The sequence below is a fragment of the Gluconobacter sp. Dm-62 genome (assembly GCF_018256155.1).
In the GTDB taxonomy this organism is placed as follows: Bacteria; Pseudomonadota; Alphaproteobacteria; order Acetobacterales; family Acetobacteraceae; genus Gluconobacter.
In genome coordinates this window covers 1-56,775 of the sequence record NZ_JAERLY010000013.1, presented here as the reverse complement: position 1 = coordinate 56,775, position 56,775 = coordinate 1, and the positions used below count along the sequence as shown (strand labels likewise).

The window sequence follows — 56,775 nt, the reverse complement described above, 5'->3', positions numbered from 1 at the left end:
GATGCAGCGTTATGGCGTACCGATGGGCGCTGGTGGACCGCATGCGGCGTTCATGGCGACGCGCGATGCGTTCAAGCGGCACATGCCGGGGCGTCTGGTCGGCGTGTCGCGCGACAGTGCGGGCAAGCCGGCCTATCGTCTGGCGCTTCAGACGCGTGAGCAGCATATCCGCCGCGAAAAGGCGACGTCCAACATCTGCACGGCGCAGGCGCTGCTGGCGATCATCGCGTCCATGTATGCGGTCTATCATGGTCCGGAAGGGCTGAAGGCCATTGCCGCACGCACGCACCGGATGGCGGCGATCCTCTCCGCCGGGCTGAAGGCTCTGGGCGCGGATGTTGAGACGGAGGTGTTCTTCGACACGATCACCGTTCAGGCGGGTGCTGCGGCACCGCAGGTTCTGGCGCGGGCCGTGGCGGCTGGCATCAATCTGCGCGATGCGGGGAATGGCCGGATTGGCGTGTCCTGTGACGAGACCACGACGCCGGAGACGATCCGCGCGGTCTGGGCGTCCTTCGCGGGTGAGGGCGCGGATCTGGGGGCTGTCGAGCAGGCGCTCGAGGTGACGGATGCGCTGCCGGAGGGTCTGTCCCGGACGGCTCCGCTGCTGACGCATCCTGTGTTCCATGCTCATCGTTCCGAGACGGATCTGCTGCGCTACATGCGTGCGCTGGCGGACAAGGATCTGGCGCTGGACCGGACGATGATCCCGCTGGGCTCCTGCACCATGAAGCTCAATGCGACGGCGGAGATGATCCCCATCACCTGGCCGGAATTCGCGCGGATTCATCCCTTCGCGCCAGCCGATCAGGTTCAGGGTTATGGCGAGCTGTTCACGTATCTGGAGCGCACGCTCTGTGCGATTTCGGGGTATGATGCCGTGTCGCTTCAGCCGAATTCCGGCGCGCAGGGTGAGTATGCCGGGCTTCTGGCCATTCGTGGCTATCACCGCGCGCGTGGGGATGAGAACCGCGACGTTTGCCTGATTCCGGCGTCCGCGCACGGGACCAATCCGGCTTCGGCCCAGATGGTCGGGATGCGGGTTGTCGTCGTAGCCTGCGATGAGAACGGCAATGTTGATGTCGAGGATCTGAAGGCCAAGATCGCGCAGCATGACGGGCGCGTGGCGGCCATCATGATCACGTATCCGTCCACGCATGGCGTGTTCGAGGAACGGATCGTCGAGATCTGCGAGCTGGTTCATGCAGCGGGTGGGCAGGTCTATCTGGATGGCGCGAACCTCAATGCGCAGGTCGGGCTGGCGCGGCCGGGCCTGTATGGCGCGGATGTCTCCCATTTCAACCTGCACAAGACGTTCTGCATTCCGCATGGCGGCGGTGGGCCGGGCATGGGGCCAATCGGTGTGGGCAAACACCTCGCGCCGTATCTGCCGGGGCAGCATGGCATTGCGGTGTCCGCTGCGCCTTTCGGGTCGGCGTCCATTCTGCCGATTTCCGCGGCCTATATCATGATGATGGGCGACGAGGGCTTACGTCAGGCGACCACGATGGCGATCCTGAATGCGAACTACATCGCGTCGCGTCTGGAAGGGCATTATCCGGTTCTGTATCGCGGCACGAATGGCTTTACGGCGCATGAATGCATCGTGGATCTGCGTCCGCTGAAGGACACGGTCGGCGTGACGGTGGACGATATCGCCAAGCGTCTGATCGATCATGGCTTCCACGCACCGACTGTCAGCTTCCCGGTGGCGGGGACGTTCATGATCGAGCCGACGGAATCCGAGGGTAAGGGCGAACTGGATCGCTTTTGCGATGCGATGATCGCCATTCGTGCGGAAATTGCCGAGGTCGAAGCCGGGCGCGTCGGGATGGAAGACAGCCCGCTGCGCTTTGCGCCGCATACGACGGCGGATCTGGCAGGTGTCTGGGAGCGGTCCTACAGCCGTGAGGCCGGATGCTTCCCCGGTGGTGTGGACACGTCGAAATACTGGTCGCCGGTCGGGCGTCTGGACAATGCCTGGGGGGACCGGAACCTCGTCTGTTCCTGCCCGGATATTTCGACCTACGCGGAAGACTGAACGGTCTTTTCCGTCTGACGTTCGGGAAAAGGCGCCTTCCTTCGGGGAGGCGCCTTTTTGCTATCCGGTTCTTTCGGATCGGATACCCGGCATGGGTTCTTTATCACAAAGGGGTGAGGTATGGTTTCACGTGAAACGCTGCCCGCCCTCGGAAAGGGGTTTTGGGCAGTCTGCATTGTTGATGAGGAGTTCCATCATGAGCCAGACGGTTCACATCACAGCCGTTGTCACGGTTCCCGCTGAACACGCCGCCGCTGCGGAGCAGGCTTTTGCGGCCTGTGTCGTGTCCTCCCGCAAGGAAGAGGCCTGCCACCAGTATGTTGTCAGCAGGGACGTGGAGAAAGCTGGACGGTTCGTGGCGAATGAGGTCTGGGCTTCGGAAGCCGGGTTTGAGGCGCATCTGGCCGCCCCGCATTTCAAGGTTCTGGGAGAAGTGCTTGCGAAGTGCGGAGCTCAGGCCGAGATTATGAAGGTCCAGCCGCTGGACGAGGCCGCTGACGCAGCCTGAAAAAGCTGTTTGCATTTTTTCCAGGATATATGTCCCATTCGGGGATCGACTGCTTTGCGGAGCAGCCTTTGAAAACAGGAGAGTCTCTTATGGTTTCGATGGTGACGTTCAAGGTCGACGGGATGTCTTGCAACGGATGTTCGGGCAAGTTGCAGTCCGCGCTGTCCAGTGTTCCCGGCGTCTCGTCCGCGCAGGTGACGCTCGATCCGGGACAGGCTGCCGTTCAGTATGATGAGCAGAAGGTGACGCCAATAACGCTTCAGCACGTCGTGGAAGATGTCGGGTTCGACGTCATCGCCTGAAGGATGAAAGGGGTCTGCGGCTTACCGGCGGTAATGCGGCAGGCCCAGGCCCTTGATGAGGGCGATGGCGCGCAGGGCAAATCCTGCGGTAACGGCGAATGCGGCCGCAGTAGTGGTGTTCACGCCCGCTGCGGTAAGAGCGACGTAGCTCCCTGACGCAAGGGCGACGGCTGTGACGTAGAGCTCCGGCCGGATGATGATGGATGGAACGCCTGCCAGCACATCCCGGAAAATACCGCCCATGCAGGCACTGACAATACCCATCAGAGCGGCCGGGATCAGCGGGATGCCGTAAGCGAGCGCCTTGGCTGAGCCGAAGACGCCATAGGCCGCGATCCCAAGTCCGTCGAACCATTCCACAGCGCGTGCGGGCCAGAAGCGGGCTGGCGTAAACCACACGGCAATGGCTGAGAGCAGGCATGCGGCAATCGGGATGGAAGTGTGCATCCAGAAGACGGGGGCGCCGATCAGCAGATCCCGCACTGTGCCACCGCCGACGCCTGTGATGGCGGCGAAGAACATGAAGGTCACGATGGTCAGGCGCGCGCGTGCGGCTTCGATCGCGCCTGAAATGGCGAAGACGATCGTGCCTGCGATGTCGAGGATCGGCAGGGCGGATGAGGAGAAGGCCTGAAGGGCAGGAGGGATCATCGGGCCGTCTTGATAGCGGGGTGTTGAAAACAGAAAAGCCCGGCACGAAGGCCGGGCTTTCCGTAGACGTGATGTTCTGACCCGGATCAGACCGAGTAGTACATCTCGAACTCTGCCGGATGCGGCGTGTGTTCGAACTTGTAGACTTCCGGCCACTTGATGTCGATGTAGCTTTCGATCTGGTCCTTGGTGAAGACGCCGCCTTCGAGAAGGAATGCGTGGTCTTCCTTGAGGGCCTCGAGAGCCTCACGGAGCGAACCACAGACCGTCGGGATCTGGGCCAGCTCTTCCTTCGGCAGCTCGTAAAGATCCTTGTCCATGGCTTCGCCCGGATGGATCTTGTTGCGGATGCCGTCAAGGCCGGCCATCAGCATGGCAGCGAAAGCCAGGTACGGGTTGGCGGTCGGGTCCGGGAAGCGGACTTCAACGCGCTTGGCCTTTGGATTGGTCGCATGCGGGATACGACACGAAGCCGAACGGTTCGCTGCGGAGTAGGCCAGAAGCACGGGGGCTTCGAAGCCCGGGATCAGGCGCTTGTAGGAGTTGGTGGACGGGTTCGTGAAGGCGTTCAGGGCCTTCGCGTGCTTGATGATGCCACCGATGTAAAACAGCGCGTCTTCGGACAGGTCAGCATACTTGTCACCAGCGAAGGTCGGCTTGCCGTCCTTCCAGATGGACTGGTGGACATGCATGCCCGAACCGTTGTCGCCCGCGATCGGCTTCGGCATGAACGTGGCCGTCTTGCCGTAGGAATGGGCAACATTGTGCACGCAGTACTTGTAGATCTGCATGAAGTCGGCGGACTTCACGAGCGTGTCGAACTTCGTGCCGAGCTCGTGCTGCGACTGTGCGACTTCGTGGTGATGCTTCTCGATCGGCAGGCCCATTTCGCCCATCGTGGAGAGCATTTCGGCGCGCAGGTCGTTTTCGCTGTCCACCGGCGGGACCGGGAAGTAGCCACCCTTGACGACAGGGCGATGGCCCATGTTGCCTTCCGGGTAAGCCTTCATGGAGGCGCCGGGGCCTTCGATGCTGTCGAGCTGGTATGTGCCGAAATTCGGGCCTGTGCCGAACTGCACGTTGTCGAAGATGAAGAACTCGGCTTCCGGGCCGAAGAACGCCGTGTCACCGAAGCCGGCTTCCTTGAGGTAGGCTTCTGCGAGCTTGGCGGTCGAGCGCGGGTCGCGGTTGTAGAAGTTGCCCGTCTTCGGATCGATGATGTCGCAGAACAGGATCAGCTGCGGCTTGGCGGAGAACGGGTCCATGACGGCCGTTTCCGGATCCGGAAGCAGGACCATGTCGGACTCGTTGATGGCTTTCCAGCCCTGGATGGAGGAGCCGTCGAACATGAAGCCTTCAACGAAGGTGTCGTCTTCAATGGTCGAGACTGTCTGGGTCGTGTGGTGCCACTTGCCCTTGGGGTCCGTAAAGCGCAGATCGACGAATTCCGCCGCGTGCTCCTGGATCATCTCGAAGACGCGGGCAACGGCCTGCGGGTTCGGGGCGGGCGGCGTGCCTGCTGCTGCGGGAGCAGCTTTGGGGGCTGCGGCCTTCGAGGGACGGCGCGCCGGAGCGGCCTTCGGTTTCGCGGTAGAAGAAGTGGGGGCTTTCTTGGCCATCGATCTGTCGCCTTGCATCGTGTAAACGGCTGCAAAACGATTAAGCGACAAATGCCCGTCTGTCGAGTATGGGAAATTACGCCATTCCGTGGATTTTAGATTGAATCTTTCGGAAGTGAGCTGGAGTTTTCCGCATCTGGTCCGGAACTTGCATGGAAAGAGGACAGCGAGACTCTTTTTGGGAAATATACTCATGGCCCCTGCTTCCTCATCTCCCGACGGCTGGAAAGACAGCGATCTTCTCTCCCTGCCGGTTGAACAGTATCTGCACGAGTTCCGGGGTGGCCTGCTCAGCCTGCCTGAAAGCGAGCGGGATGTGATCGTCGCTGAAGTGCGGGCGCAGGTTGCGGCGCAGGCCCGTCTGGGGGAAGGGGCTGCGCTGGCGCTTCTGGAAAGACTGGGAAAGCCGGACAGGCTCGCGGCACGCTTTACGATCCGGCACGAACTTTCCGTTGGCGTGCAGCAGTCGAATCCGTTTGGCCTGGTCTGGGTTCTCCTGCGGCTGGCGGCGGGGAGCCTGGTTGCGTTTGTGGGTGGATTCGTCGTGATCGTGCTTGGTCTGACGGGGCTTCTGCTGGCGGCAATGCCGGTGTTGCGGCTCTTTGTTCCGCAGGATCTTTTTAGGGTGGATGACAATCTGTTTGCGATCACTGTCACCACGGAGGGTGTGCCGAAAAATGCCAGTCCGCTCTCCTGGGGGGATGCGATCATTTGCTGCTGTGTCGGAATCGTCCTCGTCGTGCTGGCGATGCTTCTTCTGCGGGGGCTGGGGCAGATCCTGCTCCGTGACATGCGCCGCAAAACGCAGGTGCTGGACTGAGATCAGGAAGACGGGATTTCCGTTATGGAACAAATGGTCCGTGCGAAAGGCTTTTCAGCTCTTCGTCCGCCTGCAATGGTGCGGTGCTTTCTGTTTTCCGTCAGTTCTGGAATCCGTTGATGAAAACGCCGAATCAGTATCTTGCGAGCCTGCCGACCACTATTTTCACGATCATGTCACAGCTTGCCGTGAAGCATGGGGCGGTCAATCTCGGGCAGGGGTTTCCGGATACGGAAGGGCCGCAGGACATCATTGAGGTTGCGGCCGATGCGCTTCGGGATGGACGCAACCAGTACGCGCCGCTGACGGGACTGCCGGAACTGCGCGAGGCGGTTGCAGCGTCCAACCGGCGTTTTTATGGGATCGACGTTGATCCGGCGACGGAGGTTGTTGTGACGTCCGGTGCGACAGAGGCTCTGGCGGCGTGTCTGATGGCCGTCGTCGAGCCGGGCGACGAAGTGGTTGTGATCGAACCGCTTTATGACACCTATCTCCCTGCGCTGAAGCTTCTGGGAGCGGTGCCGCGCTGCGTAAGGCTCAAGCCGCCGCACTGGTCCTTACAAGAGGCAGAACTGCGGGCCGCGTTCGGACCGAAGACCAAGGCGATCATGCTCAACTCGCCGATGAATCCGTCCGGGAAGGTGTTTGTCCGTGAAGAGCTTGAGCTGATCGCGGAGCTGGTGCGGGAGCATGATGTCTATGCGATCTGTGACGAAGTTTACGAACATCTGACGTTTCACGTGAAACACATCCCGCTGATGACGCTGCCGGGAATGCGTGAGCGGTGCATGCGGATCGGGAGTGCCGGTAAGAGCTTCTCCCTGACCGGATGGAAAGTCGGCTATGTGACAGCCCCGGCTGCGCTGGCCTCCGTGGTAGCGAAAGCGCATCAGGTAATGGTGTTTGCGACGGCCCCGAATCTTCAGCGGGCCGTGGCTTACGGGCTGAACAAGGATGACAGCTATTACGAAGGGCTGTCAGCGCAGATGGAAGTGCAGCGGGACCTGCTGCGGGACGGGTTGCATCGGCTGGGCTTCGACACGTTGCCGGCCGACGGAAGCTATTTCATCGTGGCGGATATTTCGCGTCATGCGGCTGGGCGAGGTGATGTTGAATTTGCGCGCTGGCTGATTGAGCATGCAGGGGTAGCAACGATCCCGGTTTCGGCTTTCTATGACCCTGAAGGGGGGTCCCCTCCGCAGAACCTGATCCGCTTTGCGTTCTGCAAAAAGCCTGAGATTTTGAAGGAAGCCTTGAAACGGCTGGAAAAAGCCCTTTCTTAAAAGTCCTGCCTTCCACTCTTTAATCTGCCCTGTGCGCCGGGAAAGCCGGTTTGTTATGTCTGGAGATTTTTCATGTCTGTTGCTGCTGATGCTCTGGGCGCTCTTGCGACGACCGACGCCCTGTTTTTCGGGCGTCCTGATTCAAAGCTGACCCGTGACGATGCCAGGGCACTCGTCAATCGGGGGCTTGATGGCGTGGATGACGGCGAGCTGTTCCTCGAGTACCGGGAAAACGAAAGCATCAGCCTGGATGACGGGACGATCCGCTCGGCCAGCTTCAATACGTCTTCGGGCTTTGGATTGCGGGCTGTTCTGGGAACGGAAACCGCTTTCGCGCATGCGGACGATATCAGCCGCGACGCTCTGGAGCGGGCGGTCAGCACGGTGGGTGCTGTGCGGCAGGGACGCAGCGGCATCATGGCGCCGGGTCCGCAGGCGACGAACCAGCGGCTTTATGGCGACTCCCGGCCGCTTGAGGGCACGGATTTTGCGGCCCGTGCGGCGGTTCTGAGCGAGATTGATGCCTATGCGCGGGGGCTGGATTCCCGGGTGGTGCAGGTCAGTGCCGTGCTGAGTTCAGAGTGGCAGGCTGTGCAGATCATGCGGCGCGCGGATTCGGGCGGAGATGTTGCGGATCTGCGGCCGCTGGTGCGCATGAATGTGTCAGTAATCGTGGAAAAGGATGGTCAGCGCGAGAGTGGGGGATGCGGTCTTGGCGGCCGGTATGACCTCGATCGTCTACTGGCGCCGGAAACGTGGCGTGACGCTGTCGATAAAGCCCTGAAGCAGGCTCTGATTACTCTGGAAGCTGCTCCGGCGCCCGCAGGAGAAATGGATGTGGTTTTAGGTCCGGGGTGGCCTGGCATTCTGCTTCATGAGGCCGTGGGGCATGGATTGGAGGGTGACTTCAACCGCAAGGGAACATCGTCTTTCTCAGGAATGATCGGCAAGCGTGTCGCGTCCCCCGGTGTGACTGTGATTGATGATGGGACGCTTCCGGAACGTCGGGGTTCGCTGAGCATTGATGATGAGGGGACGCCGACGTCCCGAACGGTGTTGATCGAGGACGGGATTCTGACAGGCTATCTTCAGGATCGGTTGAATGGCCGTTTGATGGGAACGAAATCGACGGGGAACGGACGCCGGCAGTCCTATGCACATGCTCCAATGCCGCGCATGACCAATACGCTTATGCTGGAAGGGAGTGCTACGACGGACGAGATGATCCGCTCGATAAAACGTGGGCTTTATGCCGTGAACTTCGGCGGCGGACAGGTCGATATCACTTCAGGCAAGTTCGTGTTTGCCGCGTCGGAAGCGTATCTGGTGGAAGACGGAAAAATCATCCGGCCGGTGAAGGGCGCGACCCTGATTGGGAATGGTGCAGATGCCATGAACCAGATTTCCATGATTGGTTCGGATGTGGCGCTGGATCCGGGAATTGGAACCTGCGGTAAGGCTGGACAGGGTGTACCGGTAGGTGTCGGTCAGCCGACATTGAAGATTTCCGGCTTGACGGTTGGTGGTACGGGTTGAGCCGGACAAGGCGCCAGTGGGCTTGAAAAGCGAAAGTGATCTGCAATGGGCCACAATTACGCAAAACCGTTAACCGCGGAAGTTCGGATGGAACGGGTTCTCTCGCGACTTCCTGAAGACTGGGCCGTGAGGATGGAGCGACAGACCGCCAAAGAATGGTCGGTCTGGATGCAGCGCCCGGACGGGACGCAGCATCAGGAAAAGCGGGATCTTTTGGTAGAGGCGTTGGAAGAAGTGTGGCGCGTCCTGAGATAAGCAGGCTCAGAAGCTGCTCTGTGTCGCAAGCATGAAGAAAATCCGGTTTACGGCGGGATAAACCAGAAACTGGATCAACAGCAGGACGACCATTGGTGCAAAGTCCATACCACCTGTATTGGGCAAAATGTTGCGGATGGGCGTCATCACGGGCTCGACGATCCGGGCCAGTGTGTTGAAAATGGAATAGAAAAAGCGGTTCCGGACGTCCAGAATTCCGAAACCCAGCAGCATCGACAGGATACAGTAAGCCAGCAGGATCCATACAAAGGCCTGGATCAGCATCATGATAATGGCGTGCAGGGCAACCATATAAAACCTCATCGAATGTCGGAAAGGGCAGCCGAAAGGCCGGTCGGGAAACGCTTGTAGCCATAGCGATAGCACAGAACAATGTCTTGCGGGCAGGTCTGCTTGACAGGCTGCCGGAAGAGGAGAACTATCTTCTTGTCGTGGGGCTGTAGCTCAGATGGGAGAGCGCCTCGTTCGCAATGAGGAGGTCAGGGGTTCGATTCCCCTCAGCTCCACCACGAAATTTCTTCTTCATAAAATATCGGACAAGAGTGAACGTAATCACCGTTCCTTGGATTTGCGCGTAGTCAGTGTTTCTTTGAAGTATTTTTTTAGAAAACTTTGATGAATATTGCGGAAATCTTTTGGAAAATCAGGACTGACGAATGGAGTAATTCGTTAGTCCTGATTCCAGTTTATCGCAATATCATCTTTCCAAAATTAAGTGGTTCGTCTTGATTTCGGAGAAGCTGGCGCCTTTTTTTGGCGTGTTTTAGGTGGTGTTACTTTGACCACATGTTTTTCAGGCGCTTTTTTCGGTTCTGTTGCCAGTGTCTGACTGGACCATAGAGGCCGGATATTTTTCCTGCTGGAAGCAAGGGGGGGGTATCGTGTTTCATCCACTCCCGGAATCGTAAGATCAAAAAAGACCTGACGGTCGAGTGTGAAGTGCGGATTGTAGAATGGGTCTGTGCGAAGCGTATTGCCCCATTTTTCAATCATGAACTGCGTTTCATGGAAGAAGCGGCGCTCTGTGGACGGTCGGTCGTCGCTACCGCGGCTGAGGCTCTCATGGTGCTCTGCGCAGAAATCGGGTGTCCAGATGACTTTGTAGCCTGCATCCCGGACCTTGAGGCACAGATCAATATCGTTGAATGCGACCTTGAGGTGTTCTTCATCAAAGCCACCGACCAGTTCAAAAGCCTGGCGTCGGATCAGCATTCCCGCAGCGGTAACAGCCGAAATTTCCTGTGGGAAATAGGCCCGCCCCGCGTAGCCGCCCTCGTTGCGCGGAATACCAACATGGGCATGACCAGCGACATCACCGATTCCAAGCAAAACGCCAGCGTGCTGAACTGTCTGGTTGGGATAGACAAACTTTCCGCCGACGATCGCCACCATGGGATCTGCGAGCGCTTCGTTGACCAGAATTTCCAACCAGTTTTCCTGCTCAACAAACACATCATTGTTCAGGAACAGAAAGAAATCGGATGTTTCGTCTTTTGCAGCCAGATTATTAATACGGGAATAATTGAAAGGCTCTTTGATGGTCAGGATCTTGACATTGGGAAGAGTGTCGATCTGCTTGGCGAAATCCTCGGCTTCCTTTGTGATAGACCAGTTGTTGATCAGGATGACCTTATAGTTCGGGTAGCGGGTGTATTTCTGGATCGCGTCCAGGCAGCGCGCTGTCGTGGCGATTTCGTCTTTGTAAGGAATGATGATTGTAACTGACGGCGATTGATTGAATTCCCAGTTCACCGTGTAAAGGGTCATGCCCAATTGAGAGTCGACCTTGGCGGGCAAACCGCGTCGGGCGAGGTGATCGTTGACGGCGTTGATGCCTGCATCAATGGCATACCGCTTGTTGCCGATGTCAGAGGCTGTTGAATTCGCTGTGATACGCCAGTGATACAAAATTTCCGGAACGTGGTGGATCTTGCTTGCCGGGATGTGTTCAGAGGCACGGAGAAGGAAATCATGGTCCTGAGCGCCGTCATATTCCTTATTCAGTCCGCCGACATTCTGTATGGCGGACTGGCGGATCATCACGAAATGACAGACGTAGTTTACGCCAAGAAGGAGTCTGTAGTTCCAGTCAGTCTTGAATGCCGGTTCCCGGTAATACCCGCTGGCGTCAATCTTGTCTTCGTCTGAATAAATGAGATCGGCGTGACTTCTTGTGGCTTCTCTCAGCATGTATTCGACGGCTACATCCGCAAGAAGGTCATCGTGGTCGAAGAACGCAATCCACTCACCCTTAGCCGCGGCTAAACCAGCATTGGTTGCGATGCTGATTCCACCATTCTCTTCCTGGAAGATTGGTTTGATGCGCGCATCTGCTTTGGCGAAGTTTTCGATAACGGCCCGCAGCTCGGCATTTTTGCTGCAGTCATCGACAAGAATCAGTTCCCAGTTCTGCCACGTCTGGGCGAGGACACTTTTAATCGCTGCTGTGAAATCTGTGAGGTCAGGGTTCCATACTGGGCACACAATGCTAACCAGCGGGTTGCCAGTGATGGAAGAGGCATCCCGGGTCCGGTCCACATACTTGCGAAGGGTCGGGAAGTAGGCTGTTGCCCAGGAATGATAATCGGCAATCGTAAATCCGGGCTGTGGCAGGATTTCCCTGACCTGACGGCGCAGACGGGTCAGTTCCACATGGAGCGCATCGATCTGATCGATCACATCAATGATAAGGGATTCGTGCGCGTCGGTGACGAAGCTGGTGAGACAGGGACTGTTGGCAACCTCAATCATGTCAGGAAGAACGTAAAAGCGAAATTCCTGCTCATATGGTTTGCGGTACAGATCCGGCGGTGAAAATTGAAAGCCGCAATACGGGTCGCAGGACAGAGCTTTCCCGACATCTCCGCGATATCTGTTAGCTTCAAGCTGACCAACTTTCTGACCGTTACAGGTCACGAGAAGTTGTTGATCACCTTTCCAGCCTTCAATATCATTTCCACAAACGACCCAGCCACTCAGGACGCCCTGTTTCAGACCATCCACAAATGAGCGTGTCTCTGTCGGAAGCTTTGCAGAGAAGGGGATATGTTCCAGTTTCTGGTTTTGTGAATAGATTTCGATCTGCTTGAGGCGGTTCTTAAACGTAATATTGTGATTTTTTCCATCAAGTAAACTATGTGGAACTACAATATGGAATCCAGTATTTTTTGATTGGATGCCTGATGCGTAAACATCTTCGCGAAGATCAGTACAATAGAATTGAAGAAATTCCTGACCGTCTGCCAGTGCGTGAAGGAAGACAGGCTGTGATGGGTCTTCAGTATCGATTGCCCAGCCCCGAATACCATTAACGGAAAATTCATCGATCTGGCATACTATCATTAATTCTCTCCTACTGAACCGTTAATGCATTGGGTCTGGGCACAGTACTTAAAGTGTAGGGTAAAAATTGGTTTCTTCAAAGATTCTCTCCTGAAGATTTCGGGATAGGAAAGCATCAAGAAAAAGACAGGTAAAGTTTCCCTTTTATGGCATCCATCAAGATGCCGAAAATGTACAGGTCTTGGTCCGATTTCTTCTCAAAAACTGGGATCAACCAGCTTTATCGGGGCGCAAAAATTCCGAGATCCAGGCGATGGCCGTTGGAATAATTAAGTCCTTGAATACGACCATACTCCATCACGGAAAAATTATATTTGAGAAGTGCATTGTTAAAAGCCGCTTCATCTCTGCGGTCGATCAGTGCCAGACTGCATTGGGCGTGTGCATGCAGATATTCTGCGGCGGAGGCAGGACCGATGAGCTGCGTATCGGGACCTACAAGAAAGACAAGGCTGGGCTCGGAATAGGACGAAGAGACCAGAATGCTCTCATTGCAGGGGCGAACATCTTCGAAGAGTTCTGCAATACGTGGGCTGAGGCGAATGGTCTGAAGGTTGGGGATGACGCTCAGGAAAAGGCCCACATGAGCGATGACGGCTGCGCCCATGGCGCAGAAGGCTGCCTGTCGTCGCTGCTGTTTCAGGAGCATCATGACGGCTCCAAGCATCAGGGGGAGGGAGCCTCCCAGTGCAATCAGGGCGGAGAGCGAGAATGTGTGCTCAAGCTTGTAGAGCGCGATGCTGCCGGCCAGACAGAAGGCAATCCCGATGACCGTCCATAGAACGCCGTAGACACCGAGAAGAGCTTTTGCCCAGCGGGGAATTGTGGGTACAGGCCATGCCACGAGGCTTGCTGCGGTGAGGATGGCGATCGCCGGATAGGTTGGCAGGACGTAATGCGGGAGTTTGGTGGCGATCAGTTCGAACACCAGCCAGTGTGGAATGATCCAGCTCAGCAGAAAGCGGACCTGTGGGAGCTTTCGGTTTGCCCAGACTGCCGGAATGGCCAGTGTGGCGAACAGCGAACCAGGCCAGAAAGCCAGTCCGAAAACCAGTAGGTGAAAGCCGGGGGGAAGACCATGCGCTTCCTGACCATGGGCCACCTTGCCGAGGAAGTTGCGTCCAACTGCGCGCGCGAAAAAATCACCGCCGCTGATCACTTCGATAGCGACGCACCAGGGCACGACAACCGCAATCATGAGGAGCCAGCCCCAGTGCGGGCGCAGGCGGGACCACCATGAGCGGTCCCGCTCCAGAAGCCACAAGGCCAGTGGTGTGCCAAATCCCGGAATGAGAACGACTGGCCCTTTGAGCATCAGGCCCACCCCGAGGGCGAGCCAGTAGGCGATTGCGACCCGCAGATGCGTCGGGCGGTTCTTCTGCCGGTCGGTGAAGGCACAGAGAAGGGCGGCTTCGATGCACAGGATGTCGAGCAGCAGGACGGTGTCGATGGTCGCCATGTGGCTTTCGGCGACGAACAGGGTCGAGATCATCAGCAGGCCCGCAGCCATCAGTCCCGTAGCGCCCCCGAAGAGGGTTGCGCCGATCCAGGCCGTCAGGGGTACGATGATCGTTGCGGCGAGCAGGCTCGGGATCCGGTAAGGCCAGGTCTTGCGCAGGACCGAGGGGCCAAAGATCTTTTCGGCCGCGGCCGTGGATGTCGCTTCCAGCCAGTAGATTCCAGCCGGCTGGAGATAGCGTGGCTTGTCCTGAAAGCGGACGTCGATGAAGTTATGGGAGAGGAGCATCTGTTCGGATGCTTCCATATAGCGCGGCTCGTCCCGATCGAGCGGGGGAAGCGTCATACGGCCGGGAAGCGCGAGCAGGAAAGCGAGCAGGCCCAGAAGGGCGTAATGCCGGAGGTTCAGGGTCATGGGGACTCTCCGCGCCGTTCTGTCAGGCCGGGCATGCGGCAGGATCCCGGAAGGTCCGGATCCGGTGACGGCTTTAGTGTTCGGTCAGATGATCGGGCAGGTGGGTGCGGTTCTGGAGCCACATGACGCCCAGAAGATCACGGATGCCCACGAGGGCCCGGTTGAAATTCGTGTATTTCGAACTGCCATGAAGCCGGGCGCGGTGCTGGACTTCGATGCAGATCAGCGGCGCGCCGTAGTGCCCCAGCAGGGCGGGCAGGAAGCGGTGGACGCCTTCGAACTGCGGAATCTTCAGGAAGAGATCGCGTGGGAACAGCTTGAGCGGTGCGCCTGTATCGGGGCAGCCGTCGTTCAGAAGGCGACGGCGCAGGCCGTTGGCGAGGCGCGTGGCGATGCGGCGGGACAGGCGGTCGTTGCGCTTGCGCCGGACGCCGACAACGAGGGGTGCTGCGCCCGGAGCCGATATGGCGCGGTCCAGCATTTTCAGGATGGCGGACGGGTCATCCTGTCCGTCACCGTCGATGGTCGCGATCCACTCACCCTTTGCGGCGGTAATGCCGGTGCGGAGCGCCGCAGATTTTCCCAGACGCTTCGGATGGCTGATGATGCGCAGGCGGGGCAGGAGCGTCTGGCGGGCCTGCAGAAGCTTTTTGACGGTGGCATCGGTGCTGCCGTCGTCAATTGCCAGGATTTCTACGGAAGGATCGGTGCCAAAGGTTTCAGCGAGTTCCTGACAGACGGGGAGGATATTTTCCGCCTCGTTCAGAACGGCCATGACGACGGAGAGCCTTGTGGGCTTTCCGTCGTCATGAAAGGAACCTTGCACCGTAGAGGTGGGCATCGGATCAGGCAGCGGAGCGCCGAAGGGCTTCCGGCAGGCTGTCGATACCCTTGTCGATTAGCGTTGCGGCGATGTCGGGGCTCTCCGTCAGACGGGTCGACACGACGTCGCGGGCTGCGGCAACGGCGATCTGGGCAGCGCGATCCTGAATTTCACGGATGGCCGAACGTTCGGCTGCGTGAATCCGATCCTGCGCCATCTTTTCGTAACGGGCTGCGGCGGCTTCTGCGTCCTTGCGGGCGCGTTCTGCCAGACCGGCAGCCTCGGCTTCGGAGCGTGCAAGCATGGCCTGTGTTTCGGCCAGGGTCTTTTCACGCTCGCGGGTGGCATCTTCTAGCATCTGCTCGGCTTCGCGACGCAGGCGGGCTGCTTCGTCGAGGTCGTGGCGGACGCTGTCAGCGCGCGCATCCAGGTGGCCGGTGATGGCGACCCAGAGCTTGCGCCCGAAAATGACAAAGAACAGGACGAAGGCGAGGGCGGTCCAGAACCGGGGATCGTGGAACATCATCGTCTCCTTCAGGCGCTGACGCGTGTGACGGCGTTGGCGACAGTCTGTTCATCCTGCGTGCCGATCAGACGCGAAACCAGATCCTGGGCGGTGCTGGTTGCGATCTCGGACAGGCTGGACAGGGCCTGTTCACGGGACTGGGTGATACGGGTCTCGGCGTTTGCGATCTCGGTTTCGAGGCGCTTGGCCGTTTCCGCAGCGTGAGCATCCGCACTGGCGCGGGCTTCGCTCTGGATCCGCTCCACATGGGCGCGGGCCTGCTCGGCTGCTTCATGACGGGCGCTGAGGAGTTCCGCACTGGCGCGGTCAGCTTCAGCTTTTGCCTTGCGGGCAACATCCAGATCGCTCTGGATGCGGGTCCGACGGTTGGTCAGAACCCGTTCGACACGCGGCAGTGCGAAGCGGCTCAGGGCGAGATAGAAGCCGCCGAAAATGACGGCTCCCCAGACGACCTGTCCGATCAGCAGCGGATCGTGAAAGTTCAGCTGTGGCATGCCCGCAGCCACGGCACGGCCCGGCACGGCCGCAAGCGGAGCGGCGAACAGGAAGAGGCGTGGCGTACGGTACATGTTCGACCTCAGGCGAACAGGATCAGGAAGGCGATCAGCAGGGCGAACAGCGCGACGGCTTCCGTCAGCGCGAAGCCCAGCATGCCGATGCCGAAGACATGCGGACGCGAAGCCGGGTTGCGGGCAACCGAGCTGATCAGCGTCGAGAAGATGTTGCCAAGACCCATGCCGACACCGGCGAGGGCGAAAACGGCAATACCGGCACCGAGGTCACGGGCGGCCTGGGCGATGCTGATGCCGAATTCGTGAGCGGCTTGAACGTCCATTGTCAGGTTCCTTGTTGGGTCGATTAAAGGGTTAGTGCGAAGCGGTGTGGCTCAGTGAGCGACGGCCTCACGCAGATAGATGCAGGTGAGGATGGCGAACACATAGGCCTGCAGCACACCCACCAGCAGTTCGAGGGCCGTCAGCGCGATGTTGATCGCGATCGGGGCGATGGCCAGCACGTGGCCGAATGCGCCCAGACCGGCGAGCATGATCGTGAAGCCGGCAAACACTTCCAGAAGCACGTGACCCGCCACCATGTTGGCGAAAAGTCGGATCGACAGGCTGACCGGACGCGAAAGGAAAGAGATGAGCTCGATCGGCACCAGCAGCGGAGCAAGCCAGACAGGCGTTCCAGCGGGCAGGAAGTGCTTGAGGAAGCCGACACCCTGAAAACGGATGGAAGCAAGGATCGAGATAACGAACACCATGATGGCCAGACCGAAGGTCACGGCGATGTGGCTGGTGTACGTGAAGGAGAAAGGAAGCAGGCCGAGATAGTTGCCAGCCAGGATGAAGAAGAACAGCGCGAAAACGAACGGGAAGAACGTTGCGCCGTTCTCACCAATCGTGCTGACGGCGAGATCGTGGACGAAATCGTAGCTGATCTCGGCGGCGGCCTGAAGGCGGCCTGGAACGACGGCGGCGGGGCGCATTCCGATATACAGGAAAGCGAGAACGATGGCGGCGGCGATCAGCATGAACAGTGGTGACTGCGAGAACCGCAGGGCTTCTCCCAGATGTCCAAGAACCGGATGGAGCTCGAACTGTCCGAGCGCGTCAATCGTCGATCCGGCTGCCACGCTGGCTTCTCCCGTCATCATTGGGCCCGGACACCATGTCCGAATCCTTTAAAACCCGCCAGACATTCAACATGCCGGCACCACATCCCGCCAGGGCGAAAACGGACAGGAACAAAGCCCTGTACCCGAACCAGTGACCCAGAGCGTAGCCTATGGCTACACCGACCGCGAGCCCGGCCACAAGGTCCGTTCCCACGCGGATCGCCAGTCCAAGGGATGACATGGAACTGTCACCATTGCCCTCGTCGGTCACGGCGAATTCCCCGGCATGGGGATCTAGCTTCTGACGGGCACGCCGGAGGCGTTCGTCGAAGTTTCCGTCGTTACCGGCAGGGGCGTGTCCCATGAGATCTGATCCCTTACCCTGTACGCATCCTTCTTACCCGGTCATTTGGTCCGGATTCCTTCTCAGCGCAGGCGCTAGCTACCGGCGAGTCCGGTGACTGTCAATGTATTCTGCGCGCCGGAGCTGCTGAAACCCGATTTCGGCCTAGCTGACGAGTTTCAGACGGCGCCCGCGGTCCTTCCATTCCGGGCTTTCGCCGGAGCCGCGTCCGAAGGGCAGCATGGGGGTAGGGTCTTCCGAGCTGGGCTCGATGCGCGGCGCGTCCGGCATGTGTTCACCCAGATAGGCTTCCGACAGCGTGCGGAAGGCATAATCGAGCATGGAGGTCGCGTAAGCCGTGGACGGATCACCTTCCACAGTGCCCGCGGGGCCGAAGCGCGTATAGGCGAATCGCTCCACGAAAGCCTCTAGCGGGGCGCCATATTGCAGGCCGATGCTGACGGCATGGCCCAGGCAGTCCATCAGGCCGCGGGCCATGGGGCTCTCGCGGGGTGGAGTGAGGCTGATCTCGCCGAGCGTTCCGTCCTCGAACTCGCTGGTGCGCATGAAGAGACTGTGACCCCCGACCGCAGCGCGCTGCGTGAAGCCGGTTTGGCGCATGGGAAGCGGGCGACGCACGCCACGGGCCAGTCTGGCCTGAAGATCCGCCAGATCGGGTTCCGGCACGGCGGGCAGGAAGTCCACGACGGGCTTTAGGGCCGCATGCATGGCGGCCTGCGCTTCCGGGCGGACCGGCGGGAGCGGGGTTTCGCCAGCGAGAGCGAGCGCCAGTGCGGACTCGGGTGTCAGGCCACGGCAGGCCAGCCGGGCCAGTGTAGAGACGCGCAGATGCCCATCGTCGCGCAGGAGCGAGAAAGCCGGGGCGAGGCCACAGGTTTCAACGCCCAGAAGACCCTCGCTCGGAGCCGGGGAAGAAAATCCGGTTTCGATCGGGCAGAAATGACGACCCTCTTCCGCCGCATGGGCCGAGGCGGCTGCGATCCGCAGTTCCGGGAGCGGGGATTCCGGAATGGAAGGCGGGGACAGCTTCGTGCCGGCACGGGCGACCGTGGTGGTGAGGGCGGCCAGCGCGCGGGCGGCGTTGCGGCCATCGTCACTGTCATAATCCAGACCAAGGCCAGCCAGACAGGCGTCGAGATCGGTCAGGAGAATAAGTCCGGCGGCTTCGTCTTCAGGCTGTGCGGGCAGATCGAACAGGGGCAGCTCACCTGTGCGTTCGATCCGGGTCGCGGCATGAAGGCGGCGCAGGGCGTCGCAGGCCAGACGCAGGCAGGCCACGAAATGCTCGGCGGCGAATCCGGTCTCCTGCACGAAACTGGACAGGCGGACCGTGAATCCGGGTGTGCCGTCGGGCTGGCACTGCCACAGGGCCGTGTTGGGGGCCATCTGCTGCATCAGCAGAAGATAGGACAGGCTCCGACCCGGAGACGGCGCGTTGGCGGGAGTGCCGGGCAGGGGCGGGCACGCATCGATCGTGTCCACCCAGCGGGCGGCTTCCGCGGCAAGTCTGACCGGGCCGCCATTCAGGGTGATCTGGGCGAGAGCCTGCGCGGCCTCGTCATCCCACGCGGCGGGAAGGGTGACGGAGCGCAGGGCGCTGTCGTCGGGATCGGTCATGACCTGTAGCGTCCTCATGCGAACGCCGGTCCAGTGAAGGCGAGCTGTCATGGGATGAATCTACGCCCTGCGACCATGGGCCCGTAAGCCGGAAAAGCGCCTGCAAAAGGCCGCTAATGGGTGGGAACATGGGGATATGGGGGATAACATTTTCCCCGGGCCTGTTGCGGGACGTTTTCTGCGGGAGGATTGGACGCGGGAAGCGGAGTCGGGTAGTGCAGGAAGCATGATTTTTACGAGGGTATCGTCATGACCGCTGTCACGGTTCGCCATGACCGGCTGGAGCTTCTGGCCGGGTTCGCAGTCCTTGCCTGCCTGGCCGGTCTTCTGGTCGCGGCGATGGTCGGGCATCACCAGAGCAATGACGGGGGCTATCCCGTTCATGCGTCTTTCAGCCAGATCGACGGGCTGACCGTCGGGTCCGATGTGCGGCTTGCGGGGATTACCGTGGGGCACGTGACCGGGGCCGTGGTCGATCCGAAGAGCTTTCAGGCGCAGGTGACCTTTACCCTGGCGCCGGACGTGAAACTCCCAACGGATTCCGCTGCGATCGTGACGTCTGACAGTCTGCTGGGCGGAAAGTATATTGCCCTGTCTCCGGGTGGCGCGGATTCGGTGGTGAAGGCCGGTGGTGTCATGACCGAGACGCAGGGTTCCATCAGTCTGGAACAGCTGCTGAGCAAGTTCATCTTCTCGGTGACGGATTCCCTGCAGAAGAGCCAGAAGGCCGCTGCGGGAAAGCCGGCTGCGGGCAGTCTGGCGGACGAGCCCTGAGCGATGACGGCTGCGGATGCAGGGGCGTTTGCGTGGGTCGACCATGAAGGCAACCCTGTCTCCTGTGTGGAGAAGGTCCAGATCCTGCGCGAAAACGACGCGGAGCTGCGTCAGGCGCTTCAGGATGCATTCGAGGACGGGGTTCTGATGGGGGTTACGCCTCAGGCCATGCTGCAGACGTTTCAGGCCATGCTGTCCGATCTGAAGAGCCCGTTTCAGGGCGGTGTTCCGGAGAAAGAATCATGATGAAACGCTGTTCGGGACGGGTTCTGCTGTGCGGGGCTTTTGGAATGACTCTGCTGGCCGGGATTTCGGGCGCGCAGGCCGCAACAGGTGTGGCGCCCCCCGCAATGTATCCGGCCGCAACCTGGCAGGGGCAGTCGCAGGCTGTGGTTCGCGTGTTGGACCGGCTGGATGCCCATCTGGAGATTCTGACGATCCCGGTGGGTGGGAGCGCGACCTATCACAGTCTCTCCATCGGTGTGGAAGCCTGTGTCAGCCGACCGCAGACACTGGCGGCGGATGCCGGGGTGCTTTTGCATCTGAAGGACGCAAGCGATCCTCAGCTTCCGCCTTTTGATGGCTGGATGCTGGCACAGGAACCTTCTGTCGCAACTTATGGCAGCCCTTTGTACGATGTGCGCGTTGTCTCCTGTGCGGGTGTGCCGACGGCACCGCAGGCGGGATCTCTGCCTGTGGTAAAAGCGCCCGTGCTCGCCAGTGCGGAGGTTCCGGTGGAAGAGGGAGGCGATGCTCCGGCATCTCCGCCCGGTTCTGCCTCAGGCGGTCCTGTACCGCTTGCTCCGGACAGTCATAATCCCATTCCGCTCGCGCCTTCCAGCGGTGCGGCGCCGTCCCTTGCTCCGGCTGCGCCAGCGCAGCCTTCGGGACAGTCCCTGCCACCTCCCGCGGCCGATCCCGGCCTCGAATAAGGTGGGATGGGGCGGAATGACCCAGAAACAGGAAGAAATGACAGCTTCATGATTCAGGTTCCCTTTTCCCCATCCCGGGCAGCCCTGCTGCTGGATTTCGACGGCACGCTCGTCGATATTGCGCCCTCTCCCGAAGATGTCCGTGTTCCCGAAGGGCTGGCGGATGATCTGCTGCGTCTTCGGGATATGCTTGGGGGTGCGCTGGCTATCGTCACCGGAAGGCCCATCGCACAGATCGACCATTTCCTGCCGGGTGTTCCTTATGCTGTGGCAGGGGAGCACGGTGTGTCAGTGCGTCTTTCGCCCGGCGAAGATGTCCGAAACCGCACTTTGCCTATGGTCCCGGAGGATTGGATAACGCTGGGTGAAGATGTGGCGACCCGTCATCCCGGCGCCAGTGTTGAACATAAAAAAGCTGGAATGGTGCTGCATTACCGTCGGGCTCCCGAGGCGGAATCGGCTTTCCGGGAGCTGACGTCGGCCTGGCCGGTGGAAAGTCAGGGGTTTCATCTTCAGGACGCCCAGATGGCCATTGAATTGCGGCCGCTTGGGATCGACAAGGGCAAGGCTTTGCTTGAACTGATGGCAGAGCCGCCTTTTGAAGGGCGCCTACCACTTTTTGCCGGTGACGACGTTACGGACCGTGACGGGGTGAGGGCTGCGCGCCAGATGGGTGGCGAGGGCTGGCTCATTCCCGATGATTTTCCAGATGCGGCTACGTTTCGACGCTGGCTGCATGATCTGTCGGAGGGACGTGGATGGGGCGCCTGATCATTGTTTCCAACCGGACGCCTGCCCCAGGGGAGCGTACGCAGCCCGCAGGAGGGCTGACGGTTGGTCTGTATGATGCGGTACAGACGCAGGAGACCGTCTGGTTTGGATGGTCGGGTCATCAGCATGCGGATGCGGCCGACCGGCCTGTCCAGAGCGAGCAGGTCGGCAACGTCAATTACGTGACGTTCGACCTGACCCAGCGGCAGTATGACCGCTTCTATCTGAATTTTTCCAATGGGGTGTTGTGGCCGCTGTGCCATTACCGGACCAACCTGATCCGTTACACCCGCGAGGACTGCGACGCCTATTATGAGGCCAACGAAGTTTTCGCGGATCGGCTGGTCGATCTTCTGAAGCCGGATGATACGATCTGGATTCATGACTATCACCTGTTCCCGCTGGCCCAGATGCTGCGGGACAGGGGGGTGACGGGACGGATCGGGTTCTTCCTGCATATCCCGTTTCCTCCCTGGAGCGTGGCGCGCCTTCTGCCCAAACTTGACATGCTGCTGACCGGTCTGGCGGCCTGTGATCTGATCGGGGTGCAGACACCGGAAGACGAGACCAATCTCAAGGGATGTTTCGAAGCTTATGGTCTGAAAGCCGCTGTAGAGGCGGTGCCGATCGGGATTGATCCCGTCAGTTTCCGTCAGCAGGCAATCGAAAGCGCGGCCTCGGACGAGGTTGTAAAAATTGTCGATACGCTTGAAGGCACGCGGCTGATCATTGGCGTGGACCGGCTGGATTATTCCAAGGGTCTGCCCGAGCGGATGAAGGGCTTCGAGGCTCTTCTGAAAAATTATCCCGAGCATCGGGGGCAGGTGACGTTCCTGCAGGTTACGCCCGTGTCGCGTGGGGGTGTGGAGAGCTATCGTCTGCTCAAGGAAGAGCTGGACGGGCTGGTCGGGACCATCAACGGTGCCTATGGCACGCCGGACTGGGTGCCGATCCGTTATACGACCTGGCCGATCGGGCGGCATATCCTCGCCGGGCTTTACCGGATGGCGGATGTGGGGTTCGTCACGCCGCTGCGTGATGGCATGAATCTGGTGGCCAAGGAATTCATCGCGGCTCAGGACGAAGAAGATCCCGGCGTGCTGGTCCTGTCGCGTTTTGCGGGTGCTGCTCCGGAAATGCCTGAAGCGCTGCTGATCAATCCGCTGGATGCGGAAGGGATGGCCGATGCGCTGCATATTGGCCTGACCATGGACGTGCAGGCCCGGCATGCGGCATGGTCGGCCATGTATGAGGAAGTTTCCCGCAATACCGCTGGTAGCTGGTCCAAGCAGTTTCTCGATAGCCTGGAGGCGATTCATCCGTGCCACTGAACAGAACAACATACCGTCCCATTTCAACGAATTCCCTGGGCGGTCTGTATGTTCTGGCAGCGCTGCTGGCGCTCGGCGTGGTCTGGTTCGCCGAGCACTGGTTGAAGCTTGCGCCATGTGAGCTGTGCCTGTGGGAGCGGCGCCCGTGGTGGGTGTTGATCGGGATCGGGATTGTCACGATCATCCTGCCGAAGCGCTATGCCCGATTTGGGGTTTTCCTTGGGCTTTTTTGCCTGATGACCAGTATCGGGCTGGCAGTTCTGCATGCCGGGGTGGAGCATAAGTTCTGGCCCAGCCCGGCGCCGGAATGCAGGGCGCCAGCTTTCCATGGGGGCAGCTTCAAGGACTGGATGTCAGCGATGCCGGAGCGGCCTAACAAGCCCTGTGACTCGCCGGACTATCTGTTCGGCCTCCCTGTCTCCATGACGGAGCTGGGTGGTTTGTATGCTGTAGCAGTGTTCGTGATTGCTCTGGCCGGGAGCCTCCGGATGGGACGCTCCCGGCGCTGAGAGGCCGATTAGAGGCGAGTGCCGCGGCCACGTCCGAAGACAAGGCTGATGATCAGCAATACGAGGAAGATGAAGAAGAGGATCTTGCCGATATAGGCAAAATCTGCCGAAATTCCGCCAAAGCCCAGCACTGCAGCACACAGGGCGAGGATAAGGAAGGCAATGGTCCAGCGCAGCAGGTCCATGAGAATGTCTCCTTTGTCAGTAGCGCCCTCCGACGGAGAAGCGGGGTTTGAAAAAGCTGAACGGCGGCGGGATGAACTGGTTCATTTTAGCAACATCCGTTTTATGCTGGGGCTGTTCCTGCAGACCACGTTTTCGATATTTCCATGGGTCGGGTTCCTGAGTTTGGAAATCCTGCCTGCCGGAGGACCGTCATGACCCTGTTCCGCTCCCTGTATCATCAGGGATTTGCCCGGATCGCAGCCTGCACTTTGCCAGTGACGCTTGCTGAGCCGCTGAAGAATGCTGAGCGGACGCTCGGTGTTCTGCGGGACTGTGACCGGCAGGGTGTGGCGGCGGTTGTTTTCCCGGAACTGGGGCTGACGGGCTACACGCTGGATGATCTGCGGTTTCAGGATGTGGTGCTTGATGGGGCGCTTGAGGTGCTCCGGCAGGTTGTCGCAGGGACGCAGGATCTTCTTTCTGTTGCGGTTGTAGGGCTGCCGCTGGTGCGGGGGGATCTGCTCTACAACTGCGCTGCGGTCGTGCATCGGGGCCGGGTTCTGGGTGTGGTCCCAAAGTCCCATCTGCCCCGCTACCGGGAGTTCTACGAGCCCCGGCATTTCACATCCGGGCTTCAGACCTCCGGGGCGATCCGGCTGTTGGGCGAAGACGTACCATTCGGGACGGATCTGCTGTTTGCGGCTGATGATGTGCGTGGGCTGACGCTGGGCGTGGAGATCTGCGAGGATCTGTGGGTGGCATCTCCGCCGAGCGGAAAACTGGCGGAAGCGGGGGCGACCGTTATTCTCAATCCGTCAGCATCCCCGGTGACGATCGGACGCACGGATGACCGGTCGCTTCTGTGTCAGGCGCAGTCCATGCGGACGTTGACCGCTTATGTGTATGCGGCGGCGGGCGAGGGAGAATCTACGACGGATCTGGCCTGGGACGGGCAGGTGTCGATCCACGAGGCCGGGCGGCTTCTGGCGCAGTCGGACCGGTTCCCGCAGGGCGAGCGGCTGGTTGTGGCGGATGTGGATCTTGACCTGCTGCGGCAAGAGCGGATGCGGACGGGACAGTTCGGGCAGCCGGGACAGGCGTTCCGGAGTGTCGGGTTTACGCTTGCGCCGCCGATGACGGATCTGGGGCTGGAGCGGGATGTTGTGCGGTTTCCGTTCGTGCCGTCCGATGCGCGGACGCTCGCGCGGGACTGCTACGAAGGCTGGACCATTCAGGTCAGCGCGCTGCGCCGGCGATTGCAGGCGAGCGGGGCGCAGCGGGCCGTGATCGGGGTTTCAGGCGGTCTGGACAGTACGCTGGCATTGCTGGTGGCGGTGCGGGCGGCAGACGAGCTTGGCTGGCCGCGAACGCATGTTCTGGCTTACACGATGCCTGGTTTTGCGACGGGAAGCGAAAGCCGCTCTCTGGCCCATGCGCTCATGGAGGCGCTGGGCGTTGAAGTGAACGAGCTGGATATCCGGCCGACGGCACAGACGATGCTGGCGGGAATCGGTCACCCCTTCGCGGAGGGGCAGCCCGTTCATGACATCACGTTCGAGAACGTGCAGGCGGGTCTGCGGACCGACTTCCTGTTCCGGATCGCCAATTACCGAAATGGCATCGTGATCGGGACGGGGGATCTGTCGGAGCTGGCGCTGGGCTGGTGCACCTATGGCGTGGGGGACCAGATGTCCCACTATAACGTCAATGCCGGGATGCCGAAGACGCTGATCCAGCATGTCATCCGCTGGCTGGCTCGCGAAGGAGAGCTGGGTGAGGGCGTGGGACCGGTGCTGGAGCGGATCGTCAGTGCCGAGATTACGCCGGAGCTGGTGCCCGATACTGGACAGGGCGTTCAGAGCACGGAACAGACGATCGGGCCTTATCCGCTTCAGGACTTCACACTTTATCACATCCTGCGTCATGGTTTCCGTCCATCGCGGGTGGCGTTTCTGGCGGAAAAGGCCTGGGGGGATGCATCGCGTGGCGACTGGCCTGCGCATTATCCTGAGGACCGCAAAGTTTCATATGATCTGGCGGAAATCCGACACTGGCTGGAAGTGTTTCTGCGGCGGTTTTTCGGAACAAGCCAGTTCAAACGCTCGGCCATGCCCAATGGTCCGAAGCTGGTTTCTGGTGGTTCTCTCTCCCCTCGCGGAGACTGGCGCGCGCCGTCTGATGGCACGGCAACGGCATGGCTAGAGGAGCTATGGGATAATCTCCCTCAAACGAACACAGATCTGTGAACTTTTGGTCTGTTGAGATGTTGGGGGTTTTGTCTTTCGGCATTCGTGCCAATATGTTGGAAACCCGTCATCATACAGGAACATGACCCGTCATGGCTTATGCTACGATCAATCCCTATACCGGTGAGACGCTCAAGACTTTCCCGGACGCAACCGACCAGGAAGTCCAGACCGCGCTGACCGAAGCCTATGATGCGTTCAAGAGCTGGCGCCACACGCCGTTCGCAGAGCGTGCGAAGATCATGACGGCAGCCGCCAACATCCTTCGCCGCGACATCGACAAGTATTCCAAGCTTCTGACGCTCGAAATGGGCAAGATCTATGCCGAAGCCAAGGCAGAGACGATCCTGTCCGCCGAGATCTTCGAATATTACGCCAAGCACGCCGAAGAGCTGCTGAAGGCCGAGAAGCTGCCGGTTGCCGATCCGAAGTCCGGCGACGCTGTCCTGATCCACCAGCCGCAGGGCATCGTGTTCGCGATCGAGCCGTGGAACTTCCCGTTCTACCAGATCGCCCGCATCATCGCGCCGCAGCTTTCCGCCGGTAACACCGTCATCCTCAAGCACGCATCCAACGTGCCGCAGTGTGCGGCTGCGTTCGATGAGCTGATGAAGGAAGCCGGACTGCCGAAGGGTGGCTTCCGCAACCTGTACGCTGCCCGCCATCACACCGAGACGATCCTCAAGGACCCACGTGTCTGTGGCGTGGCTCTGACAGGTTCCGAAGGCGCAGGCGCCATTGTGGCTGGCATTGCGGCACAGGCCCTGAAGAAGTCCACGATGGAGCTGGGCGGTTCTGACGCGTTCCTGGTTCTGGATGATGCCGATCTGGAAAAGACCGCAAAGTGGGCCGCTTTCGGCCGTCACTGGAATGCTGGTCAGGTCTGCGTGTCCGCCAAGCGTCTGATCGTGGCGGATGCCGTGTATGACCGCTTCCTGGAGCTGTACAAGGCGGAAGTTCTCAAGCTGAAGGCTGGCGATCCGATGGATCCGTCCACCACGCTGGCGCCGCTGTCCTCGCAGAAGGCTGCCGACGATCTGAAGGCTCAGGTCGAGGAAGCCAAGAAGCATGGTGCGGTTGTTGAGGCTATTGGCCCGTCCGTGCCGGAGAATGGTGCGTTCTTCCAGCCGCTGTTGATGACCAACCTGCACGAGAACAATGAAGCCCGCCTGTGGGAGTTCTTTGGTCCGGTCACGCAGCTCTATCGTGCCAAGGATGATGCGGACGCCATTCGCATTGCCAATGACTCGCCGTTCGGTCTGGGTGGTTCGGTCTTCACGAAGGACACCAAGCGCGGCGTGAAGGTTGCCGAGCAGATCTATACGGGCATGGTCTATATCAACCATCCGACGATGGTGAAGGCTGATCTGCCGTTCGGTGGCGTGGCCCGTTCGGGCTATGGCCGCGAACTGATCGGTCTGGGCATCAAGGAATTCGTCAATCACAAGCTGATTGACGTTGTTGATATCGACGCACCGTTCTGATTGAGGCGTATTGGGCTTCTTTGTGAAGCCCAATACGGTCTTTCAGGTCATGAAAAACCCGCTTCCGGATCTGTCCGGGAGCGGGTTTTTTTTATGGCCGGTCTGGAAAGGGATCAGTTTTTCCGGGGCTTGGCCCGTTCGGCGCTGAGACGGATCCAAGGATGTCTGGCCTGAACGAATGCCACGACCCGGGCCTTGTGGGCGTCCTTTTCTGTCGAGGCGTTCGTCATTGATGTCGCATGCTGGCGGTAATCGGCAAGGATCTGCGGGACGTGGTGACCGGGAAGGCCGCGCTCCGCCAGCGAGCACCACAGGTCGAAGTCCTCCCAGCCCATTGCTTCACGTGAAACATAGTAGCCGCCAACCGCAGCCCAGGCCCATTTCGTGACCATGGCCATCGCGTCGATCCTGTTTCCGGAGACGAGGGAGAGCGGATTGAAAGGCAGGTCTCCCAGAAGCTCCGGGGTGCCCGGCTGGTGATGGGTATCTGCGCTGATATCCATCAGCAGAGGCCCATGTTCGTTGAAGCATGCGATGAGCGGATAGGCATAGGCCGTGCCGTCACTCATGGAGTCCAGAAGCGTTTCGCAGGCTTCGGGACGCAGGGTATTGTCTGCGTCCAGCTGCATGACATGGACGGTTTCGGCCGCATCCATCCCGATATTTCGCGCGCCACCCAGCCCGGCATTTGCAATGGACTGGCGCAGGATCAGGCGATTAAAGCGGTCGCAATGCCGCTCCATCCAGGTACGGGCCAGAGCGACCGACCCGTCGGATGATCCGTCATCCACAACAATCAGATCCAGTACGGGCAGGGTCTGCGCTGCGACGGATTCCAGCGCGTCGAGGAGATGCGCCTCGTAATTATAGGACGTGATGACAACAGTGACCGGGGCGTCCCCCAGCGCGTCGTGATGAAAAAGGGTATGGCTGGCCGGAATGACAGGCAGGGCTGGCGGCGCAAGGCGGTCTCTGGCCAGGCGTGTTTCCCCGGCGAGGGCTGCGGCCTCATCGCTGGACATGGAATTCAGGGCGAGCTTCATGCGCCGGGCCTGCGCCTGCGGGCCAAATGGCCACAGGACGGCGTGATAGGCGTCCCGTGCCATGCGGACACGTCGTTCCGGGTTGTCGATCAGTTCGATCAGGGCGTCGTACCAGTCCGTCGCGCTGTCGGCCAGAAAACCGGTGTCGCCGTGGCGGATGACGCGCTGGAACGGCCCGGTCGGTGAGGCGATCGTTGCCGCGCCGGACAGGGCGGCCTCGAAGAACTTGATCTCGCTTTTGGCTTCACAGAAGACGTTTCCTGTCTCCAGAGGCGCGATGGAGATGTCGAACCGCGCGAATTCGTCCTGCAGTTCTTCGAGTGGGACCATGTCCCGCCATTCAATCTGGTCCTGTACCGGGATCAGGCTGGGAAACTCCTCCATGAGCAGGACAGGGCGATGTGTGGCAGCTTCACGGAACAGGACAAGGCGTGCGTGTGGACGCTGGCGCAGGACTTCCGCAATGGTGGGGCAAATGGGGGCGAAGTCGCGCTGATGGGTTCGTGACCCTGTGGCGTATCCGATGCGCACCAGACCATCGCCGGCGTTGACGCGGCCGGGTTCGCCTCGCATGCGCAGCGCCATGCGGGCGCGTTGCAGGGAAGGCATGTCATAGACATTCGGCAGCAGGTGAATAACCGGACGTAGGCTGTGCATCGCAAAGACCAGCTCGGCTGTGCTGGTTGATCCTTGATCGCAGCGCAGGAAGGTACGCCGCATTTCCGAGAAGCATCGTTCGATCCGGTCTTCAGTGGCGCCAATTGAACGAATGCCGTCGATCATGTCTACGCGAGCATAGTGAGGAACGAAGACAATATCGTCCGCATCAAAGACGGTAATGACGTTTTCTGTTTTGGCGAGCTCGAAAATTGTACTGACATGGCCACTATACTCGACGCGCCAGAACACCATGACGTCCGCCCACTGAATGTCTTCATAGCCAACCGCGGCACAGAACTGGACCCTGGCTTCAAAGCCGGCGTCCTGTGCCGCGGCTGCATTTCTGTGGCAGCGGTAGAGTACACCAGGTGTGTCAGGCTCACCGGCGATGAACAGTATGCGGCGCACCGAAAAGGGTGGCGGTGGTGACGGAGTGGTGTCCTTGCCAGTATCGATATCTTCCTGAGCCTGAATTGAGGTTGATGGAAGGTCCGGGTGAATGGAGCGTTTCAGCCGTCGACATATGCGCAGCCATAATGGAGGGCGCGTAATATGGACAGGTTCGGCAGGACTTTCGGACGCTGCTGGCAATGTGGGTTGCTGGCCTGCTGCCTCTTTCAACAGGCGTTCCTTCTGGGCGGAGAGCATACGAAGAGAGACGCGCAGGTCCTGAATGGTCTGCGTCTTCTCTAGCGACGTTTCCTGTATGGTTTCTATCTGGGATAAAGAGAGGCGCGTTTTTCTGTTTTTGTCGAGAAGTAGCGCGATATTGTGACGAGCTTGGATGCTTTCTGGAGTATTGGAAAGTAAGTAACCAAGAAAGGGTGAACCGCCAGCATCGATTAGTGTGGCACCCGGGGTTAGTGCGATAGAATTACCGGCAGGGGCCTGACTGATCTGGAGAACAGGCGAAGAGGAACGGGTACTTCCAGTCGCATTTTCAGTAATTCGAAACAGCAGTGGGAGTGAAGTCTCGTGACCTTGGGTGGAAGGCGATACAATCCTGATGTCATTGGCTGGAAGGTATGTTTCCAAAGCTTCACGAAGGACGTGGCGTATTGAGGTGAGGAGGTTTGGAGAACATTCGATTCTCGCAACGGAAAAGTCTCTTTCCTCAATTAACACCTTAACCAGCCAGACCATCAACAGAATGTGATCCCGGGTCGGCTGCTCGCCAGAAGTGTCAGTTATGGTAAAATCGTCCGACGTCAGCAGGACGGCCAGACTGACAAGATGATGATCCGCCTTTGAGAAAGACAGGGAATCAGAGGTAGAGAAATTCACGAATGGGCCTGTCAGGATCGGTTTTGTATGAAGAGTGGCTTATTTTTGGGAAATGCAGTTAGTTTCGCCATTGATTGGATCAGAAGCATCAATATTTATTTCTTATGAAATTAACATTGACGGAACTTTTTTGATATAAAAGAATTTGATTGAGGAGCTGGATCGTCAGCTCTTTGCCGTCTTCGTATATCGAAAACGGAAAACTTCTTGTCGGCATGGCTTCTTGAACTCCCGAATGATGGATCATGATTCGTTGTGGTATGTGCGAAGTAGATTGCTTTTGACAATCTGGCTCTGATATACGCAAGACTCGTCGCTCGATCATTTGGGTGGTCCGAGGGCCGCCGGTGCGAGGCAACCTTTTTTAGGAGTGCATGGTAATGGCTGACATTACTACAGTAGTTGGCGCCTCCGGCCAGACCTTCGTGGTCACGGTCAATGGTGGGCAGACTCAGCTGCTGGCACAGCAGTATCAGACTGCTGTTTCCAACCTCCACACTAGTGGTGGTCTTGATTCTTACGATATGGTTCCAGGTGATAATTCTCTTTCCGGCTCTAATGCCGGTCACGGTCTTATCAGCGAGGGCGGTCAGTTCTCCCTGACGGATAGCACCACACAGTATGTTTCTATTGGTAGCTATTCCACGACAGGCCAGGATACGCTGAACTCTGCTGTCAGTCTGGACCTCTCTGGTAGCACGGCAACGAACGTCAGCGTTCTTGCTGGTGACTGGGCTGGTGTGACCCTGACGGCCGGTAACCAGGATGGTACATTCGTTGGAGGTATTGGCGACAACACTTTCAACGGCGGTAGCTCCACCGGAAACTGGACCGTTGCTACGGGTGATGGCAACGACACCATTACGGGTACAAACGGCAACAACACCATCAGTGGTGGCCTCGGCAACAACCAGATCACTCTGGGCAGCGGCACAAATGTCGTTCGTTCCGAAGGTCAGGACACCATCGACGGCACGACCGGTACCGATACGGTAACGCTGCTGGGTGGTAGCTCCGTGGTGACGCTGGGCGCCAACGCAACTGTTTACGACACAACGTCGCATAACACTGTTTCGGGCGGCAATAACAGCTTCATTACGGGCGGTAGCTCCAGCACCTACTTCTCGACCGGCGGTCTTAGCACTGTCTCCGGTGGCCTGAATGACACCATTTCGGCTTCCGCAGATGTCTGGCAGATTCGCGGTACGTCCAACTCCATCACTGCTTCGGGAGCTCTGACGTTCCTGAATGGTACGGGTGCAACGACCGTCTCTGCCGGTACGTCGACGCTGTTCGGTGCTTCGGGTCTTGACCTGATGCTGGTCGGTGGCTCTGCAAGCTCTACTAACCTGTTCGTTGGTGGTGACGGAAGCGAGACGGTTTCTGCGGCTTCTTCCAACGGTACGCTGCATGCCTTCGCAGGCACTGGCGACGAGACGATTATCGGTGGTTCTGCTTCTGATACGCTCGTTGGTGGTTCCGGTTCTGCAACCCTTACCGGTGGTTCGGGCGCTGCAAACCTGTTCGCCCTGACCAAGGGTGCTGCTGGCGGTGATTACACGATCACTGACTTTGGTAGTGCCGCAGGTAACCTGATGGCTCTGTATCAGTATGGTCTTCAGAACAACAATGGTCTGGCAAATGTTCTGGCAAGCGCTACGGTTGCTGGTGGTAACACCACGATTGAGCTGTCTGACAATTCCAAGATCACGTTCGTTGGCGTCAGCGATCTGAATGCTTCGAACTTTAACCTGAGCTAATGATATCATCTGTCACCTGACAGACTTTCATTGTTCAGGAAGGCCGGATCCGCAAGGGTCCGGCCTTTCGTGTTTCTGACTGATATGTCTCATTATTGTGAAAGCCATACAGAATGCGGGATGAGCCGCGCGACATCCTGACTGAAAGTTATAGAAGTGCTGCCCGGCTGAATGGGTTGAATGCTGAACAGTTGCAAAAGGAAAATCAGCAGCTTCTGCGTCAGCTTTTTCTGATTCAGACATCGCTCTCTTGGCGCGTAACGCTTCCTTTGCGGGCTGTTAGAGCTCTGATGTTAGGTAAACTGCTTTCCGGACGTCCGGCGCGAGAGCTTCCGAAACGTTTGCTGAAATTATGGAAGCAGGGCGGACTTTCTGAAATCAGGAAAACTCTTCTTCACCGTTTCCAGCGTTTGAGGCGGGTCCGTAATGATGGCGTAAATGAAGCTGACCAGAATTATCCGTATAAAGCTGAATTTACTCACGCAGATGAAGAACTGAGACCGCAGGTTCTCATTATTGCAGAGCTCAGTCTAAGGCAGTGCGCCAAGTACCGCGTCTGGCAGAAACGAGACTTTTTGAAAGCGTTGGGTTGGTCGGTTCAGGTGGTGGACTGGCGGGATATTGCAGATGCCATGTCTGCTTTACAGCTTTGCACGCATGTTATTTTTTATCGGGTACCAGGCTTTGATGATGTTTTGAAGCTGGTTGGAGAAGCGCACCGGCTAGGACTTGCCCCGCGTTGGGAAGTGGATGACCTCATCTTTGATGAGGCAGAATATCGTCAAAACGGGAATATCGATACGCTTTCGATATCAGAGCGCGATCTTCTGCTTTCAGGAGTTGTGCTGTTCCGACGGTGCATGCTGGCTTGTGGTCGGGGCATTGCTTCGACGTCTGCGCTCGCGGAGGCCATGCGTGTGGCAGGGGTGGTGGATGTATCCATTCTGGAAAATGCTCTGGACATCGAGACGCTAGAAATTGCGGCGTCTCTTCCCGCGCACACGGGATCAGACCGTATCTGGGTTTCATATGGTTCTGGTACCAATACTCACGATGCTGATTTTAGGCAGGCTGAAGCGGGACTTCTGTCGGCGATGGCAGAGGAGCCACGGCTCTGCCTGAAAATCATCGGGCAGTTGCAGCTTTCATCGGCATTTGCCCGGTTTGGAGATCGGGTCGAACAACTCACAGAGCTGTCCTATCCAGATTATCTGAAGGCTCTGTCGCAGACGGATATTGCAATAGCGCCTTTGGAACAGACGCTGTTCAATGACTGCAAAAGTAATATCAAGTTTCTGGAAGCTGCCGTCGTACATGTTGCAGCCATCTGTTCTCCGTGTGCGGCTTTCCGGACCGTTATGCGCGATGGAGAGAATGGAATTCTTGCGGCTGATGCTGCGGCCTGGCGGAACGGGTTGCTGGTTCTGGCGCGGAATGATGTCTATCGGAGACGCCTTGCGGATACGGCATATAAGGATGTGATGGACCGGTATGCTCCGAAAGTGATGGCCCAGACGCAGGCCAGGGCTTTGTTCGGGGTTCCACCTGTTAGGTCAGCGAAGGACCTCAGAGTTCTGATGGCGAATGTCTATTTTGCGCCACGGTCTTTTGGAGGAGCTACGATCGTGGCGGAAGAGATGGGGCGTCGCCTGGTGCGGAAAGGTGCGCAGGTCAATGTCATGACGTCCCGTCCGTCTGTTGCGGATCTTCCGGATGGCGATATCCGGTATGACATAGATGGCATGACGGTTTTTGCCTCGGTCCTGCCAGATGACCAGGGTGGGCTGGGTCAACTTGATAATCCTGGAATGGCACTTCGGTTCTCGGAGATACTGGATGCCTGTCAGCCGGATGTGGTGCATGTTCATGCTGCTCAGGGGCTGGGGACCGGGCTTTTGCGGGTCTGTCAGGAGAAGGGTGTTCCCTATGTCCTGACTCTTCATGATGCCTGGTGGTTGTGTGAACGGCAGTTCATGGTTCGTGCGGATGGACGATACTGTTTCCAGACGACTATCGATCCTGCAGTCTGTCAGGTCTGTGTGCTGGGTGCGCGTCATCTTGCGGACAGGTCTGTTGTGATGCGGCAGGCCCTGGAGGGGGCAGCTCTTCTCATCAGTCCATCGCAGGCTCACCGTGATCTGTATCTTGCGAACGGGATTGCGCCTGAGCGGATTGTGGTCAACCGCAATGGTTTCTGCTGGCCCGAGCGGCCGCGCAAAGCCCGACGTGCCGGATCACCGCTGCGGTTCGGATTCGTTGGGGGAACAGAGGCCGTCAAGGGATATGGTCTACTGAAAGAGGCTATGCAGTCGCTGGCGCGGAGTGACTGGGAGCTTGTGCTGGTTGATAACAAGCTTAACCTCGGGTTTCAGTCGATTTTTCCGGAAGACTGGTCTGTCTGCGGGCAGCTTCGTGTTGTGCCGGCTTACACGCAGTCAGGCCTGGATGATTTTTATGATCAGATCGACGTATTGCTGTTTCCATCACAGTGGAAAGAAAGCTACGGCCTGACGGTGCGTGAGGCTTTGGCGCGGGACATCTGGGTCATTACGACGTCTCCGGGAGGGCAGTCTGAGGACGTGGTGGACGGGATCAATGGGACCTGTTTGCCTTTGGACGGGAAGCCGGCAACTTTGGCGGAAGCTGTGTCTATGCTTCTGGACGCACCTGAGCGTTTTGAGGGTTACGTCAATCCCTGCAAGGACAGGCTTGCAACGTATGATGTGCAGGCAGAAGAGCTTTACGCCTTCCTCAAACAGGCATCCCGGCGGGCGAGTTAACGCCCGAGGAGGAGTGCTGTCAGGGCGTGACGGCGGTCTTCACTGGCAAGGGCCTGAACCAGTCTCGCGCGGAGACCTGCACGTCTGGAAAGTGTACGTGGTGGTGTTGAAGCCAGATAGGCTGCGATCCAGTCAGGGTTGAAGAAAGCGGAATCGGGGATTTCCTGCCTCCACAAATGGGTGGAGGCGATTCCGCTTGGATTGTCGCGCAGGAGTTCGGTCTTGATGAACGGAGCGTTACCGGACCGTAGGACTGTGCGCCAGTCCGTGTGCATGGGGTTGAGGGCGAGAAGACGCGCCAGACCCCGGGCATTACTCCAGGCCGCTCCTGCAGTCAGGCCGGCGGCCTTGATGGCCAGCCCAAGACCAAGTTCTCCGTGCAGGACGATTTCGTCTTTGGTCATGTCGTTGAAAGGCTGGTTGAAGATCCGCTGGATTGCGGGATGGTCCAGCGCATCGCGGGTCATGCACAGAAACCATGATTGTAGGTGGGTTACCACCGCTTCCGAACGGACCATGCCCCAGACCTGAAGATGCTGTTCGCGCATTCGATCCACGATGGGGCGAAGGGGAAGAAGCGGCCCAAAAATACTGTCATTGGCAAAGAGGATCTCATTCGCGTCGCCATTGCATTTTTTTGCAAGCAGGAACTGCCATGCTCCGAAATCCAGACCAGTATTGGGGCGTGGATGGACTGTTGCGGCGATCGGGTGGGTGCCTTGCGCAAGATCGTTTTGTAGCGACTGGGCTGCGGTATCTGAAAGACCGGATGCCGCGATGTGAAGTGTAAAACCGCACGATGCGATCTGGCTCAGCAGATGACGGGTGTGCGGCGGCAGCCTGACGTCTGTGCAGTAATACGCAAACAAACAGACGGGTGCCGAGGAAGTGCAACCAAATGGAGAAATAGAGGTTAAATTCATGATAACGGTTGTTTCTGGAGCGGTTCTATATGAAAGATTATGGCATTCCGAGAGGACGGACAATCCGCCCTTCAGTTCGCATTAGCGGCATTTCTGTACCGGCAAGATGCGACCTGCACTGAGTAAATCCGGAGTTTTATTCATGAGCAAAGCTTTTCTTGCCGCAGTTCTTCAGGATTCTATGAATTGTACGGGAGTTGTTGCCCAGCGGGCCGTCAACGACATGATTGAGGCCATTATCGAGGAGCTGCGGGAAGAGGGGGGCTTTACGCTGCCGTCTTTCGGAACGTTTACGGTTTGTGAGACCAAAGCGCGGCAGGCCGTCAATCCGCGTACGGGTGAACCTGTCGAGGTTTCCGCTGGACGGACCGTGAGATTCAAGGCCAGTCCGGGGTTGAAGCAGGCTCTTTGAAAGGGGTGGCTGGGGTGGGAGGATTCGAACCTCCGCGTGGCGGAATCAAAATCCGCTGCCTTACCGCTTGGCTACACCCCAATCGATGCGCTCCTCAGAGCGCATGCTTTCGGCGTTCTAGTCCGAACCGGAGGGCTTCGTAAAGTCCGAAGTCAGGATTCCAGTTCAAGATCGTGATCGGGCAGGCCGGTACTGTTCAGGGCCTCGTCCATTTTGCGTCGGGCTGAGGGCTTGAGGACCCCATAGCGCTCGGCACGGTCCAGCGCGCTATCAAGCGCTGCCATGGTCGCTGCCAGATCCGGGCTTTCGTCTTTTTCCCAGGCCCGCATGGCATGGGCCCAAACGGCCGCCAGGGCATTGATGCGCCATATGCCGCCAAAGCCCGTGCAGTCGACTCCGGCTGCTTCTGCCAGCCATTTCATGGAATCAAGCGTCGTGCCGGCCAGAAACGCGGCCAGAGCCGGATCGTAGGGCACGGCCTGCAGAACTGCCCGCACGCCTTCGCGATATTCCTGAAAAATATCGAAGCGGCGCATGATCAGGTCAAAGAGATATTCGCGTAAGGTGCCGCCATTCCCATCATCGCGCAGGGCGCTGGCATCGGCCAGACGTCCCAGCTGGAGTAGCAGAAGGGCCTTGACCGGATAGCGCTTGCGCACCGTCTCAACCGGAAGATCGGCATCGCGCGCAGCGTCCACGAGGGAAAAGCGGTGCCATCCCTCGCTTCCGGCGAGCGACAGGGCAGACTGGAGAAGGGCGGCGTCGAAGGCTTCCTGCGCCATGTCCGGCGGACCGCTCAGGGCCATGTCGTCGGATTCAAAGGGGTCCTGCCGTCCGTCCATACGGGTCTCCTGTCGAAAGCTTCTGGTTTTATGGTGGGAGCATTGCGGTCAGCCGACAAGCTCTCTCCCATAAAGAAACCGTCAGCCAGCGAGTTCGTCGGCCCGTTTTGTAGCAGCGTCAATAGCTTTTGGAACCGTTTCCGGCCAGGCGTCGGGTTTCATGAGGACGGCCAGGGCTGCGGCTGTGGTGCCATTGGGGCTGGTGACGGCCTTGCGGAGGTCTTCTGCGCTCTCGGGCAGATCATCCAGCATACGTCCTGCGCCGTAGATGGTTCCACGGGCTAGACGGCGCGCGACGCTGGAGGACAGGCCATGCTGCTGGCCAGCTTTTTCAAGAAGTTCGGCCAGAAGGAAAACATAGGCGGGGCCAGAGCCGGAAATGGCTGTGACGACCGACAGATCGTCTTCGTTTTCGACCGGTACGACGTCCCCGACTGCAAAAAGCAGATCGTGACAGATGGATTTCTGCTCCGGGGTTGCGGCAGGCGAAGCGTAGAGACCGCTGATTCCGGCACCCACGGAAGAAGGCGTATTGGGCATGGCGCGCAGGACCGGGATGTCTGCGCCAGCAAGCCGTGCGGACTCCGAAAGAGCTTCGCAGGTGCGGCCGGCCATGACGGAAAGGATGGCAGTGCTGTTCAGGCGGGGACCCAGAGCCTTGCCGAGCGCATCGATCACGATTTCGGCAACGGTCGGCTTGACGGCAAGAACAATAATGTCGGGCTGGAAATCGGCAGGAATCTCGGCGGCTGTGCGGACGATGGTGATTGTGTCATCCGAGCCGGTTCGGTGTCGGTCAAGGATGACAAGTCGTGGCGGCGTGGGGGAGGCGAGCCACCCATCGAGTAGCGCGCCTCCCATTTTGCCGCACCCAGCAAGAAGGATCGAAGGGACGGACGGCACGATCAGGCGTCTCCCACACAGTCGAGCATGGCGGCGTCTATGGCCTCCTGCGGCGATTTTCCGCCCCAGAGTGCTAACTGGAAGGCGGGGTAGAACCGCTCACATTCGGACATGGCGATATCCACGAGGTCTTCCATGCTTTCACCCGGAAGGGTCTGCACGCCACGCAGCAGCAGCGTATGTCGGTAGGAGGGGGTGCCGGTATCGGGATCGACTGCGAAATGGCCGATCCACAGCCGGTTATTGGCCAGGGAGACAAGTTCATGGACCGCCGGACGGCGCTTGGCGGGCGAGCGCAGATCCATGATGCAGTTCAGGTGCAGGGCGGACAGTTCATCGGACCATGTGAAATACAGGGAATAATCGCACCACTGTCCGGGGGCCTGAGCGGCCATTTCGGACGGGCCGAGGCGTTCGAACTCCCATTCATAGAGGCTCATGACCTGTTCCATCAGGTCGAGCGGATGGGATTCTGTTTCTGTGGTGAGTGAGGTGCTCAGGGCAGGCATGGCGGGTCTCCCAAGGCCGTGGAGCCTGGCACCGGCCTGGCGCCGGTGCGGCGCTCCAGATGTCTGCGGCCGGAAGCGGAAAACCCGCCCCCGGCATTGATCACGTTATGGACCCTTTGCGCTGTGCGCAAGCATTACGCGTTGCAAAGGTCACACAGGCCCCGATGACTGTTGCAGATCAGCCCTGCGGGCCGCCTTTTTCTTCGGTCGCGAGCTCTTCGACAGCAGCCAGTCGCGATTCGATTTCGGCAAGGCGCTGTTCGGTGGCGTCCTGTGCCATGCGCGCACGGGTCGCCATTTCCTGTACCGCGTCGAATTCGTCACGGCGCACGAGGTCGAGGCTGTTGAGGATTTCATCCACGCGGGTGCGGACGATGGCATGAAGTTCTTCGCGGGCGCCGGTCACGGCGGAAAAGGCGTTGCCGGCAAGGCCTGCGAGGTCGTCGAAAAAGCGGGGTCTGTCAGCCATGATGATGTTCCTGCTGTTCTGCGGCGTGTCATGTCGGGCGCGTCGCTTGGATCGTTATCGGGGGCAGACTATACAGGAAGGATGATTATCGTCACCGGCGGCGCCGGATTCATTGGTTCGTGCCTTCATGCAGCCCTGCGTCGCCGGGGCCTGCGGACGGTTGTGGTTGACCGGCTCAGGGATGGGGTGAAGTGGCGCAACCTGGCGTCCCATGCGCCGGACCGCATCATCACGCCTGACGCGCTTGAAGGTTTCCTTGCGGCGGACCCGGATGTCGAAGCCGTGTTCCATATGGGGGCGATCAGCGCCACCACGGCGCGGGACGGAGACCTTGTCTGGTCGAGCAACGTGGATTTGTCGCAGACCCTGTGGCGGTGGTGCGCGGCGCGGGGCGTGCGGATGATCTATGCGTCGTCGGCTGCGACCTATGGGGCGGCAGATCGGCCGGAGATGTTCCGTGATGGGCTGGACAGCATCGACGGACTGCGGCCGCTGAACCTTTATGGCTGGTCGAAGCAGGCGTTCGATCTGTGGGTGAAGCGGGAAATCGAGTCTGGCGCGCCGGTGCCTCCGCAATGGGCGGGGCTCAAGTTTTTCAATGTTTATGGGCCGAACGAATACCACAAGGGATCGATGATCTCCGTGGTGAAGGTCAAGTATGACGAGGTCGTGCAGGATCGTGCGGCGCGCCTGTTCCGTTCGGATGTGCCGGGGCTTGCCGACGGGCAGCAGCAGCGGGACTTCATCTGGGTCGGGGATGTGGTGAACGTCATGCTCTGGCTGTTCGATCACCCTCAGGTCAGCGGACTGTTCAACTGCGGAACCGGCGTGGCGCGGAGTTATCTTGATCTGGCGCATGCGGTCTGTGACGCTGCGAAGCGGGCGCGGGATGTCGAATTCGTAGACATGCCGGAGAAGCTGCGCGGGCAGTACCAGTCCTTCACTTGTGCGGATATGAGCCGTCTGCGCGCTGCGGGGTATGATGCGTCGTTTACGTCTCTTGAAGACGGAATCGGGCAGTATGTGCGCGAGTATCTTTCCCGGCCCCAACCCAATCTCTGAGAGCCGCTGTTTTGAGCCATCCCCTGATCTTTCCGGACTTTGACCCGGTTGCCTTTCATATCGGTCCGCTATCGGTGCGCTGGTATGCGCTCGCCTATATGGTGTCGTTCATCATCGCTCTGCCGATTGCGAAGCGGCTGAACCGTCTGGCGCCGGAAGTGGCGACCAAAGAACAGGTCGATGACTTCCTGTTCTATGCCATTCTCGGCGTGCTTCTTGGGGGACGGCTGGGTTACGTGCTGTTTTACCGACCGATGGATTACCTGTCGCACCCGCTGGAGATATTCAAAACCTGGGATGGCGGGATGTCGTTCCATGGTGGGGCGCTGGGCGTCATTCTGGCGCTGGCCTATTTCAGCTGGAAGAACCGTCTGAGCTTTCTGGCCTTTGCGGACCGGATCGTGCCTGTCGTGCCGATCGGACTTGGGCTTGGGCGCTGTGCAAATTTCGTGAACGGTGAACTCTGGGGGCGCCCGGCGTCTCCGGATCTGCCCTGGGCGATGATTTTCCCGACGGGTGGCCCGATCCCGCGTCATCCGTCCGAGCTTTATGAAGCCCTGACCGAGGGTGTCCTGCTGTTGTGTGTGATGCTGTTTGCGGCCAGCCGTCCGGCGGCGCGTGAGCGGTTCGGGTTCCTCTCCGGGCTGTTCCTGTTCGGCTACGCCTGTGCCCGGAGTTTCTGCGAGTTCTTCCGCCAGCCTGATGCGAATATCGGTTTCCTGTCCGGTGGCACGACGATGGGGCAGTTGCTGTGCATTCCGATGGCGCTCGCGGGGATGGGGCTCATGGTTTACGCGATGCGCCGTCCCGCTCAGGTTTCGGCGCATGTCTGAGGCTGTGCTGACGGGATCGGTTCTCAAGGTACCGCATGGATTTTTTACGCGGCTCGGGGGCGTCTCGCCGGCTCCCTATGACAGTCTGAACTGTTCGCTCTCCTCGCAGGATGACCCGGCGAATATCGCCGAGAACCGCGCCCGGGTGGCGCTTGCGATCGAGGTGGAACCGAAACATCTGCTCGGTCTGAAGCAGACGCATAGCGACATCACCGTGCCTGTGACGGCTGAAACGCCGCTCTGGATGGCCAGGACCGGGCAGTCAGGCGATGCGCTGGTGACGGACTGCCCGGAGATTGGTGTGGGCGTCATTACGGCGGATTGCGGTCCCGTGCTGCTGTCGTCCGATGACGGACGGATTGTCGGGGCGGCCCATGCTGGCTGGCGCGGGGCTGTGGGCGGGATTCTGGAATCTGTTGTTGCGCAGATGGTCGCGCTGGGGGCGACGGGGATCAGCGCCGTTGTTGGGCCGTGCATTTCACCGGCGAGCTATGAAGTCGGCCCGGACATGCGTGATGCGGTTCTCGCCAGGGGCGCAGCGGGGGAGAACTTCTTCCGTTCAGCGCCGCGCGAAGGGCATTTCCTGTTCGATCTGCCGGGCTATTGCGGCTTCCGACTGGAGCAGGCCGGGGTCCGGACCGTGCAGATCCTTGGCGTTGATACCCTGACGGACCTCCGGTTCTTCAGTCACCGCCGCCGCACGCTCGCAGGTGGCGGGCATATCGGGCATCAGATCTCGGCGATCCGCCCGCTGGCCTCCCCGCTGGGCTGAGGACGGCGGAGGCCGGATTTTTCGAGCAGCCAGCGATCGGCGGGGCGTGAGAGAAAGCGGTCCACGAGGGTGCCGAGGCAGAAGGACAGGCCAAGGGTCGGGATGAACCAGACCCAGCCGAACGTCCAGTTTTCTCCGGTGGCCCTGAACAGATGGACCATCGGCATAACGACGAACATGTGGCTGAGGTAGATTTCATAGCTCAGCCGCCCCCAGTGACGGGGCCATGCCAGAAACCGGCTTGCGGTGACCTTGCCCCATCCGTTGTAAAAAGCGAGGATCAGCGCCGCGCAGGAGGCTGTGAGGAACAGAAACGCGCCATAGCCAAGGGTTGCCCACAGAACAGGCGTGTCGATCAGGGAGAAGCCCACCCCAAAGGCTCCGATCCAGCCGAGCCAGGGCGTGAGTATTGCGTAAAGGGCCGGTGTCAGCCGGTGCGCCAGCAGGGCCGCGCAGACACCCATGGCAATGGCCGACATGCCCGGTCCATAGGCTTCGTCCTGCCAGATCTCCGATGCGTTCCGGATCTGCCATTCCACGAAAGGGATGGAGAGGGCGAGCAGCGCAAAGACGAAAGTGAGCAGTCTGGAGCCGATCATTTTCGGGATGCGTCCGCTCAGAAAGCAGAAGATCGGGAAGGCCACATAAAACAGCTCCTCGACCGAAAGGGACCACAGCACATCCCAGTTGGCGGGAAGATAGTTCGTCCGGGCTTCGTAAAGGTTCAGATGCATGAACAATGCTGCGAAGAGGGCGCCGGGCAGCGTCTGGTTATCATGATGGAACAGGAAGTCCGGCACGCCTGCGAGGTTGAGAACCGCGAGAATCCCGAGCAGTACCAGCAGACAGGGCAGGATGCGGCAGGCCCGGCGTGCTGAGAACGCGAAGACGTTGATGCCGCTTAGGCTGCCCCAGCGGCGCAGTGTGTGATCGGTGATCAGAAAGCCTGAAATCACGAAGAAGATCTTCACGCCCGTCGGGCCATCCCAGGTCAGGGCCTTCAGCAGGCGAGCGGGGAAGACTGCGGAAAGACCGGTCTGCATCAGGGGAATGCGCAAAGCGAGGTGATGGGTGACGACAAGGATGATCGACAGCCCTCTGAACAAGTCGATCCCCGGATTGCGTTGCGCGCCTGTCGTTGTCTGCACCCTGTAAATCCCATCCTGCAAAAGCGGAACGCTTCTGTAATGGAAATCAGGCATCATTCCGTTCGGAATGCGGCGCGGGTGAGGGCAGGTCTGAAAAAGGGCCGGAAGAGTATCTCCGGCCCTTTTTTGTCTCAAACAGCGTGGGTTCTGGCTTCCCGGTCCCAGAAGCGCAGGCTGCGGCATGTCGTGATGAAGGCCTGTAAGTCAGCGGGATCTTTAAGGGCGACGATGCCCTCATCCATGTCTTCCGGCGTAATGCCGCCCTTCGCGAGAAGGGGTTTGGCGTCCGGGCCGTAGCCGATGAACTTTGCATGGGCGAAGGCGTCAGCCACGAAGTCCCGCGCGGTGGCCTCGCCGGTCAGGAGCTTCGCCCCGGCTGCGGACGGCAGCAGAACGACCGCATCGTACAGGACCGAGGGTGCGCCAACGATCTTCTGACCCGCCGGGACGAGCTTGCCATCCGTGGTTTTCACGCCACCAACAGCGGGCGCGACCAGTTCGACGTTCGTACCTTCCGCTTCGGCAGCTTTCATCAGGGCGGCGAGCAGTTCCGCATCCGTCCCGTCGGTAACCAGCACGCCCAGCTTGCGGCCCTTGAAGGTTTTCGGACCGTTTTTGAGGATGCTAAGCGGGTCCGAACCGGCCAGACCACTCAGTGGCGTGCGCGCAGCCGGGGCGGCGGCAGGCATTTTCTCCAGACGCAGCCCTTCGGCCACCCCCTTGGCGAGCGTCTCATCCACATTCAGTAGATGGGCCACAACACGGGCACGGATGGCCGGTGTGAGGCACTTGCTGAGCTCGAACACGAAGGCGTTCTTGATATGCGTTTGCTCGGTCGGGGTCTGGCTGGCATAGAACTGCCGGGCCTGACTGTAATGATCGGCAAACAGCTCCCCGCGTTCACGGGTTTTGCGACCGTTCAGCTCTTCCGCATAAGGCTTATAGCCGGTCTGTGGGTTTTCACGTGGCCCCAGACCCCAGGAATTGGGTTCGTAGTTTGCACGCCCTTTCGGGTTGTGCATGGCCATGTGGCCGTCTTGCTGGAAGTTATGGAACGGGCATTTCGGCGCATTTATGGGGATATGCGTGAAGTTCGGGCCGCCGAGGCGCTTTGTCTGGGTGTCCAGATACGAGAAGTTCCGGCCCTGCAGAAGCGGATCGTTGGTGAAGGCAATGCCCGGCACGACGTTCTGGGTGCAGAACGCGACCTGCTCGGTCTCGGCGAAGAAATTGTCCACTGTGCGGTTCAGCACGAGACGACCAATGCGGCGGACAGGAACGAGTTCTTCCGGGATCAGCTTGGTTGCGTCCAGAATGTCGAAATCGAACTTGTCGGCGAAGTCGTCATCGAAGAGCTGTACGCCCAGTTCCCATTCAGGGAAATCGCCGGAATTGATGGATTCCCACAGGTCACGGCGATGGAAGTCCGGATCGGCACCGTTGATCTTGACCGCTTCGTTCCACACGACGGACTGCAAACCCTGCTTCGGCTTCCAGTGGAACTTCACATAGGTGGATTTCCCCTCGGCGTTGACGAGGCGGAAGGTGTGGACGCCAAAGCCTTCCATGAAGCGGAAGGAACGCGGAATGGCACGGTCGGACATGATCCACATGAGCATGTGGACGGTCTCGGGGGAGAGCGACGCGAAGTCCCAGAAATTGTCATGGGCGGACTGGGCCTGCGGAAAGCCGCTGTCCGGCTCTTCCTTCACGGCATGCACCATGTCCGGGAACTTGATGGCGTCCTGGATGAAAAAGACGGGCATGTTGTTGCCGACAAGGTCCCAGTTGCCTTCCTCGGTATAGAGCTTCACGGCGAAACCGCGCACGTCACGGGCCAGATCGAACGAGCCCCGGCCGCCGGCAACAGTCGAAAAGCGCACGAAAGCAGGGACGCGCTTGCCGATTTTCCCCAGAACGCTGGCGGTCGTGTAATCGGCAAGGGAATCCGTCAGTTCGAAGAAACCATGTGCGCCATAGCCCCGGGCGTGGACCACGCGTTCGGGGATACGCTCGTGATCGAAATGGAAGATCTTCTCGCGAAAATGAAAGTCTTCCAGAAGGGCCGGGCCGCGCGCACCGGCTTTCTCGGTATTCTGGTCGTCCGAGACGGGAACGCCCTGCTGGGTGGTCAGCGTCGGGGTGTCACCGGAGGCGACCTGATGGGTGGTGCCCTGGGGGCCGCGCTCGAAAGTTTGATCGCCAATGGTGACGGTCGTGCGTTTGTCCGTGCTCATGAAATGCGCCTCTGCCTGTGGGCCCGGAAGTACGGGGCTTGAGAAAGTCTGGATGACGAAGTTGCCTCTCCCACCGGAAAGGCCGTGATCCTGATAAAGCGCTGTCAGGGGCAAGTGTTCCTGAAATAAATCCGGGAAATTTTCTGAACCTGTCAGGAAGACGGGCCGTTAGGGCAGGAACTCTGTTCTATGAAGACACAGGAGTGTTTCCATGCCTGCTGATCCGCGTACCTGCTATCCGCGCCCGCCTTTCAAAGGCCAGACGCAGAAATTCCCCGGTCTTTCGGAAAAGATGGTCCCAAAGCCCGATTATGGCGAGGAGACCTATAAGGGTTCCGGAAAGCTGGCGGGGCTGGCAGCGCTGATCACAGGCGGGGATTCCGGGATCGGGCGGGCGGCCGCACTGGCGTTTGCCCGGGAAGGGGCGGATGTCGCGATCTCCTATCTGGAGACGGAAACCGACGACGCGCGCGAGATCGCAGCACAGATCGAGGCTGAAGGCCGGTCATGCCTACTGCTGCCGGGCGATATCCGTGAAGCCGCGCATTGCCGGGACATGATCCGCAAGACCGTCGAAGCGTTCGGTAAGCTGGATATTCTGGTGAACAACGCGGCCTTTCAGAAAGCACGTGCAAAGCTGGAAGAAATCTCCGATGAGGAATGGAAGCGCCATTTCTCCACGAATACGGATGCTCTGTTCCATCTGACGAAGGCCGCCCTGCCACATCTTCAGGCCGGGGCGTCCATTATCAATACGTCTTCGGTCAATCTGAAGACGGCTCCGGAACTGCTGGTGCCGTATTCCATGACGAAGGCGGCGATTGCGAATTTCACGTCCAGCATGGCGCAGCAGCTCGCGGGGCGGGGAATTCGCGTTAATGCCGTGATGCCCGGCCCGATCTGGACGCCGTTCATCGCAACCGGCATGCCCGAAGAGGAGCAGGAACATCTGGGCGTGGATGTGCCGCTGGGCCGTCCGGGGCAGCCAGCCGAACTGGCAGGCGCTTATGTCTATTTCGCCGATCCGCTCAACAGCTACACCACAGGCGCGCTTCTGGCGGTCAATGGTGGCGTACCGATGATCTGAAGCGCACTTCCCGGATTCAGGTCTGCGCGAACGCCTGCTCGTCATCGAGCGGGCGTTTTTCCGTTCTGGGGCCGAAGACCAGCGTAATCGCTGCCCCCGAAAGCAGGATCAGGGTTGTCAGGCCGAAAACGCCGGGGAAACCGGTGAGCGGATAGAGCCAGCCGATCAGCACGGGCGAGGCAATGGCCCCCAGACGCGCAATGGCGGAGGCCAGCCCCATGCCCCGGGCGCGCAGGGCTGTCGGGAAAAGCTCGGGCGTATAGGCGTAAATGCCGCCGAAAGTGCCGTTCATGAAAAAGGAAAGCAGGATGCCAAAGATCAGGACTTCGGTAGGCGTCTGGCTCGCGGCCATGCCGATGGCGCTGAGAGCACCCGCAACCATGAACAACGCCACCGTCCCCCGGCGTCCCAGCCGGTCGGTGAGGAACGCGGCTGAGGCATAGCCGGGAAGCTGAGCGAAATAGATCGAGATGGCGTAGCCGAAGCTGCGGGTGACGGTCATGCCACGCTCGATCATCAGGGTCGGGATCCAGGTGAAGAACGCGTAGAAGCTGAAGGTGATGGCGAGCCACATGGCCCAGCTCATAAATGTGGAACGGCGCAGACCGGGCGCGAAAAGATCCCGGACCGGACGCAGGGAAGGCGCGCCACGATCGGTCGTGGTGGTGAGACCCACGGCAAGGCCCGCGCTTTCCTCGATGTCACCGACGATGCGGCAGGCCTCGGCCGTGTGTCCGCGCTCATCAAGCCAGCGCGGGGATTCGGGCAGGGCGCGGCGCCACCACAGCAGCATCAAGACGGGAAACCCCGTCAGCGCCAGCGCCCACCGCCAGCCATCCGGCATGGCGGGGACGAGCATGAAGCCGAGGATGGCCGCCGTGACATAGCCAAAGGAATAGAACCCCGTGAGGGCGGCGGTGAACGCGCCCCGATAACGGGCGCCCACGAACTCGCTGAGATAGGGTGCGATGATCGTGGCTTCCGCCCCGCCCCGATGCCCGACAGGAGGCGGCAAAGGAAAAAGCCGGTGAAGGAAGACGATCCGGCCGAAAGCAGGGAACCGATGGCGTAAATGGCCAGTGCGCTCATCATGACGCGCCGCCGCCCCGAGCGGTCCCCCCACCAGCCCGTAGCCGAGATAGGTCGCACTTCCCAGCAGACCCAGAGCCGGGCCATCGAGGTGCCACTGGCTTTTGAGCATCGGGAGCGCAAAGGCGACGATGGCGGAATCGAGCCCGTCAAACGTGTAGCCCAGCCCGCCGAGGAACAGCAGTTTCCAGTGAAAGCGGGTAAAGGGCAGGCATTCGATGCGGGCGGCGATGCTCATCGGGTGGGGGATCTGCCGGAAACTGTGGAAATGAAACGCAAGCGTAGCGGTCCGCAATGGGGCTGGTCCAGAGGGGTTGAGTCCGAAAATGGTTGTGTCGATGGCGGTTTTCCGCTACTCCGCGCCTCGCACAGGCACCCCTGGAGGTCTGTGTTGACGAAATTCAATACGCAGGAGCGTAACAGTGGCTAATTTGACGACACTTGCTGTCTCGACGCGCGCGAAGGCTGGTAAGGGGGCAGCGCGCGCAACGAGACGTGAGGGCCTCGTGCCGGCCGTAATTTACGGTGGCAAGGAAGAACCCTCCATTATCGCACTTGATCCGCGCGTGATCATGAAGGAACTGCATCGCGGTGGCTGGTCCTCGCGCGTGTACAACCTGGCTGCCGAAGGTGCAGATGAGGTTGCTGTCCTGATCCGTGACGTGCAGCTGCACCCGGTGACCGATGCCCCGATCCACGTGGATTTCCAGCGCGTTACGGCCGGAACGAAGATTCACGTTGAAATCTCCATCGCTTTCGTTGGCGAAGAGAAATCCCCGGGCATCAAGCGTGGCGGCGTTCTGAACGTGGTGCGTCATTACATCGACGTACAGGCTGATCCGGCCAACATTCCGGAGCACTTCACCGCAGACCTGAGCGGCCTGGACATCCACGACAACGTGCGCTGGACAGACCTCAAGGGCACCGAAGGCGCCGTTCTGGCCAGCGGTCAGGCTACGGACATGGTCATCGCGTCCATCGCCGCACCGACGATCGATGCCGAAATGGAAGCCGAAGCTGCTGCCAAGGCCGCTGCTGAAGCTGAAGCCGCTGCAAAGCCCGGCGCAAAGAAGAAGTAAGTCATGAGGCTCTGGACCGGTCTCGGCAACCCCGAGCCGGGGATGAGCCGTCATCGACACAACATCGGCTTCATGGCGGTCGACGAGATCGCCAGGCGCCACGGTTTTTCGCCGTGGCGCAAGCGCTTCCGGGGGGAAACCTCCGAAGGCGTCATCGGGGGGCAGAAGATCCTGCTCCTCAAGCCGATGACGTATATGAACCTGTCAGGCGACAGCGTTCAGCAGGCCGCGCAGTTCTTCAGGATCGCGCCGGACGATATCACCGCATTTCACGACGAACTCGACCTCGCTTTCGGCAAGCTGCGTATTAAACGCGGCGGCGGTGCCGCGGGGCATAATGGTCTGCGCTCTATGGACAAGTGCCTGTCGAGCCCGGATTACTGGCGTGTGCGGATGGGCATCGGCCATCCGGGGCACAAGGACCGTGTGACGGGCCATGTGCTGGGCAATTTTGCCAAGGCGGAAGAGCCGGAACTGGAGCGATGGCTTGAGGCTATGGCCGATGCCGCCCCCCTGCTGGCGAAAAAAGAACACGAAGCCTTCATGACGAAGGTTGCTCTGCTTTCGGCCTGATTGTGTTGCGGCTGAAATGGCCGGTCAGGGCAACGATATCCGTCAGGCCGCTGAAAGTTGTGATCAGAACGCACTGAACCCTTTGAGGCTTTCAAGAATAGACTTCTGCAGGATCTGGCGGGAATCGTGGGCTGAAAAGCCGCTTTCGCGAGGGGAGGTGGTTGTGAGCCTCTCCGGTTTCTGCGAACACAGGGCAACGGATTTTTCTGGAACGGATCGTTCGCGTCTGAACGGTCTTCAATGATGATGGAGAGCACGAATGGGTTTCAATTGCGGCATTGTTGGTCTGCCCAATGTCGGCAAGTCCACGCTGTTCAATGCCCTGACGGAAACGGCGGCCGCACAGGCTGCGAATTACCCGTTCTGCACCATCGAGCCGAATACGGGCCGCGTGGCCGTGCCGGATCCGCGGCTGGATGAACTGGCGCGGATCGGCAAGTCCATCCGCAAGGTGCCGACGAGCCTGGAATTCGTGGACATCGCCGGTCTGGTCCGTGGCGCGTCCAAGGGCGAAGGTCTCGGAAACCAGTTCCTTGCCAATATCCGCGAAGTCGATGCCATCGTGCATGTGCTGCGCTGCTTCGAAGATGACGACATCACCCATGTCGAAGGTGGCGTCGATCCGGTCCGGGATGCGGACATCATCGAAACGGAACTGATGCTGGCGGATCTGGAAAGCCTAGAAAAGCGCCAGATCGGCCTTCAGAAGCGCGCCCGGGGCAACGACCGCGAAGCACAGGCGCAGCTTGAACTCCTGGAGCCGCTGCTTGTGGCCCTGCGTGAGGGCAAGCCCGCACGGACCGCCGTTGCGAAGGGGCAGGAAGTAGAGGCATCACGTCTTCAACTCCTGACGACGAAGCCGGTTCTGTATGTCTGCAATGTCGAGGAAGCCTCGGCCGCGACAGGAAATGCATTCTCTGAAGCCGTCCGCAAGCGCGCCGAAGCTGAAGGCGCGGGTGTCGTCGTGGTGTCTGCCGCGATCGAAGCCGAAGTCAGCCAGTTGCCGCAGGAAGATCGGACGGAGTTCCTTGAAGGGCTGGGCCTGACGGATAGCGGTCTGGATCGTGTGATCGCGGCGGGCTACCAGCTTCTGGGCCTGCGGACATATTTCACGGTTGGTCCGAAAGAATCCCGCGCCTGGACGATCACGGCTGGCACGAAGGCGCCTCAGGCCGCTGCTGTCATTCACAACGACTTCGAACGTGGCTTCATCGCCTGCGAAACCGTGGCGTTCGACGATTACGTGGCCTGCAACGGCGAGGCCGGAGCCAAGGAAGTCGGCAAGCTGCGGATCGAAGGCAAGGAATACGTGGTGCAGGATGGTGACGTCCTGCTGTTCCGGTTCAATGTCTGACGCCTCCTCCCAGGCCACGCGGATTCTGGAGGGTCTGGCGGAGCGTGCCCGCCATGCCAGCCGGAGTCTCGCGCGGGCCAGCGAGGAAACCCGCAACCATGCGCTGGCCGAGGCCGCGAAGGCCTTGCGGGCACGCAGCGATGAGATCGTCGCGGCCAACCAGCAGGATCTGGACGCGCTGTCCGAAGATCGGAACGCGGCTTTCCGGGACCGCCTGACGCTGACGCCGGAGCGGGTCGAGGCCATGGCGCGCGGTCTGGAAGACGTGTCGCGCCTGCCGGACCCGGTCGGGCGTGTTCTGGCGGAATGGGACCGGCCGAACGGGCTGCATTTCCGCCGGGTGGCGACGCCGCTTGGCGTGATCGGCATGATCTATGAAAGCCGCCCGAATGTTGGAGCTGATGCCGCTGCTTTGTGCATCAAGTCTGGCAATGCGGTGATTTTGCGCGGTGGCGGGGAAAGCCTCCATTCCGCCCGCGCCATCCAGACGGCGATGGAAGACGGATTGCGGGCCGCCGGGCTGGATGAGGCCTGCGTGCAGATCCTGCCATCCGCGGACCGGGCTCTGGTCGGGGCCATGCTACAGGCTTCGGGAAAGATCGACCTGATCATTCCACGTGGCGGCAAGTCCCTTGTGGAGCGCGTGCAGCGCGAAGCTCGCGTTCCGGTCCTCGCTCATGCGGACGGCCTGAATCACACTTACATCCATGCGAGTGCTGATCCGGCCATGGCCCGGAAAGTGCTGCTGGATGCGAAAATGCGCCGGACCGGGATCTGCGGTGCGACGGAAACGCTGCTGATCGATGCGGCGATTGCCCCGACGCTGCTGCCGCTTCTGGTTCAGGATCTGGCGGCGAAGGGATGTGCCTTCCGGGCAGATGACCGAGCGCGTGCGATCGTGCCGACGCTTGAAGCGGCCTCGGCTGATGATTTCGGCACGGAATGGCTGGACGCCGTCCTGTCGATTGCCGTTGTGGACGGGGTGGAAGACGCTCTGGATCACATCGCACGGCACGGAAGTTCGCATACCGAGGCCATTATTGCCGAAGATCCTGAAGCCGCGGCTGCGTTCCTCAACGGGACGGATAGTGCGGTCGTGATGTGGAATGCGTCCACGCAGTTCTGTGACGGTGCGGAGTTCGGATTCGGTGCGGAAATCGGCATTGCGACAGGACGGATGCACGCGCGTGGTCCAGTGGGGCTCGAGCAGCTGACATGCTACCGGTACGAAGTAATCGGCACCGGGCAGGTGCGGGGCTGACCAGCATCCCGACGTCCGGCGACGGGCGGAAAATGCGGATCGGTCTGCTGGGTGGCTCGTTCAACCCGGCCCATGCGGGGCACCTCATGGTGGCACGGCGCGCCTTGCGGGCTCTGCGGCTGGATCAGGTGTGGCTCATGGTGTCGCCGGGGAATCCGCTCAAGCCGAGCAGGAGCATGGCACCGTTCAGGGTGCGTCTTGCCTCTGCGGAGCGGATCGCGGATGGGCGGCGAATCGTTGCAACCGATATCGAATCGCGGCTTGGGCAGCGTTTCACCGTAAAAACCGTTGGATTGCTGAAGCGGCGTTTCCCGCATGTGCATTTCGTGTGGCTGATGGGGGCGGATGGACTGGCGCAGCTGTCGCGCTGGAAGCGCTGGCGCCGGTTGGCTGCGATGGTTCCCATAGCCGTCGTCCCGCGTCCGGGCAGCGTTTCGCCTGCGTTACGGGGGGCTGCGGCCTCCGTTTTGCGGCATCAGAGACGGCCTTCCCGGGAATCTCCTGTGCTTGCGGAGCGAAAAGGCGACGCATGGACGTTCCTTTCTGCGCCGCAGAACGATATATCGGCTACAGCGTTGCGTGAGTCCGGCCAGTTTCGTCCGGAGTCCGATCAGGAGTAAAAACCATCACCAAGACGACCTCTCCCGAATCGCAGGCCAAAAAGCCTGTGCGCCGGAAAACCAGCTCCCCCGATGCGGCACTGGCCGAGGCTGCCAAGGTGCCGGGAACGGCTCGTAAAAAGGCGGCTGTTGCCGGACCGAAGAAAACGGCCGTCAAGCGCGAACCCATGCAGCCGGATCTTCTGACCAGCATGCTGACGGTCATCACCACGAGTCTGGACGAAGACAAGGGTGAAGACATCGTTGTGCTGGATCTGGTCGGACGCGCGAACTTCGCTGATCGCATGGTCATTGCGACGGGTCTCGCCGACCGCCAGATCTCCGCGATGGCGCATCACATTGAAAAGAAGCTCAATGAGATCGGCATCAAGCGCATCCTGATCGAAGGTGCGAATGGCACTGACTGGGTCCTGATCGACGCTGGGGACGTTGTCGTTCACCTCTTCAAGCCGGAAAGCCGTGAGCTTTACGGGCTTGAGCGGATGTGGGGCACGGATCTGGATGGCAGCGAAAATGAAGTCGCTGTCGGACAGGGTGAAGAGCAGGACTGAATGAAACTGGTCGCAATCGGCCGGCTCAAAGCCGGTCCGGAGCGCGAACTGTTCGAGCGTTATGCGGGCCGGATCCGGCCCGTCCTGACGGTGACGGAACTCGCGCCGTCAAAAGGCAGCGTCCAGGAGCAGAAGCGCAAGGATGCCGCGGCTCTGCTGGGGGCCTGTCCTGACAATGCCCTGATCGTGGCGCTGGACGAAGGCGGTAAGACGCCTGACAGCCTGCGCCTAGCGGAGATGCTGTCCCGCTGGCAGGAATCTGGGCGCCCCATTCATTTTCTGATTGGTGGTGCGGAGGGGCTGGATTCAACCGTAATCCAGCGTGCTGATTCCGTGATTTCCCTTGGGAAACTAACCTGGCCGCATATGCTGGTCAGGGTTTTGATTGCCGAGCAGGTTTTTCGGGCGCAGGCCATCAATACTGGTCATCCCTATCACAGGGAATCGCGACCGGATTAAGCCCGGTCGTCAGGCTTTATCAGCGAATCGAACGGTCGGGAGCGTCCGAGGTAAAGGCATCGTCCGGAGCTTCGGCGACTTCGGTGCTGCTCATCGGATGGCTCAGAGCGTCTGATCCACTCAGGACTGCGCGGTGACGGAAGCCTGAGGCTTTCGAAGCGCGGGCCATGACGACACGCGGGGCCGGACTGCTGTCCGCGTTGTCGGAATGAGGATAGATAAAGCCGTATGTCGGATAGATGCTGCCAAGCCGGCCACTGCGATCATTGAGGGCGACCCGGACGGCGCTCCAGTCGTTATTGGGAGAGACATCAACGACTCGCACGTTGTGTGCAACGCCGTTGGAAGCCCAGTGCGACTGGTCAATATAGATCGTGCGGCTGTCTTCCACCGAACGCACAACAGCGACGTGGCCAAGCGGCATACGACGGATGGCGCGGAAGTTCAGGACCGAACCAGACTGCGGTGCAGAGCCGCGGGCGTAGACGCCGGCAGCATTGTACCACCAGTCACGTGCGTTGCCATGCAGAACGACCTCTGAAGCCGTCTTGGCGTAGGCGACGCACTGGATGACGTGAGCATAGGAATGATGATGGCCCGTGGAACGGTGGCTGTGAAAAACCGTCCGTCCATGATGACCCGAACTGTGACGGGCCTGAGCATGCCCCGAAAAGAACGCAACAGCGGAAAGCGCCAGAGCAGAGAGAAAGTTTTTCCGGCAACTTTTATGCTTCACGATCTTTAGGATCCTGATTGGTTGTGTGTTGTTCGGGTTACAGGGAGGTAACAACCTTCCTGCAACCCTGACAAGAGCAGAATGCAGGTCTGTGTGTTAAATTTTCATTTCTAAAGAAAATCTTTTTGACACCACAGTCTGCTGCAATCTCGCCATAATCGTGCGATTCAGATTATTTCGTTGTGGTGAGCATGATTTCCACAAGAATTCTGGGGTCTGCCAGAACCGCCTGAACGCAGGCGCGGGCCGGGGCTTCGTTTTCAGGAAGCCATGCAGACCAGATGGTGTTGAGAGCAGTGCGGTCTGCGATATCCTTCACCCAGATCTGTGCCTGCAGGATGCGCGTCTTGTCAGTACCGTGCTCCTCGAGAATCTGGTCCAGCTGATCGAGAACGCTTTTGGTCTGCTCCTCAATTCCTTTGGAAAGATCTGCGGCTACGACACCCTGTGTGAAGATGAAGCCGTGATACTCGACAGCCTTGGAAAGAATGACGTTGGGTTTTGTACGGATGATGCGGCTCATGATGATACCTCGTCTGGATGGAGAAACCGGGAGAGTGACCTTCCTGCGAAAGAGGGTCAATGATCCGGGAGCGTCAAACCCTTGATTGACTTGTCGCGCAAGGGCTGAGCCTGTATCGCCACATCAGAACGGACCGTCTGGAAGGGGGAGCTGTGACTCCTTTGTATGCGAAGCGGGTGCCGGTAACGCCTTTGCGGCAGAACTGCACCATTCTCTCGAACGATGAGGGCCGTGCCGTTGTGGTCGATCCCGGCGGCGATGTCGGAGACATCCTTCAGCATCTGGGCGGCCTGACAGTCGAGGCCATTCTTCTGACGCACGGCCATCTGGACCATGCCGGTGGCGCTGCCGCCCTGAAGAGAGCCCTTGAAAAGCAGCAGGGTCAGCCTGTTCCTGTTGTGGGGCCGGATCGCCGGGACGAGTTCCTGTTGCAGAGCATCACGAAACAGGCCGCCGCTTTCGGGATACCCGGCATGGAGAATGTTGCTCCGGACCGCTTTGTGGGAAACGGCGAGGTTCTGCACCTGCTGGGACAGGATCTGCATGTGGCACATGTTCCGGGCCACACGCCTGGACACGTTGTTTTTGTGGATCATGACAACCGCCGCGTGCTGGCGGGCGATACGCTGTTCCGGGGAACCGTTGGCCGCACCGATTTCGCCTATGGCGATGCACAGGCACTGGTGGACGGTATTCGCAGACATCTTCTGACGCTGCCCGACGACACCGTGGTCCTGTGTGGGCATGGAATGCCGACGACCATTGGCGAAGAGCGCCGGACCAACCCGTTCCTGATTTCCTGAACCTGAAAGTCATCTCATGCGAGTTTTATGCTGTGCGCTGGTAGCGGCGCTTGGAATGAGTGTCGGCCTTGCAAAAGCGGAGGAGCCGATCACGCAGGCGCAGCCCCATCTGCCAACCGAGTCCCTGACCATCACGACGCGTGACGGTCAGAAGCACGCCTTCACCGTCGAACTGGCCAAGACCTGCCGCCAGCAGGAAGTCGGGGAAATGTTCCGCAAGCATCTGCCGGAAAATGAGGGGATGCTCTTTATGTGGGCAACGCCTCAGGTGTCTGACATGTGGATGCGCAATACGCTCGTGCCGCTGGATATCGTATTCATTGATTCCACGAACCACATTCACGCCATCGCGGAAAACGCCGTTCCTCTGAGCGAGGCGATCCTGCGCAGTGATGGCGTGGTCGCCAATACGCTTGAGCTCGCGGGTGGCGTTACGGCAAAGCTCGGGATTCGGGTGGGTGACACTGTAACCAGCTCTGCCCTGAAGCACTGATGCTCCTGTGAAGGTTCTGGTTACCGGTGTTGCCGGGTTTATAGGGTTTCATGTCGCTGAAGCCCTTCTGAAGCAGGGTATGGACGTTGTGGGCGTTGATACGCTCAATGCCTATTATGATCCGTCCCTGAAACGGGCGCGTCTGGAGCAACTTGAGCTGCATCCGAAATTCAGCTTCCTGAAGACGGATGTGTCCAGTCCTGAGGCCATGCGGACGCTTGTCGAACGCCACTCCGATCTGGAGGCTGTGGTCCATCTTGCCGCTCAGGCCGGGGTCCGGCACTCGATGGTCGATCCCTATTCTTATGTCACGTCCAATGTCATGGGGCAGGTCGCCCTTCTGGAAGCGTGCCGGCATCTGAAAAAGCTGACGCATGTCGTCTATGCGTCTTCATCGTCAGTCTATGGACGCAACCAGAGCGTCCCTTTTCAGGAAACGGATCGGGTCGAGCATCCAAGCTCCGTCTATGCCGCAACCAAACGTGCTGCTGAACTGACCTCTGAATCCTACGCGTATCTGTACGGTATCCCGCAGACGGGGCTTCGGTTTTTCACTGTCTATGGCCCATGGGGCCGACCCGACATGGCGTATTACGGGTTCGCGAAAGCCATTTCGGAAGGTCGTCCGGTCACCCTTTATGAAGGGAAGAACCTTTCCCGCGACTTCACTTACGTCGATGACATCGTCAGGGGCGTGCAGAAGGTTCTGGTCAAACCACCGGAAGCGGGATTGTCCAGAGTGTTTAATCTTGGAGGGGATAAACCTGAAAGGGTGACCCGCATGATCGAGCTTCTTGAACAGGATCTGGGAAAGAAGGCTGTCGTGGAACGCCGCCCCAGACCGGTCGCTGACATGGAATCCACCTGGGCCTCTCTGGAAAAAGTGAAGGAATTCTGCGGATGGCAACCGGAAGTGTCCTTTGAGGAGGGCATGAAAGAGTTCTGCCTCTGGTTCAGGAAGTTCCACGGAATCTGATTTTTTCACAAAAATGCAATTTTCCTGTTGACCCCCTCATGAGGTGCCCGTATAAGCCCGTTCACCGACGCAGCGGGGGCCACTTACTGAGGTCTTCTGGGGCGGCGGGGACGACGATCTTTG

55 protein-coding genes, 2 tRNA genes and 1 pseudogene (1 of these 58 only partly in view) are annotated in these 56,775 nt (G+C 59.6%); 33 read left to right on the top strand and 25 right to left on the bottom strand.

Annotated features, from left to right (window positions below; translation table 11 throughout):
- The 3 genes from gcvP to JK202_RS12160 all read left to right on the top strand — a co-directional run.
- Positions 1-2,041, top strand: the 3' portion of a protein-coding gene (gcvP, locus tag JK202_RS12170) for an aminomethyl-transferring glycine dehydrogenase (RefSeq protein ID WP_211561421.1). It extends 815 nt beyond the left edge of the window; 2,041 of the gene's 2,856 nt are visible here — the last part of the coding sequence; its start codon lies off the left edge, out of view; the stop codon is at positions 2,039-2,041.
- A 196-nt stretch (positions 2,042-2,237) separates the two neighbouring features.
- The gene (locus JK202_RS12165; RefSeq protein ID WP_211561419.1) at positions 2,238-2,549 is read left to right on the top strand and encodes a putative quinol monooxygenase; all 312 of its coding nucleotides are present in this window, start codon (positions 2,238-2,240) and stop codon (positions 2,547-2,549) included.
- Between the two features lie 29 nt (positions 2,550-2,578).
- Positions 2,579-2,851 (top strand): heavy-metal-associated domain-containing protein, encoded by a 273-nt coding sequence (locus tag JK202_RS12160; RefSeq protein WP_249200015.1) that lies wholly within the window; start codon positions 2,579-2,581, stop codon positions 2,849-2,851.
- A 21-nt stretch (positions 2,852-2,872) separates the two neighbouring features.
- Here JK202_RS12160 and JK202_RS12155 read toward each other — a convergent pair whose 3' ends face one another.
- Both JK202_RS12155 and glnA read right to left on the bottom strand, forming a co-directional pair.
- Positions 2,873-3,502 (bottom strand): trimeric intracellular cation channel family protein, encoded by a 630-nt coding sequence (locus JK202_RS12155; RefSeq protein WP_211561411.1) that lies wholly within the window; start codon positions 3,500-3,502, stop codon positions 2,873-2,875.
- An 86-nt stretch (positions 3,503-3,588) separates the two neighbouring features.
- Positions 3,589-4,971, bottom strand: a complete 1,383-nt coding sequence (gene glnA, locus JK202_RS12150) for a type I glutamate--ammonia ligase (RefSeq protein WP_211561462.1) — start codon at positions 4,969-4,971, stop codon at positions 3,589-3,591.
- A gap of 343 nt (positions 4,972-5,314) precedes the next feature.
- On the opposite strand from glnA, the gene JK202_RS12145 reads away from it, so the two are divergent.
- From JK202_RS12145 to JK202_RS12130, 4 genes are all read left to right on the top strand, one after another.
- Positions 5,315-5,941: an HAAS signaling domain-containing protein gene (locus JK202_RS12145; protein ID WP_211561409.1), complete on the top strand. Its 627-nt coding sequence runs from the start codon at positions 5,315-5,317 to the stop codon at positions 5,939-5,941.
- A gap of 119 nt (positions 5,942-6,060) precedes the next feature.
- Positions 6,061-7,224 carry an aminotransferase gene (locus JK202_RS12140; protein WP_211561407.1) on the top strand — a complete coding sequence of 388 codons (1,164 nt, stop codon included), beginning with the start codon at positions 6,061-6,063 and terminating at the stop codon, positions 7,222-7,224.
- Between the two features lie 72 nt (positions 7,225-7,296).
- A complete protein-coding gene (gene tldD, locus JK202_RS12135) occupies positions 7,297-8,760 on the top strand; it encodes a metalloprotease TldD (RefSeq protein ID WP_211561406.1) in 1,464 nt (487 codons plus the stop codon).
- 87 nt (positions 8,761-8,847) lie between these two features.
- Positions 8,848-9,015 carry a hypothetical protein gene (locus JK202_RS12130; RefSeq protein WP_249200013.1) on the top strand — a complete coding sequence of 56 codons (168 nt, stop codon included), beginning with the start codon at positions 8,848-8,850 and terminating at the stop codon, positions 9,013-9,015.
- 6 nt (positions 9,016-9,021) lie between these two features.
- Here the strand turns inward: JK202_RS12130 and JK202_RS12125 are convergent, their stop codons facing one another.
- Positions 9,022-9,327, bottom strand: a complete 306-nt coding sequence (locus JK202_RS12125) for a YggT family protein (protein WP_211561399.1) — start codon at positions 9,325-9,327, stop codon at positions 9,022-9,024.
- A gap of 142 nt (positions 9,328-9,469) precedes the next feature.
- Here JK202_RS12125 and JK202_RS12120 point away from each other — a divergent pair.
- Positions 9,470-9,545 (top strand) — tRNA-Ala (locus JK202_RS12120).
- A gap of 202 nt (positions 9,546-9,747) precedes the next feature.
- On the opposite strand, the gene JK202_RS12115 is transcribed toward JK202_RS12120, so the two are convergent.
- The 9 genes from JK202_RS12115 to JK202_RS12075 form a co-directional block, all read right to left on the bottom strand.
- Positions 9,748-12,378, bottom strand: coding sequence for a glycosyltransferase family 2 protein (locus JK202_RS12115; protein ID WP_211561397.1), 2,631 nt, complete (start codon positions 12,376-12,378; stop codon positions 9,748-9,750).
- A gap of 220 nt (positions 12,379-12,598) precedes the next feature.
- Positions 12,599-14,251: a glycosyltransferase family 39 protein gene (locus JK202_RS12110; RefSeq protein ID WP_211561390.1), complete on the bottom strand. Its 1,653-nt coding sequence runs from the start codon at positions 14,249-14,251 to the stop codon at positions 12,599-12,601.
- 73 nt (positions 14,252-14,324) lie between these two features.
- On the bottom strand, positions 14,325-15,092 hold the full coding sequence (locus tag JK202_RS12105) for a glycosyltransferase family 2 protein (protein ID WP_211561389.1): 768 nt from the start codon (positions 15,090-15,092) through the stop codon (positions 14,325-14,327).
- 4 nt (positions 15,093-15,096) lie between these two features.
- Complete coding sequence (locus JK202_RS12100) at positions 15,097-15,597, bottom strand: ATP synthase subunit B (RefSeq protein WP_041111564.1); 501 nt, start codon at positions 15,595-15,597, stop codon at positions 15,097-15,099.
- Positions 15,598-15,608: 11 nt separating this feature from the next.
- Entirely contained in the window at positions 15,609-16,169 is a 561-nt protein-coding gene (locus tag JK202_RS12095) for a hypothetical protein (RefSeq protein WP_211561388.1), read from the bottom strand.
- An 8-nt stretch (positions 16,170-16,177) separates the two neighbouring features.
- Entirely contained in the window at positions 16,178-16,405 is a 228-nt protein-coding gene (locus JK202_RS12090) for an ATP synthase subunit C family protein (RefSeq protein ID WP_024717170.1), read from the bottom strand.
- An 81-nt stretch (positions 16,406-16,486) separates the two neighbouring features.
- Positions 16,487-17,236: a F0F1 ATP synthase subunit A gene (locus JK202_RS12085; RefSeq protein WP_211561387.1), complete on the bottom strand. Its 750-nt coding sequence runs from the start codon at positions 17,234-17,236 to the stop codon at positions 16,487-16,489.
- Positions 17,214-17,582, bottom strand: a complete 369-nt coding sequence (locus tag JK202_RS12080; protein ID WP_211561385.1) for an AtpZ/AtpI family protein — start codon at positions 17,580-17,582, stop codon at positions 17,214-17,216. Before JK202_RS12080 ends, JK202_RS12085 begins: the two co-directional genes overlap by 23 nt.
- A 144-nt stretch (positions 17,583-17,726) precedes the next feature.
- Positions 17,727-19,250 (bottom strand): vitamin B12-dependent ribonucleotide reductase, encoded by a 1,524-nt coding sequence (locus JK202_RS12075; RefSeq protein ID WP_211561383.1) that lies wholly within the window; start codon positions 19,248-19,250, stop codon positions 17,727-17,729.
- A gap of 198 nt (positions 19,251-19,448) precedes the next feature.
- On the opposite strand from JK202_RS12075, the gene mlaD reads away from it, so the two are divergent.
- The 6 genes from mlaD to JK202_RS12045 are packed head-to-tail and all read left to right on the top strand — an operon-like array spanning position 19,449 to position 23,516.
- Positions 19,449-19,973 (top strand): outer membrane lipid asymmetry maintenance protein MlaD, encoded by a 525-nt coding sequence (gene mlaD / locus JK202_RS12070; RefSeq protein ID WP_211561382.1) that lies wholly within the window; start codon positions 19,449-19,451, stop codon positions 19,971-19,973.
- A gap of 3 nt (positions 19,974-19,976) precedes the next feature.
- Entirely contained in the window at positions 19,977-20,219 is a 243-nt protein-coding gene (locus tag JK202_RS12065) for a hypothetical protein (protein WP_211561381.1), read from the top strand.
- A complete protein-coding gene (locus tag JK202_RS12060; RefSeq protein ID WP_211561380.1) occupies positions 20,216-20,905 on the top strand; it encodes a DUF2155 domain-containing protein in 690 nt (229 codons plus the stop codon). The genes JK202_RS12065 and JK202_RS12060 overlap by 4 nt, the downstream gene beginning before the upstream one ends.
- 48 nt (positions 20,906-20,953) lie before the next feature.
- Positions 20,954-21,676 carry a trehalose-phosphatase gene (gene otsB, locus JK202_RS12055; protein ID WP_211561379.1) on the top strand — a complete coding sequence of 241 codons (723 nt, stop codon included), beginning with the start codon at positions 20,954-20,956 and terminating at the stop codon, positions 21,674-21,676.
- Positions 21,664-23,007, top strand: a complete 1,344-nt coding sequence (locus JK202_RS12050) for a trehalose-6-phosphate synthase (RefSeq protein WP_211561377.1) — start codon at positions 21,664-21,666, stop codon at positions 23,005-23,007. Before otsB ends, JK202_RS12050 begins: the two co-directional genes overlap by 13 nt.
- Positions 22,998-23,516 (top strand): disulfide bond formation protein B, encoded by a 519-nt coding sequence (locus JK202_RS12045; protein ID WP_211561375.1) that lies wholly within the window; start codon positions 22,998-23,000, stop codon positions 23,514-23,516. Before JK202_RS12050 ends, JK202_RS12045 begins: the two co-directional genes overlap by 10 nt.
- Before the next feature lie 8 nt (positions 23,517-23,524).
- On the opposite strand, the gene JK202_RS12040 is transcribed toward JK202_RS12045, so the two are convergent.
- Positions 23,525-23,695, bottom strand: coding sequence for a DUF1328 domain-containing protein (locus JK202_RS12040; protein ID WP_200862607.1), 171 nt, complete (start codon positions 23,693-23,695; stop codon positions 23,525-23,527).
- A gap of 198 nt (positions 23,696-23,893) precedes the next feature.
- On the opposite strand from JK202_RS12040, the gene JK202_RS12035 reads away from it, so the two are divergent.
- On the top strand, positions 23,894-25,927 hold the full coding sequence (locus JK202_RS12035) for an NAD(+) synthase (protein ID WP_211561373.1): 2,034 nt from the start codon (positions 23,894-23,896) through the stop codon (positions 25,925-25,927).
- Positions 25,928-26,019: 92 nt separating this feature from the next.
- The gene (locus JK202_RS12030) at positions 26,020-27,411 is read left to right on the top strand and encodes an NAD-dependent succinate-semialdehyde dehydrogenase (RefSeq protein WP_211561370.1); all 1,392 of its coding nucleotides are present in this window, start codon (positions 26,020-26,022) and stop codon (positions 27,409-27,411) included.
- 113 nt (positions 27,412-27,524) lie between these two features.
- On the opposite strand, the gene JK202_RS12025 is transcribed toward JK202_RS12030, so the two are convergent.
- Complete coding sequence (locus JK202_RS12025; protein WP_249200010.1) at positions 27,525-29,735, bottom strand: glycosyltransferase; 2,211 nt, start codon at positions 29,733-29,735, stop codon at positions 27,525-27,527.
- 1,043 nt (positions 29,736-30,778) lie between these two features.
- Between JK202_RS12025 and JK202_RS12020 the strand changes: the two genes are divergently transcribed.
- Together JK202_RS12020 and JK202_RS12015 are read left to right on the top strand one after the other, a co-directional pair.
- Positions 30,779-32,158 carry a calcium-binding protein gene (locus JK202_RS12020; protein WP_211561368.1) on the top strand — a complete coding sequence of 460 codons (1,380 nt, stop codon included), beginning with the start codon at positions 30,779-30,781 and terminating at the stop codon, positions 32,156-32,158.
- 113 nt (positions 32,159-32,271) lie between these two features.
- On the top strand, positions 32,272-34,938 hold the full coding sequence (locus tag JK202_RS12015; protein WP_211561367.1) for a glycosyltransferase: 2,667 nt from the start codon (positions 32,272-32,274) through the stop codon (positions 34,936-34,938).
- On the opposite strand, the gene JK202_RS12010 is transcribed toward JK202_RS12015, so the two are convergent.
- The gene (locus JK202_RS12010) at positions 34,935-35,861 is read right to left on the bottom strand and encodes a rhamnan synthesis F family protein (RefSeq protein WP_211561366.1); all 927 of its coding nucleotides are present in this window, start codon (positions 35,859-35,861) and stop codon (positions 34,935-34,937) included. The genes JK202_RS12015 and JK202_RS12010 overlap by 4 nt on opposite strands.
- Before the next feature lie 142 nt (positions 35,862-36,003).
- Between JK202_RS12010 and JK202_RS12005 the strand changes: the two genes are divergently transcribed.
- Positions 36,004-36,273 (top strand): HU family DNA-binding protein, encoded by a 270-nt coding sequence (locus tag JK202_RS12005; RefSeq protein WP_211561364.1) that lies wholly within the window; start codon positions 36,004-36,006, stop codon positions 36,271-36,273.
- A gap of 6 nt (positions 36,274-36,279) precedes the next feature.
- Here the strand turns inward: JK202_RS12005 and JK202_RS12000 are convergent.
- The 5 genes from JK202_RS12000 to JK202_RS11980 form a co-directional block, all read right to left on the bottom strand.
- Positions 36,280-36,354, bottom strand: a tRNA-Gln gene (locus JK202_RS12000).
- Between the two features lie 71 nt (positions 36,355-36,425).
- The gene (locus JK202_RS11995) at positions 36,426-37,115 is read right to left on the bottom strand and encodes a TetR family transcriptional regulator (RefSeq protein ID WP_211561358.1); all 690 of its coding nucleotides are present in this window, start codon (positions 37,113-37,115) and stop codon (positions 36,426-36,428) included.
- A gap of 81 nt (positions 37,116-37,196) precedes the next feature.
- Entirely contained in the window at positions 37,197-38,018 is an 822-nt protein-coding gene (gene proC / locus JK202_RS11990; protein WP_211561356.1) for a pyrroline-5-carboxylate reductase, read from the bottom strand.
- 2 nt (positions 38,019-38,020) lie between these two features.
- Positions 38,021-38,527, bottom strand: a complete 507-nt coding sequence (locus tag JK202_RS11985; RefSeq protein ID WP_211561355.1) for a YbjN domain-containing protein — start codon at positions 38,525-38,527, stop codon at positions 38,021-38,023.
- A gap of 178 nt (positions 38,528-38,705) precedes the next feature.
- Positions 38,706-38,996, bottom strand: coding sequence for an accessory factor UbiK family protein (locus tag JK202_RS11980; protein ID WP_062107038.1), 291 nt, complete (start codon positions 38,994-38,996; stop codon positions 38,706-38,708).
- A gap of 81 nt (positions 38,997-39,077) precedes the next feature.
- Here JK202_RS11980 and rfaD point away from each other — a divergent pair, with 81 nt between their 5' ends.
- From rfaD to pgeF, 3 genes are read left to right on the top strand one after another with little or no spacing between them, the layout of a single operon-like run.
- Positions 39,078-40,058 carry an ADP-glyceromanno-heptose 6-epimerase gene (gene rfaD / locus JK202_RS11975; RefSeq protein WP_211561354.1) on the top strand — a complete coding sequence of 327 codons (981 nt, stop codon included), beginning with the start codon at positions 39,078-39,080 and terminating at the stop codon, positions 40,056-40,058.
- Between the two features lie 26 nt (positions 40,059-40,084).
- Entirely contained in the window at positions 40,085-40,891 is an 807-nt protein-coding gene (lgt, locus tag JK202_RS11970; RefSeq protein ID WP_408872156.1) for a prolipoprotein diacylglyceryl transferase, read from the top strand.
- Entirely contained in the window at positions 40,884-41,663 is a 780-nt protein-coding gene (pgeF, locus tag JK202_RS11965) for a peptidoglycan editing factor PgeF (RefSeq protein ID WP_211561352.1), read from the top strand. Before lgt ends, pgeF begins: the two co-directional genes overlap by 8 nt.
- Here the strand turns inward: pgeF and JK202_RS11960 are convergent.
- Together JK202_RS11960 and JK202_RS11955 are read right to left on the bottom strand one after the other, a co-directional pair.
- Positions 41,621-42,811 (bottom strand): acyltransferase, encoded by a 1,191-nt coding sequence (locus JK202_RS11960; protein ID WP_349291866.1) that lies wholly within the window; start codon positions 42,809-42,811, stop codon positions 41,621-41,623. The genes pgeF and JK202_RS11960 overlap by 43 nt on opposite strands.
- A 131-nt stretch (positions 42,812-42,942) precedes the next feature.
- On the bottom strand, positions 42,943-45,048 hold the full coding sequence (locus JK202_RS11955; protein WP_211561351.1) for a catalase: 2,106 nt from the start codon (positions 45,046-45,048) through the stop codon (positions 42,943-42,945).
- A gap of 211 nt (positions 45,049-45,259) precedes the next feature.
- Here JK202_RS11955 and JK202_RS11950 point away from each other — a divergent pair, with 211 nt between their 5' ends.
- Positions 45,260-46,135, top strand: coding sequence for an SDR family oxidoreductase (locus JK202_RS11950; RefSeq protein WP_211561350.1), 876 nt, complete (start codon positions 45,260-45,262; stop codon positions 46,133-46,135).
- A 16-nt stretch (positions 46,136-46,151) separates the two neighbouring features.
- On the opposite strand, the pseudogene JK202_RS11945 reads toward JK202_RS11950, so the two are convergent.
- Positions 46,152-47,462 (bottom strand): annotated as a pseudogene (locus JK202_RS11945) (MFS transporter).
- Between the two features lie 184 nt (positions 47,463-47,646).
- Here JK202_RS11945 and JK202_RS11940 point away from each other — a divergent pair.
- The 7 genes from JK202_RS11940 to JK202_RS11910 all read left to right on the top strand — a co-directional run bounded on the left by JK202_RS11940 (position 47,647) and on the right by JK202_RS11910 (position 53,121).
- Positions 47,647-48,303 (top strand): 50S ribosomal protein L25/general stress protein Ctc, encoded by a 657-nt coding sequence (locus JK202_RS11940; RefSeq protein WP_211561349.1) that lies wholly within the window; start codon positions 47,647-47,649, stop codon positions 48,301-48,303.
- A gap of 3 nt (positions 48,304-48,306) precedes the next feature.
- Positions 48,307-48,876, top strand: coding sequence for an aminoacyl-tRNA hydrolase (gene pth, locus JK202_RS11935; protein ID WP_211561340.1), 570 nt, complete (start codon positions 48,307-48,309; stop codon positions 48,874-48,876).
- 259 nt (positions 48,877-49,135) lie between these two features.
- Positions 49,136-50,230 (top strand): redox-regulated ATPase YchF, encoded by a 1,095-nt coding sequence (gene ychF, locus JK202_RS11930; protein WP_211561338.1) that lies wholly within the window; start codon positions 49,136-49,138, stop codon positions 50,228-50,230.
- Complete coding sequence (locus JK202_RS11925; protein ID WP_211561333.1) at positions 50,223-51,491, top strand: glutamate-5-semialdehyde dehydrogenase; 1,269 nt, start codon at positions 50,223-50,225, stop codon at positions 51,489-51,491. The genes ychF and JK202_RS11925 overlap by 8 nt, the downstream gene beginning before the upstream one ends.
- Before the next feature lie 32 nt (positions 51,492-51,523).
- Positions 51,524-52,111: a nicotinate-nucleotide adenylyltransferase gene (locus JK202_RS11920; RefSeq protein ID WP_249200027.1), complete on the top strand. Its 588-nt coding sequence runs from the start codon at positions 51,524-51,526 to the stop codon at positions 52,109-52,111.
- A gap of 98 nt (positions 52,112-52,209) precedes the next feature.
- Positions 52,210-52,662 (top strand): ribosome silencing factor, encoded by a 453-nt coding sequence (gene rsfS, locus JK202_RS11915; RefSeq protein WP_211561456.1) that lies wholly within the window; start codon positions 52,210-52,212, stop codon positions 52,660-52,662.
- The gene (locus JK202_RS11910; protein ID WP_211561330.1) at positions 52,663-53,121 is read left to right on the top strand and encodes a 23S rRNA (pseudouridine(1915)-N(3))-methyltransferase RlmH; all 459 of its coding nucleotides are present in this window, start codon (positions 52,663-52,665) and stop codon (positions 53,119-53,121) included.
- Positions 53,122-53,140: 19 nt separating this feature from the next.
- Here the strand turns inward: JK202_RS11910 and JK202_RS11905 are convergent, their stop codons facing one another.
- Positions 53,141-53,857, bottom strand: a complete 717-nt coding sequence (locus tag JK202_RS11905) for a CHAP domain-containing protein (RefSeq protein ID WP_211561328.1) — start codon at positions 53,855-53,857, stop codon at positions 53,141-53,143.
- Between the two features lie 172 nt (positions 53,858-54,029).
- The gene (locus tag JK202_RS11900; protein ID WP_211561323.1) at positions 54,030-54,380 is read right to left on the bottom strand and encodes a RidA family protein; all 351 of its coding nucleotides are present in this window, start codon (positions 54,378-54,380) and stop codon (positions 54,030-54,032) included.
- Between the two features lie 152 nt (positions 54,381-54,532).
- Between JK202_RS11900 and JK202_RS11895 the strand changes: the two genes are divergently transcribed.
- Genes JK202_RS11895 through JK202_RS11885 form a run of 3 tightly spaced genes read left to right on the top strand, consistent with a single transcriptional unit; the run spans position 54,533 to position 56,652 of the window.
- Positions 54,533-55,183: an MBL fold metallo-hydrolase gene (locus JK202_RS11895; RefSeq protein ID WP_211561322.1), complete on the top strand. Its 651-nt coding sequence runs from the start codon at positions 54,533-54,535 to the stop codon at positions 55,181-55,183.
- Between the two features lie 16 nt (positions 55,184-55,199).
- Positions 55,200-55,676, top strand: a complete 477-nt coding sequence (locus tag JK202_RS11890; RefSeq protein WP_211561321.1) for a DUF192 domain-containing protein — start codon at positions 55,200-55,202, stop codon at positions 55,674-55,676.
- Positions 55,677-55,683: 7 nt separating this feature from the next.
- Complete coding sequence (locus JK202_RS11885; protein WP_211561320.1) at positions 55,684-56,652, top strand: SDR family NAD(P)-dependent oxidoreductase; 969 nt, start codon at positions 55,684-55,686, stop codon at positions 56,650-56,652.
- Positions 56,653-56,775 lie beyond the last annotated feature (123 nt).

Coding starts and splice junctions, on each gene's coding strand:
- JK202_RS11890 (WP_211561321.1), top strand. CDS start 55,200: ATGCGAGTTTTATGCTGTGCGCTGGTAGCGGCGCTTGGAATGAGTGTC.
- JK202_RS12060 (WP_211561380.1), top strand. CDS start 20,216: ATGATGAAACGCTGTTCGGGACGGGTTCTGCTGTGCGGGGCTTTTGGA.
- JK202_RS12095 (WP_211561388.1), bottom strand. CDS start 16,169: ATGTACCGTACGCCACGCCTCTTCCTGTTCGCCGCTCCGCTTGCGGCC.
- JK202_RS12140 (WP_211561407.1), top strand. CDS start 6,061: ATGAAAACGCCGAATCAGTATCTTGCGAGCCTGCCGACCACTATTTTC.
- pgeF (WP_211561352.1), top strand. CDS start 40,884: ATGTCTGAGGCTGTGCTGACGGGATCGGTTCTCAAGGTACCGCATGGA.
- JK202_RS12075 (WP_211561383.1), bottom strand. CDS start 19,250: ATGACAGCTCGCCTTCACTGGACCGGCGTTCGCATGAGGACGCTACAG.
- JK202_RS12155 (WP_211561411.1), bottom strand. CDS start 3,502: ATGATCCCTCCTGCCCTTCAGGCCTTCTCCTCATCCGCCCTGCCGATC.
- JK202_RS12015 (WP_211561367.1), top strand. CDS start 32,272: ATGCGGGATGAGCCGCGCGACATCCTGACTGAAAGTTATAGAAGTGCT.
- JK202_RS11980 (WP_062107038.1), bottom strand. CDS start 38,996: ATGGCTGACAGACCCCGCTTTTTCGACGACCTCGCAGGCCTTGCCGGC.
- JK202_RS11950 (WP_211561350.1), top strand. CDS start 45,260: ATGCCTGCTGATCCGCGTACCTGCTATCCGCGCCCGCCTTTCAAAGGC.
- JK202_RS12065 (WP_211561381.1), top strand. CDS start 19,977: ATGACGGCTGCGGATGCAGGGGCGTTTGCGTGGGTCGACCATGAAGGC.
- ychF (WP_211561338.1), top strand. CDS start 49,136: ATGGGTTTCAATTGCGGCATTGTTGGTCTGCCCAATGTCGGCAAGTCC.
- JK202_RS12160 (WP_249200015.1), top strand. CDS start 2,579: ATGTCCCATTCGGGGATCGACTGCTTTGCGGAGCAGCCTTTGAAAACA.
- JK202_RS12035 (WP_211561373.1), top strand. CDS start 23,894: ATGACCCTGTTCCGCTCCCTGTATCATCAGGGATTTGCCCGGATCGCA.
- JK202_RS12145 (WP_211561409.1), top strand. CDS start 5,315: ATGGCCCCTGCTTCCTCATCTCCCGACGGCTGGAAAGACAGCGATCTT.
- JK202_RS12030 (WP_211561370.1), top strand. CDS start 26,020: ATGGCTTATGCTACGATCAATCCCTATACCGGTGAGACGCTCAAGACT.
- JK202_RS12010 (WP_211561366.1), bottom strand. CDS start 35,861: ATGAATTTAACCTCTATTTCTCCATTTGGTTGCACTTCCTCGGCACCC.
- JK202_RS12115 (WP_211561397.1), bottom strand. CDS start 12,378: ATGATAGTATGCCAGATCGATGAATTTTCCGTTAATGGTATTCGGGGC.
- tldD (WP_211561406.1), top strand. CDS start 7,297: ATGTCTGTTGCTGCTGATGCTCTGGGCGCTCTTGCGACGACCGACGCC.
- JK202_RS12105 (WP_211561389.1), bottom strand. CDS start 15,092: ATGCCCACCTCTACGGTGCAAGGTTCCTTTCATGACGACGGAAAGCCC.
- JK202_RS11985 (WP_211561355.1), bottom strand. CDS start 38,527: ATGCCTGCCCTGAGCACCTCACTCACCACAGAAACAGAATCCCATCCG.
- JK202_RS12125 (WP_211561399.1), bottom strand. CDS start 9,327: ATGGTTGCCCTGCACGCCATTATCATGATGCTGATCCAGGCCTTTGTA.
- JK202_RS12005 (WP_211561364.1), top strand. CDS start 36,004: ATGAGCAAAGCTTTTCTTGCCGCAGTTCTTCAGGATTCTATGAATTGT.
- JK202_RS12130 (WP_249200013.1), top strand. CDS start 8,848: ATGGAACGGGTTCTCTCGCGACTTCCTGAAGACTGGGCCGTGAGGATG.
- otsB (WP_211561379.1), top strand. CDS start 20,954: ATGATTCAGGTTCCCTTTTCCCCATCCCGGGCAGCCCTGCTGCTGGAT.
- JK202_RS11900 (WP_211561323.1), bottom strand. CDS start 54,380: ATGAGCCGCATCATCCGTACAAAACCCAACGTCATTCTTTCCAAGGCT.
- mlaD (WP_211561382.1), top strand. CDS start 19,449: ATGACCGCTGTCACGGTTCGCCATGACCGGCTGGAGCTTCTGGCCGGG.
- JK202_RS12165 (WP_211561419.1), top strand. CDS start 2,238: ATGAGCCAGACGGTTCACATCACAGCCGTTGTCACGGTTCCCGCTGAA.
- rfaD (WP_211561354.1), top strand. CDS start 39,078: ATGATTATCGTCACCGGCGGCGCCGGATTCATTGGTTCGTGCCTTCAT.
- JK202_RS11910 (WP_211561330.1), top strand. CDS start 52,663: ATGAAACTGGTCGCAATCGGCCGGCTCAAAGCCGGTCCGGAGCGCGAA.
- JK202_RS11995 (WP_211561358.1), bottom strand. CDS start 37,115: ATGGACGGACGGCAGGACCCCTTTGAATCCGACGACATGGCCCTGAGC.
- JK202_RS11955 (WP_211561351.1), bottom strand. CDS start 45,048: ATGAGCACGGACAAACGCACGACCGTCACCATTGGCGATCAAACTTTC.
- JK202_RS12110 (WP_211561390.1), bottom strand. CDS start 14,251: ATGACCCTGAACCTCCGGCATTACGCCCTTCTGGGCCTGCTCGCTTTC.
- JK202_RS11925 (WP_211561333.1), top strand. CDS start 50,223: ATGTCTGACGCCTCCTCCCAGGCCACGCGGATTCTGGAGGGTCTGGCG.
- JK202_RS11920 (WP_249200027.1), top strand. CDS start 51,524: ATGCGGATCGGTCTGCTGGGTGGCTCGTTCAACCCGGCCCATGCGGGG.
- pth (WP_211561340.1), top strand. CDS start 48,307: ATGAGGCTCTGGACCGGTCTCGGCAACCCCGAGCCGGGGATGAGCCGT.
- JK202_RS12080 (WP_211561385.1), bottom strand. CDS start 17,582: ATGGGACACGCCCCTGCCGGTAACGACGGAAACTTCGACGAACGCCTC.
- glnA (WP_211561462.1), bottom strand. CDS start 4,971: ATGATCCAGGAGCACGCGGCGGAATTCGTCGATCTGCGCTTTACGGAC.
- JK202_RS12050 (WP_211561377.1), top strand. CDS start 21,664: ATGGGGCGCCTGATCATTGTTTCCAACCGGACGCCTGCCCCAGGGGAG.
- JK202_RS12020 (WP_211561368.1), top strand. CDS start 30,779: ATGGCTGACATTACTACAGTAGTTGGCGCCTCCGGCCAGACCTTCGTG.
- JK202_RS12100 (WP_041111564.1), bottom strand. CDS start 15,597: ATGTTCCACGATCCCCGGTTCTGGACCGCCCTCGCCTTCGTCCTGTTC.